Here is a 45642-nt window from a genome sequence, read left to right as displayed (position 1 = left end):
GAATGTCCCCTGTTATGTACAGATTACATTCCGCTTAAAATATTATTAAATTATTCCGTGTTTACGGGTTCAGGTCATAAGGAGTGGTTTTTTATTTTTTTAGTTACGTTACAGCAGATTTTGATTATGTTTGTTTTCATGGCGATGGGCTACATTTTTGCGAAAACGGGATTTTTCAGTAGAGAAACTATCAGAGAGATGACTGGATTTGTAATGTATGTTGTGGGATCAAGTGTTATTATTAACGCGTTTAATAGACCCGTTACGCCAGTGCTGTTGAATAATTTTTTGATGACTGCCTTTGCTGCAGTGGTTTTGATGGGTTCATCTATTTTGATTTCTCATTTTTTGTTCAAATTTGATAGATTTTCTAAGAACGAAAACATAAGTACATACAAATTCGCATCTGTTTACAGCAATTGTGGTTTTATGGGAATTCCTTTGATTGAAGCGTTGCTTGGTGCGGATGGAACTTTTTTCGCCATTCCTTATTTGGCGGTGTTCAATATTTTGTTGTGGAGTCATGGAATTGGTTTGTACGAGATGACTGGAAATGGCAAGATTCAATGGAACAAAGTTTTGAAAAATCCATGTATTATTTCTTCTGTTTTGGGATTTGTTTTGTTTTTCTTCGGGGTTATTTACAAAATGCCGAATGTGGTTACTAAGCCTGTTTTTTACTTGGCGAGTATGAATACGCCACTTAGTATGATAATTATCGGAGCGAATTTCGTCAGTATTACAGAGCCTTTTCACAGGGATAAAATGGCGTGGGAAGTTTCTTGTATCAGAAATATTTTGTTTCCTTTAATATATATTGTGATTTTGATGGTTATTCCAATGAAAACAGATGCAAAGATTGCGACGTTGGCGATGGCATCAGCTCCGATTGCAGGAGTGAGTGTGCTTTTCTGTTTAATGTTTAATAAATCTACGGATTTTCCATCAAGGGCTTTGTGTTTGTCGACGATATTTTCGGTGGTGACTTTGCCGGTAATAATTTTGATTGGTAGTTTAATCCTTTAAATTGGCAAATTTTTTTGAAACGCATATATAATCTAATGTGAATATATGGTAAAATAAGGTTAACAATACTTTTGTTAACCAATATTTTTTTGTAAAGAGGTGATAGTTTGAGCGATTTAATAAAAAAAGAATTGATACGAATTGAAGATCATGCAAATGATTGGAAGGATGCAATAAGAATTGCAGCAAAAAGTTTGTTGGACAATGGTTACATTAACGAGCAATATGTAGAAGACATGATAAAAAGCGTTGAGGATGCTGGCCCATACATTGTGCTTGCTCCGAACATTGCGGTTCCTCACGCAAGACCAAACGGTAATGTAGACAAAATGGCGATTAGTTTGACAAAATTAAATGAGGCTGTAAATTTTAGAAACGAAGAAGAGGATGAGGACAACTGGGTAAGAATTCTATTCTGTTTGGCAGCTGTGGATTCTTCATCACACATTGTAGCACTTCAACAATTGGCAGTGCTTTTGGATTCAGATGAAATTACAGATGAGCTTATAAATGCAAAAACTGAGGACGAAATGTTGGATATTATTAACAAAAAATTAGAGGAGGGAAATGATGATTAATATTGTTACTGTATGTGGTAATGGAATTGGAAGTAGTCTTCTTTTGAAAATGAAGGTTGAAACTATTTGCAAGGAAATGGGAATTGAAGCGAACGTTGAATCTTGTGATTCTAACGCAGCTGTAGGAAAAGGCGCTGACCTTTTCGTAACTGTTAAGGAATTCAAATCAATTTTTTCAGATGATCAAAAAGTAGCTATCGTTAAAAGCTACACTAACAAGAAGAAAATCGAAGAAGATTTGGTTCCTGTATTAGAAGAATTCAAATAAAATTTAAAAATTTAGGAGGAATTTATGGGATTTTTAAACGTATTAAAGGATATTTTATCTGAACCTGCGTTTTTGATGGGTCTTATCGCGATGGTAGGTCTTATCGCACTTAAAAAACCAGCTCACAAGGTAATGACTGGTACATTAGGTCCAATCTTAGGATATTTAATGTTGTCTGCAGGTGCAAATGTCATCACGACTAACTTGGATCCATTGAGTCAAATGATTCAACACGGATTCAACATCACAGGTGTTGTTCCTAATAACGAAGCTATCACATCTGTTGCGCAAAAAGTTTTGGGCGTAGAAACAATGTCAATTTTGTTAGTAGGACTTATTTTTAACTTATTAATAGCAAGATTTACAAGATACAAATATATTTTCTTAACTGGTCACCACAGCTTCTTCATGGCTTGTCTATTGTCAGCAACTTTAGGTGCAATCGGATTTAAGGGCGTGGCTTTGGTATTGGCTGGTGGATTTATATTGGGAGCTTGGAGTTCAATCTCTCCAGCAATCGGACAAAAATACACTTTGAAAGCTACTGACGGAGACGAAATAGCTCTTGGTCACTTTGGCTCATTGGGATATTATTTGTCGGCGTTTATCGGTTCATTAGTTGGAAAAGATTCCAAATCAACTGAAGATATCGAAATTCCTGAAAAATGGGGTTTCTTGAGAAATACTACAATTTCAACAGCGTTAACAATGATTGTGTTCTATCTAATCGCAAGCATCAAAGCTGGTCCAGATTTCGTCGGCAAAATGTCTAACGGACAGAACCCATATTTGTTTGCAATCATCTCTGCGTTAAACTTCGCAGTTGGTGTAGCAATCGTATATGCCGGTGTTAGAATGATTTTGGCAGACTTGATTCCTGCATTCGAAGGTATTGCTACAAAATTAATTCCAAACTCTGTTCCTGCAGTTGACTGTGCAGTATTTTTCCCATATGCACCAACAGCAGTTATTTTGGGATTTGCATGTAGTTTTGTAGGCGGATTAATCGGTATGTTTATTTTGGGAGCTATCGGTGGAGTATTAATTATTCCAGGACTTGTTCCTCACTTCTTCTGTGGTGCAACTGCTGGTATTTACGGTAATGCAACTGGTGGTAGAAGAGGAGCTATGATAGGTTCATTCATCAACGGATTATTCTTGGCATTCCTTCCAGCATTCTTGCTTCCAGTTTTAGGACAATTAGGATTCAATAATACAACATTCGGAGATTTTGACTTCGGAGTTTTGGGAATTTTATTAGGAAAAGTTGGTAACGCTATGGGTAATGTCGGAGTTTACATTATTATCGCTATTTTGGCAGTAGTTTTAATAGCTCCTTCAATTATCACTAAGAAAGATACGGCAATTAACAACGAACAATAATTTGAACTACACAAGAAAGAGGTTGAAATGGATAAAATTAACACAAAAATTTACTCAGACGGTGCAGTATTAGAAGACATGTTAGAATCATTGGCATCAAAAAAAGTAACAGGATTCACAACTAATCCATCACTGATGAAGAAAGCTGGAATCACTGATTACGTTGAATTTGCCAAGAAAGTTCTAGAAGAAATCACAGAATATCCAGTATCATTTGAAGTATTTGCAGATGATTTAGAAACTATGGAAAAAGAAGCAGACAAAATCGCATCACTAGGCGACAATGTTTACGTCAAAATTCCAGTAACTACAAGCGATGGAACATCAACTGCTCCATTATTGAAAAAACTTAGTTCAAAAGGAATTAAACTTAACGTTACAGCAATCTTTACAGTGGATCAAGTAAGAGAAGTTGTAGACAACTTGACTGAAAATGTTCCAAGCATTGTTTCAGTATTTGCTGGAAGAATTGCAGACACAGGAGTTGATCCAATGCCAATCATGAAAGAAGCTTTGGAAATTTGCAAAACTAAAAAAGGTTGCGAATTGTTGTGGGCATCTCCAAGAGAAGTGTTCAACATTTACCAAGCAAATGAATTGGGAGTAGACATCATCACATGTACTCCTGCAATCATCAAGAAACTTTCATTGATGGGAAAAGATTTGAACGAATACTCACTAGATACAGTGAAAACATTCTGCAAAGACTCAAAAGAATTAGGATTTTCAATTCTTTAATAAATACAAGAGCTCACAAATGTGGGCTCTTTTTTTCGTGCTAATATATATTTCGTACCAAAATTTCGCACGAATATCTAGGCTACGGAAACAATCGCGCACGAATATCTTGGTGAAAATTTAATAATCTTATTCAGACACAACACAGATCAAGCATTTTGCACGAATATCTAGACTACAAAAATAAATAAATTATAAGCTTGTGAACCTAAAATTGTGAACTCGTGCTACGCACTCAGACAGCACAATTTTTTAACGGTTCACTTCACTTGAATTTATGATTATTTTCTCCGTATGATATTCTTAGCAAAAAGGCTTGACTGTTTACATGGATTTACAATATAGGTATGTTCGATTACTTGCCTAAACGGACACAAGGATGATTGCGGAGTGAATTTTAACATAAACGGAAGGGGAGAACATCTAGCATGAATATCTAGAATACTAAGAATGTTTTCTAATTGTACTCCGAAGTTTTAAAATTATTAGAATAAAAAATTGAGGAATTAAAAAATATTAAAATTTTTAAATTAACAATATTAAGATAAATTTATTTTATTAATATTCTAATATGAACTAAAGAAATATCAATTAAAAGTAAATTAATCGTAAGTTTCATGTAGCTAATTACGTATAAATATACATCAAAAAAAAGGCAGATAAATCCCTAAATCAACAGTTAAAACAAGCAAAAAAAGTGGTTGACAAATCAGAATATTAATGAATATAATATAAGAGAGAAGAAGTTAGAGAGTAGTGCAATAAAATGAGGGAAAAGGCGTGTATCGCCTATACTGCATCGCGTTAAAGCGATAAATACTCGCGTTTCAATTGTATTATAATTCAAATTTTTCTAAAAAACAATCATTCTCAAAGCATTTTACACCGATTGCGATTTTGAGAGTTGAATTAATATTAGGAGGAATATATGACAGACAAACAAAAACTTAGTTTGAAAGCGCTTATACTGATGATTTTTACGTCGGTTTTTGGTTTCACTAACATTAGTAGATCATATTATTTAATGGGATACTCCGCTATTCCTTGGTATATTTTATCTGGTATAGCATTTTTCCTACCATTTGCATTCATGATAGCAGAGTATGGTTCTGCATTTAAAGACGCAAAAGGTGGTATTTATTCTTGGATGGAAAAAAGTTCTGGCAAGAAGTACGCTTTTGTAATCACTTTTATGTGGTTTGCATCATACATAATCTGGCAAGTAAATGTAGGTTCAGGTATTTGGATTGTTTTATCGAATGCTATTTTCGGGGTTGATAAGACTCAAGAATGGTCTTTGTTCGGGTTAGACTCAGTAAAAACTTTGGGTATTTTGGCAATCTGCTGGATTATAATGGTTACTTATGTATCTAACAAAGGTTTGGAAAAAATTAAAAAGATTACTTCTGTTGGCGGAAGTGCTGTAGCTCTTATTAATATTTTCTTGTTTGTTGGAGGATTAATTATACTTATTTTAAACAAAGGAAAAGTTTTACAACCAATTAATTTTGAAGCATTTTTCCAATCTCCAAATCCAAAATACGCAGGTGGAGGAATTGCTGTTTTATCATTTGTTGTATACGCAATCTTTGCATATGGTGGAATAGAAGTTATAGGTGGTCTTGTAGATCAAACAGAAAATCCTGAAAAAAATTTCCCTAAAGGTGTAAGCATCGCAGCTATAATAATAACTGTTGGATATGCATTGGGGATTTTGATGTTTGGATCTTTTACTAATTGGGATTTTGCTTTCAAAAGTTTCTCAAAAGAAGCTATTACTTTAGGTAATGTTTCATATATTGGTATGAATCACATGGGTTATCAATTGGGACTTGCTTTTGGTATGAGTGAAGCTGCAGCTAGAACTTGTGGTTTGTGGATTTCAAGATATATGGGTATTTCGATGTTTTTAGCATTGACAGGAGCGTTTTTTACTTTGATTTATTCTCCACTTAAGCAATTAATAGGTGGGACTCCAAAAGAATTATGGCCAAAATCTTGGACTGTTGAAAAAAACGGTATGTATGTGAATGCTATGAAGTATCAAGCAGCGTGTGTTATTGTAATTATCGCCATTGTTTCATTCGGAGGAAAAAGCGCAAAACAATTCTTCGAAGTATTGGTGTCAATGACTAACGTGTCAATGACTTTACCATATTTTTTCATTGCATATTCTTTCTTAGCGTTTAAGAAAAATCAAGAAATAGAAAAACCATTTGAAAAATTTAAATCTATGGGAGTTGTCAAGGCGGCTGTGTTCTTAGTATGTTTAGTTGTAGGATTTGCGAACCTATTTACAATTATTGAACCGGCTATTAGTAGTGGGGACTGGTTGACTACAATAATGTCTGTAGCAGGACCATTACTATTCACACTATTGGCATTGTATTTGTACAATAGAATGGAAAAGAAAAACGGAAAATTAAATTAAGACTATCGGTGTAACAAAAGAGAGCTTCGGCTCTCTTTTGTATTGAAGATGATTTTATAAATAAATTTTTCGGATTTTCACCTAAAATTATATGCACTGTAATTTATTGGAAAATTTTATAAGTGATTTCCTTTAAATGTTGATGTTTTTGTTGTAAATGATGTGTTTACATGTTAAAATAAAAGGTAGTATTTATAGATATTAAAGTAAGGAGATTTATATGGGAGTATTTGAATCTATTTTTGGCTCAGCTAATAAAAAAGAGCTAAAGAAAATAGAACCAATTATTAAAAAAATTGAATCATATGATAAGTCTATGCAACAATTATCAGATGATGAATTAAAGCATAAAACTGTTGAATTCAAGGAAAGATTAAAGAACGGAGAAACTTTGGACGATATTTTACCAGAAGCGTTTGCTGTAGTTAGAGAAGCCAGCTACAGAGTTTTGGGTATGAAACAATATCGTGTGCAATTAATCGGTGGTGTTGTATTACACCAAGGTAGAATTGCAGAAATGAAAACTGGTGAAGGTAAGACTTTGGTTGCAACTTTACCTGCATATTTGAATGCGCTTAGTGGTAAGGGCGTTCACGTAGTTACTGTCAATGACTATCTTGCAAAGAGAGATAAAGAATGGATGGGAAAGGTTCACGAATTTTTGGGATTAACTGTAGGCGTTATCGTTTATGGTTTGGATAATGATGAAAGACGTGAAAACTACGCTTGTGATATTACTTACGGTACTAATAACCAATATGGTTTCGATTATTTGCGTGACAACATGGTTATTTACAAAAAAGACAAGGTTCAAAGAGGCCTTAACTTTGCAATCGTGGACGAAGTTGACTCTATTTTAATAGATGAAGCTAGAACTCCACTTATCATTTCTGGTCAAGGCGACGAATCTACAGATATGTACATGAGAGCAAATATGTTTGCTAATGGTTTGACTGGACGTATTATGGATCCAGAAGAAGACAAGCCAGATATTTTCGATCGTGAATTTAAGGATGAAACTGTAGATTTCTTGGTTGACGAAAAGAGAAAAACTGCCAGTCTTACAGAAATTGGTACTAAAAAAGCCGAAGAATATTTTGGTGTGGAAAACTTGTCTGACCCTAATAACATGGAATTAGCTCACCACATCAACCAAGCTTTGAAGGCTAACAATACAATGAAACGCGATATTGATTACGTAGTAAAAGATGACGAAATCCTTATCGTTGATGAATTTACTGGTCGTATCATGGAAGGTAGAAGATATTCTGATGGTCTTCACCAAGCCATAGAAGCAAAAGAAGGTGTTGAAGTTAAGAGCGAATCCAAAACTTTGGCAACAGTTACATTCCAAAACTACTTCAGAATGTACAACAAATTAAGTGGTATGACTGGTACTGCCAAGACTGAAGAAGCGGAATTCAATGAAATCTACAAGATGGACGTTGTTGAAATCCCTACTAACAAACCAGTAGCCAGAGTTGACGAACAAGACAGAGTTTACATCAACGAAAACGCTAAGTTCAACGCAATTGTTGAAGAAATAAAAGAAATTCACAAAACTGGACAACCAATTCTAGTTGGTACTATTTCAATTGAAGTTTCAGAAAAATTGTCCAAATTGTTGAAGAAAAACGGAATCAAACACGACGTATTGAACGCTAAGCAACACGAACGTGAAGCAGAAATCGTAGCACAAGCAGGTATGTTTGACAAAGTTACTATCGCAACAAACATGGCAGGTCGTGGTACCGACATTCTTTTAGGTGGTAACCCAGATTTCTTAGCAAAACACGATATGAAAAAACAAGGTTACGGCGAATACGTAATCGAAAGTTTGGATTCATTCTTGCCAAGTACAGACGAAGAATTAGTTGCAGCAAGAAATGTATACAACGAATTATACAAAAAATACAAGAAAATGACTGACGAAGATAAGAAAAAAGTTCTTGAAGTCGGAGGATTATACATCATCGGTACTGAACGTCACGAATCACGTCGTATTGACAACCAATTGCGTGGTCGTTCTGGCCGTCAAGGAGACCCTGGTAAATCAAGATTCTTCGTATCATTGGGAGACAACTTAATGAGATTGTTCGGTGGCGAAACTATTCAAAAATACGCTGAATCTGGCAAATTCCCAGAAGACGAACCAATGGAATTCAGAACAATCACTAAAGCAATCGAAAGAGCGCAAACAAAAGTTGAATCTAATAACTTTGGTATCAGAAAGAACGTATTGAAATACGACGACGTTATGAATGCACAACGTAAAGTAATTTATACTGAAAGGGATAAAGTACTTGACGGTGAAGATATGCACGAATCTATCGTGGCTATGATTAAAGACATCATTGCTAATGCAATTGACACATATTGCCAAGATCCAAAATCAGAAAATTGGGAAATGGAAGCATTGATGACATATCTTAACACATTCATTCCAGAAGGAACATTGGATCTTACAAGACTTAACAGTTACAACAAGAAAACTTTCACAGATTATGTAACACAAAAAGCATTGGAAGTTTACGGCGAAAAAGAAGAAGCCATCGGCAAAGAAAAATTCAGAGAAATCGAACGTGTAATTCTTCTTATGGTTGTAGATAGAAAATGGATGGATCACATTGATGCGATGGATCAATTGCGTCAAGGTATCGGTCTAAGAGCGTTCGGTCAACAAGACCCAGTAAGAGCTTACAACAACGAAGGTTTCGAAATGTTTGAAGATATGAACCACTCTATAAAAGAAGACACAGTTAGAGGAATGTTCAACGTTCAACCAGTTGAAGAAATCGAAAGAAAACAAGTAGCTCACGAAACTTCTGCATCAAGTGGAGAAGAAGAAATTAACAAACCAGTAGTTAAAGGTAAGAAAATCGGTAGAAACGATCCATGTCCATGCGGAAGTGGTAAGAAATACAAAAACTGCTGTGGTAAAAATAGATAATAAATAGTGGATAAGGGCGAAGTAAATTATCCTTATGCACGAATATCTGACTACAAAAATTGATGATTTCATAATTTCGAGCTCCTAAAATCGCAAGCCTCGCTAAAGCTCGGGCAGTCCGATTTTTAGACGGAGCTCTTCAATTTAAAATCAGAACATTTTTTTCCGTATGATATTCTTAGCAAAAGAATAAATACTTCTTAAAACACGAAAGGGTAGATATCCGTGCTATAAAGTTTGATGTTAACAGTTGAACAACTTAGCATAAGAATAAATACTTCTTAGAATGCGAAAAGTCAGATATCCGTGCTAAAAGTTTGGTGTCATTTATGAAAATTTTCAAACACCACTCACTATTACAAAAACAAATACAAACACAAAGGAGGAGAAATCCTCCTTTTTTGTTCAAAAAATATATGCAATTGGAGGATAAAAATGGACGTATTTTTAATTAACGAAAAAATAGAAAGTTTATCTCAAAATCTAAAAGAAATAAAGGAGTCTCTTTGACTTAGACAATCTAAGAAAAAAATTAGATGAATTGCAACAAGAAACATTGAAACAAGGATTTTGGGATGACAGCGACAAAGCACAAGAAATCTTCGACGAATTGAATTCAATAAAAGCTGATGTCGAAAACTACGATGAAATCGAAGAAAAAATCGAAGAAGTAAGAATGATGCTCGAAATCAGCAAAGAAGACAACACAGAAGAATACGAAAAAGAAATCTCCAAAACGCTCAAAAGTTTGGAAGAAAAAGTCGATGAATTCAAAATCAAAACGCTCTTAGTGGGAGAATACGACAAAAATAATGCGATTATGTCCATTCACGCAGGTGCAGGTGGGACTGAAGCACAAGATTGGGCGGAAATGTTACTGAGAATGTACACGAGGTGGATTGCAGACAAGAATTATTCCTACAAAATCACCGACTACAACCAAGACACAGAAGGTGGCATCAAATCCGTATCGTTAATCGTACAAGGAATCAACGCCTATGGATTTTTGAAAAGCGAAAAAGGAGTCCACAGACTTGTAAGGATTTCTCCGTTTGACCAACAAAAACGTCGCCACACATCATTCGCATCAGTGGACGTCTTCCCAGAAATCAAAGATAGTCACAACATTCAAATAGACGACAAAGATTTGAAGGTGGACACCTACAGAGCATCTGGTGCAGGAGGACAACACGTCAACATGACAGACTCTGCAGTTAGAATCACACATATTCCAACAGGTGTCACAGTCCAATGTCAAACAGAAAGATCACAAATCGCCAACAGAAAATACGCCATGGATATGCTTATCGCCAAGCTTATAATGATAAAAGAAGAAGAAAAGCGTGAAAAAATCGAAGACATCCAAGGCAAATACAACCAAATCGCGTGGGGCTCCCAAATCAGATCCTACGTCTTCCAACCGTACACATTGGTAAAAGATCACAGAACAAACTTTGAAAGTTCACAAGTGCAAGATGTGCTTGATGGTGATTTGGATAAATTCATAAATGCGTATTTGAGCCACAATTAAATTCACAATAAAATAACACAAATATAGTACAATATAGAAAAGGAGGGGATAGAATGGAATATGTAATCTACAATAAAAACACGCCGGTGTTTTCTTTTGAAATGATTCACAACAAAATCATAAAAATCATAGAAGTATTCAATCCAGAATATAGGCCGGTGCAAGTTAAGTACAACAATAAGAAAAATATAATCGAAAAAAGTAGCTTTGAACATTTTCTAAAAGGTAGAAGAATTCCAGATACCAGACAAGACAAGGACATTATTTTGAAAAACATTCAAGGTAAATCGCTTTACGAACTTAGCTTGGCGTATTTCGGGCTATCTCTTTCGGATCAATATTGGATAAAAGAAAAAAACGACAGCGTAGAATGGAAAGACATTAACTTTTTCCAAAATGATTTCTCACAAGATATGGGACTTTTTATGTTTGGCAAATCCGACAGTTCTTTTTCATTAAAAACTCCGAACAACACATCAGATGGTTGGCTTAAAAAAGCATGGATGCTAAATGAAGGTAAGAGAATTCTCGTTAAAGGCTCTTCGAAACCATTCTATCAAGAAGCTTTCAACGAAAAAATAGCCTATGAAATCTCAAAAGTTCTAGGAATTAATCATATTAAATATGAAATAGAAAATATTGGTGACAAGGCTTGTTCTGTGTGTGAGAATTTCATCGATGAAAACACGGAGCTTGTCCCAGTTAATGCGATTGTTCAAAATGTTCAAAAACCTAATCATATTTCAATGTATGATTTCGTGGTAGAAGAATTACAAAAACTTGGGATATCTGATGCAAAAGCCAAAATCGATGACATGCTTCTTCTTGATTATATAATTTTCAACGAAGACAGACATTTTAATAATTTTGGATTCATAAGAGATGTTGAAACGCTTGAAGTTAGAGGAATGGCTCCGATTTATGATTCGGGAACAAGCTTATTCTACAACACACTTGATACTGCGATAAATTCTTACAATCCTGATGTGAAGCCGTTCTATACGGACAGACAAAAACAGTTTGAGCTAATCAAAGAAAAAATCGACAAAAAAATTGATGCGAATAAAATTTACGAAATAATCGTAGACGTACTTTCAGAAAGTGATTATCTAGAAAAATTTGCACCTGATAGGAAAAAAATCATCGCAGACAGAGTAGCAAAATCTATATAATTAATGCATAAAATTTGTGGTTTTTGATTTCATAATGGGTATATAAGTCTTGAGGTGTAATTAAATGAAAAATATAGTATTAGAAAATTTCAGAGAATTGTCGAATGTTCCTCGTTGTTCATTTGACCAAAAAAGAATTAACGAATACTTAGTAAATAAAGCAAAACAACTAGGGCTTGACTACGATGTTGACGACGAATTAAACATCGTAATTAGAAAGTCTGCAACAGAAGATAAAAAAGGTCATCCAGGAGTTATTTTGCAAGGTCACATGGACATGGTTTGCGAAAAAGAAGATGACAGCGATCACGATTTTACAAAAGATCCGATAGAATTTATCGAAAAAGATGGCAAGTTAACTGCCAACAAAACAACGCTTGGAGCTGACAATGGAATAGCAATCGCAATGGGATTTGCTATTTTGGAAGATGAAAACTTGTCACATCCTGATTTGGAATTGATGATTACGACAAACGAAGAAGTTGGACTTATCGGTGCGAATGCCGTAAGCGAAGATTTCTTGAAAGGCAAATACCTTATCAACGTTGACAGCGAAGAAGAAGGAATCATGACTTGTGGTTGTGCTGGTGGCAATACTTTGAATTCTGAGTTTGCAATCAAACGCGAAGATTTCGGAAAATATTTCTACAGGATATCCATCAATGGTTTCAGAGGTGGTCACAGTGGTCAAGACATCAACAAAAATCACCTTAACGCCATCGAATCTACAGTTAAAATCCTAAAAGAATTATCGACACGTCACAATTTGAGAATTGTATCATTAAATGGTGGTACAAAACACAACGCAATCCCAAGAAATTGTGAACTTATAATTGCAAGTGAAGACGAAATCAAAGACGACGAAATAAACGTGGATGGTTTCAAACAAGTCGAAGAAAAGATGGAATTTAAGTTTGAACAAGTAGATGAAAAAACTCCAATGGACGAACAATCTACTGAACACATCTTGAATTTCCTAACAACAATTCCAAACGGAGTTGTGGACATGGTAAAAGGAAACGCCGATTTGGTGGAAACTTCTCTTAACCAATCAATCGCAAAAACAGAAGATGACAAATTCGTGTTTATGGTATCAATCAGATCCTCGGTTTTGGATAAGATAAAAGAAATTGAAGATTTGATTACAAATACAACAAAATCAAACAATGGAATAGTTAAATCTGAAGGATTCTACGAACCTTGGGAATACCGAGAAGATAGCGAACTAAGAGACAAATGTTTGAAAGTTTATAAGGAAGTCACAGGAAAAGATATGCAAGTGAATGTTATTCACGCAGGTCTTGAATGTGCAGTATTTTCAAAGAAATATCCGGACATGGACATGATTTCCATCGGCCCAGATATGACGGGAGTTCACACACCAAAAGAAACTTTGGATTTGGAATCTACAGCTAGGGTGTACGAATTCTTGAAGAAATTAGTAGAATCATTATAAAATGGAGGATAAAAATGAGTGACGAAAGAAATTTAGAAAACGAAGAATTAAACGAAGAAATGTATGATGAAGAAGAGTTAGATACAATCGTACTAACATTAGAAGATGGCGGCGAAATCGAATGTGGAATCCTTGGAGTATTCGAAGTTGAAGGCTACGACAGTGATTACATCGCACTTGTATCTGAAGATGACAACGAAATTATGATTTACAAATACGAAGAAATCAACGAAGAAGAAGCTAACTTAGATGTTATCGAAGACGATGCTGAATACGAAAAAGCAAAAGAAACATTTGAATCTCTTTTCGTGGATTTTGACGGAGAAGATGAAGAATAATTTTAAGGCTGTTATGATTGATCTGGACGGAACTCTTCTGACAGATGATAAAAAAATTACTGATTTCAGTAATCAAATTTTACAAAAGCTTTATGACAACCGCATAAAGATTATTATTGCGACAGGAAGAGGTCTATCCAGAGCTAAGCAATTAACCGAAAAATTAGATTTTGACAAAATAATCCTTGCAAATAATGGAGCTATTATTCACAGTAGCTCCAATATTGCAACGGATGAGGATTTGAAGTTGGAATCCAATGAGGTGGATGAGCTTAGCACTCTATCAGAGGAGTATGGGATAAGGCCGTATTTTTTTGTGGAAAACAAATGCGCACTTCTCATCCAAGATGAAGATGATAAGAAGAGTTTTGAGGATAGCGTGGGAGATATTGGTGAAATCATGACAGTGTCTGAGAGAAATTTGCCGATAGATGATTGTGTAAGCATGATTATGATAGCAAGAAAAGACCGTATTTACGATATTGTTGATCATATCAAGACCAATCCAAACGTGACATATCACATTCACACGAAGTATTTTTCCAAAAACATCAGAATGCTCGAAGTGCAAAACGTTAACACGGACAAATACAAAAGGGCAATTCATGTGCTTAAACATTTTGGAATAACAAGTGATGAAGTGGTTGCTATTGGCGATGCACACAACGATTTGGAAATGGTTGTGAACAGTGGACTTGGAGTTGCGATGAAAAACTCCGACGATATTTTGAAACAAAACGCAGACATCATAACACAATACACAAACGAAGAAGACGGAATGGCGAGATTTTTAGAAGAACTATTTGAGTTGAGGGATTATGAATAATTTAAAAGAATTTTTGAATGAAGAATATTATGACAAATACAAGGGCAAAAACTTGGTAGTATACATTTATCCAAAAGATAACACAAGTGGATGTACAATAGAAGCGGACGGATTTTCTGAAATTTACGACGAATTTCAAAAGCTTAACACAGAAGTTGTAGGAATCAGCAAGGATACAGAAAAAACACACGAAAATTTCAGAAAAAAACAAGGACTAAAACAAGAATTGATATCCGACCCAGAAAGAATATTCTTGAACAATTTTGGTTGCGTTTACAAGGGCAAAATGTTCGGAAAAGAAGTTACCAAAACAGAAAGAAGCACGTTTGTGTTTGACAAGGATATGAACTTGGTCAAAGAATTCAGAAAAGTAAAACCAGACGAAAACCCACAAGAAGTGTTGGATTTCGTACGAGACAACCTAAATGACTGATAGATATAACATTTACAGCAAATATCTAAAAGAACATTACGGAGAAAAAGTCTACAAACTTCCCATAAAACTGGATTTGACTTGTCCCAACAGAGATGGAAGGTTGGGGCATGGTGGTTGCATATATTGTCACGAAGAAGGTGGAAGCTTCGAAAACAAAGAAAAACACCTTTCAATTACAGAACAATTGGAAAAAGACAAACAAACCATCGAAAACAAATACAACGCCCACAAATTCATATCGTATTTTCAAAACTATTCCAACACGTATATGCCGCTTGAATTGTTCAGACAATACGTCAACGAAGCAGTTGTAGAAAATGTCGTTGCAGTCAGCGTATCCACAAGACCGGATTGCATAGCACGTGAGCATTTGGAAATACTAAAACAACTTCAAGACGAAAAAAACGTCGACATCATCATAGAGCTTGGACTTCAAACATCCAACAACAAAACTTTGAAGATAATCAACAGACAACACACAGTTGCGGATTTCATTCGTGCTTGTTTGATGATAAAAGAATACGGATTTAGAATTTGCACACACGTAATACTTGCACTTCCATGGGATGACATGGACGATGTCAGAGAAACAGCGAAGCTATTATCGGTATTAAAAGTTGACGAATGCAAAATCCATTCCCTTTACATTCCGAAACACACAATACTTGCGAAGTGGTACGAAGAAGGAAAAGTTAAACTCAAATCACTGGACGATTATGTGAATGAAGTTTGCGAATTTTTGAAATATTTGGATAAGGATATCCTCATTCAACGCTTAGTTGGCAGAATGCCCGAAGAGAATTCCGTATTTTGCAACTGGAATACAAGTCACTGGAAGATTCAAGATCTGATAATAGAAAAAATGGAACAAGAAAATATTTTCCAAGGTGATAATTTTGATAAAAGAATGGGTATAATAATATAAAGTAAATTAAACTTTTTAAAATGGTTTAAGAAAGGATGATAATAATGGTTAAATTTGTAGTAGGTCCTAAAGGTAGCGGAAAAACAAAATGGTTGATCGATAAGGCCAACGACGAAAAACAAAACAAAAACGGTAACATAATATTTATAGACTCTGATGACAAGCACATATTCTCGCTTGATCACTCAGTAAGACTTATAGATGCATCGACATTCCACATCTCAAGTCCAGAAAGTTTGTATGGATTTTTGGCAGGAATAATGTCACAAGATTTCGACATCGAAACAATTTACGTAGACGGAATTTACTCAATCGTTGAAATGACAGAACAACAATTAGAAGAATTCCTAGAAAGCTTGGAAGTTTTATCAAAAGAAGCTAACGTTAACTTCTTCATAGGAATGAACAAAGAAAAATCAAGCTTACCAGCAAAATACCACGAAGAAACAGTGGAATTGCACGATTAATACCTTCACGATAGACCCTTTGATAGGGTCTATTTTTTGGTGAGAAATTGTCGCTGCACGAGGGTAAGGAATAAAAGTCGTAACACGCATCGTCTGGCTTACATAAATTGACAAATTCTAATCTCAAAATTCTAAAATCTCAAACTCGTGCTACGCACTCAAACAATGAGATTTTTTAACGAATTTCTTCGATTGAATTTGACACAATTTACTCCAGATGACTCGCTTAGTTACGATCTTTTATTAAAATGCCACAATTGATTTTTAGTAAAATCAGTAATCTGATTTGTTTCACTGACAAGGAAAAGTGAATTTGTCGCTACGCAAACATACGGAATAAAAGTCGTAGCACGCAGAATCTCACTTACGTAAATTGACAAATTCTAACCTCGAAATTCTAAAATCTCAAACTCGTTCTACACACTCAGACAGTGAGATTTTTTAACGAATTTCTTCGATTGAATTTGACACAATTAACTCCAGATGACTCGTTTAGTTAAAAGCTTATTAGAGTGCTAATTTTTTCTTAGCAAATGCAGTAATCTGATTTGTTTCGCTAAAAAAGAAATATAAACTGTATTGTGTGATGGTAAAATATATAGTATAATAAATATAGATATAAAAGTAATTATTCAGTAAATTGCTTTTATAAAAGTCAAAGTTTGAGTACTTAATAACAAGAATTTTAATATGTGGAAAAATGTTTTCACAAGTCAAACGTGTACTTAATTTGGGATATATATTCCAAAAGGTCTACTTTGGGTATATAGGTTATAAAAGGAATAGCAAGAAATTGCTTGGAAACAGATTGAAATTGTGATGAAAAATGAAGGAAGGGACAAATTCCACCCATTAGGGAAGTTTCCATTGTCATTTTGGTATGAAGATTAACAAAAGATTATTGGTAGCGGCACTTGCAGCAACTTTAGTTTTTAGCAGTGGAGTGAGCACTTTTGCTACATCAGAAAGCAGAGAAGAGATTAGAAAACAAGAACAAGAAATATCTGCTGAAATTATAAAGGGCACATTGGATAGTGTTGATAAGATTTTAGGAAAATTAGAACAAACTCCAGAAGTGGAAAAATTAAAGGAAAGAGTAAAAGAAGAAAGAAAAATTCTTAATGAACCTCAAGCTTTGAATGTTAGATATGCTAAGGGAATGTTGAAATATTACAATGAAGAAATAGACAAAATCAAACATTCAAAACCTCAACCTGAATTTGATACAAAAGAAGAAGCAGAAGAAGCAGCCAAGAAAGACTTGGAGACAGAATTAGTAAAAAATGCATTTGATTTAGAAGAAAAAGACGGCAAATGGCACTACACATTAAAATTCAAGGAAATCGAACCAGAAAAATCAAACAATTCAGATAAAAAAGAAAAAACAGAAGAAAAGACTGCCGAAGAAAAGAAACAAACAGAAAAAGAAAAGAAAGTAGATGGATTGAAAAATTCAGCAGAAAAACAAAAGGAAGAAGAAGCAAAGAAGGCTGAAGAAGCAAAGAAGGCTGAAGAAGAAAAAAAGGCTGAAGAAATGAAAGCTGAAGCTAAGAAAAAAGCTGAAGAATTTAAGAAGAATGCAGAAAAGAAGAAAGTAACTTTAGTTAGAAAATCTGAAAAAGTAAATAAAACTTATTCAGAAAAAGAAGTTAGTATACCAGTGAAAACAACAATAGAAAAGAAAAAACTACCAAAAGCTGGTAGTGAAGCTGAAATATTAACACTAGCAACAGCATCATTGGCAAGTGTTGTGGGTGCATTCGTATCACTTAAAAAACGTAAATAAAACTAAGATTTAAGAATAGTAAAATGGGGTCTTGTGATCCCATTTTTTATTTGGAAAGTAAAATACTTGATCGCATGAATACATGGACGAGAGGATAAGTCGCTTCACAAACATACGAAATAAAAGTCGTAACACGCAGAATATCACTTACGTAAATTGAATGCCGAAATTGTTTCAGACCTAGATAAATCAGAAAACTGTTTTGCACGAATATCTAGCTTACGAAAATAAAAAAATCCTTACGCTCATGCCCCTAAAATCTCAAGTGCGTCTGCGACTGGCACGAGTGAGATTTTTGACGGGTCACTTCGCTTGGATTTTTGGTTATTTTCTCCAGACGATATTCTTAGCAAATGCAGTAATCTGATTTATTTCACTGACAAGAAATATAATCTGTATTGTATGATGGTAAAATGTATAGTATAATAAATATAAATATAAAAAGTAATTATTCAATAAATTACTTCTGTAAACAGTAAAGTTTGAGTACTTAATAACAAGAATTTTAAAATGTGGAAAAATGTTTTCACAAGTCAAACATGTACTTAATAATTTGGGATATATATTCCAAAAGGTCTACTTTGGGTAGATAGGTTATAAAAGGAATGGCAAGAAATTGCTTGGAAACGGATTTGAAATATATTTGAAAGGCTGAAGGGAGGCGACAAATTCCACCCGTTGAGGGAAGTTTCCATTGTCATATTAATATGAAATTTAATAAAAAATTATTGGTAGCAGTGCTTGCGGGAACTTTAGTTCTTGGCAGTGGAGTTAGCACTTATGCTACAGCGGACAATACAAATAATGCGAAAAAGCTACAAGAAAAAGTTTCTGTTGAAGTTTTAAATAAAATTTTGAGTAATGTTGATAAAATTATAGAAAAATTAGAAAAAGATTCTGAATTATTAAAATTAGAAAAAAATCCTGAATTTAAGAAGCTTGGAAAAATTTCCGAAGTAGAAAAATTAAAGATAGAAGTAAAAAAAGAAAGAGCGGTCTTTGATATACCAACAGGTTTAAATACTGAATACGCAATAGGAATGTTGAGACGTTTTGATGAAGCAATAGAAAAAATCAAACAATTAAAAGCTCAACCTGATTTTGATACTAAGGAAAAAGCAGAAGAAGAAGCAAAAAAAGACTTGGAAACAGAATTAGTAAAAAATGCATTTGACTTAGAAGAAAAAGACGGCAAATGGCACTACACATTAAAATTCAAGGAAATTAAACCAGAAAAATCAACTAATTCAGATAAAAAAGAAAAAACAGAAGAAAAGACTGACGAAGAAAAGAAACAAGCAGAAAAAGAAAAGAAAGTAGATGGATTGAAAAATTCAGCAGAAAAACAAAAAGAAGAAGAAAAGAAGAAGGCTGAAGAAGAAGCAAAAAAAGCCGAAGAAGAAAAGAAAGCCGAAGAAGAAAAAGAAAAGGAAGAAGCAAAGAAAAAGGCTGAAGAAGAAAAGAAAAAGGCCGAGGAAGCAAAGAAGGCTGAGGAAGAAAAGAAATCTGAAGAGATGAAAGCTGAAGCTAAGAAAAAAGCCGAAGAATTCAAGAAAAACGCAGAAAAGAAAAAAGTAACTCTTGTTAAGAAATCAGAAAAAGTTAATATAACTACCTCAGACAACAAAGTTAGTAGACCAGTAAAAACTACTACAGATAAGAAAAAACTACCAAAGGCTGGTAGTGGAGCTGAAATATTAACACTAGCAACAGCATCATTGGCAAGTGTTGTGGGTGCATTCGTATCACTTAAAAAACGTAAATAAAACTAAGATTTAAGAATAGTAAAATGGGGTCTATTGATCCCATTTTTTATTTGGAAAGTAAAAAACTTGATTGCATGAATACATGGACGAAAGGATAAGTCGCAACACAAACATACGGAATAAAAGTCGTAACACGCAGAATCTGGCTTACGTAAATTGAATGCCGAAATTGCTTCAGACCTAGATAAATCAGAAAACTGATTTGCACGAATACCTGACTTACGAAAATAAAAAAATCCTCACACTTGTGATCCTAAAATCTCAACTGCACCTTCTGCTTTCACGAGTGAGATTTTTGACGGGTCACTTCGCTTGGATTTTTAGTTATTTTCTCCAGACGATATTCTTAGCAATAGCAGTAATCTGATTTGTGTACCTGACAAAAATACGTATTGCATACCATCCACCATCTACTCCCAAAATGCATATTTTTTCACAAAATACTTGACAAAAAATAGTGTGGGGAGGTAGAATGAAATCGTAATCATAAATATTCAGGAGGAGACGATGATGATTGAGTTAATCATTAAATACTTGATAATAATTACTCTTGTATTTTGTCATGAAATGGGACATATTTTAATGTGTATTATTTTCTTTAAATGTAAAGATTGGAAAATAGATATGGGATTTGGTAAGGTTTTATTTGAAACTAAAAGACTTATTATAAGACCTATAATTGTTGTTGGTAAAATACTCCCACAGTTAGATGGGGAATATTATAATAGCAAGAGCAAATTACAAAAAATAATGATTCCATTAGGTGGACCATTATTTAATTTAATAGTACTGATTGTTACAATTCCATTATTAATAAGTGAAGGGAAAATGATAGCTGGATATTCACATCTTTTTCAAGAATCAATAAAGTTTTTGTTGCGATTTAATATGGCACAACTTTTCTGGACTTTGTTACCAATTTATTATAAAAGAGATGTTCCTAGCGACGGTAGAAGAATAATTGAAATAATTAAGAACTAATTTATAATTGTATAATTTACATAATCGAGGTTAAAATGTTTAATACACTAATGATAGTAGTAATATCTTATTTTGTTTATCAAATTTCTCAACTCTTACATGAGATGGGACATGCTATTGCTTATCGCTTAGCTTACCAATCAAAGAAATGGAGAATTGAAATCGGAAGAGGCAAACAAATATTGAAAACCAAAAGGTTTAAAATACATTTAATTCCCGCCGATGGAGCATGCTACTTAGATGATGATTATGAAGATTGGTATTACAAGAAAAATTTGATTGTATTTTTGGCAGGGCCACTTGTTAACATTATTTTATTTGTAAGTATGATTCCATTTATCTATGATATCAATCATTCAACTGATGTGAGTAGTTTTTACCGTAACATCGTATTTATCACATTTTATATTAATTTCTGGAAGGCTTTTATTGGCTTATTACCAAAAGAATACGAAGGTGTTAGAGCAAAACAATCTGACGGACTTCAATGCCTAAATGCAATAAAAGGAATAAAAAAAAACAACGAAAATCTAATACTATTAAACACACCAAAAATCCCTTGTCACACGACAAGGGATTTTTATAACTTATATCATACTTACTAAACTCACAAATCACGATACAGACTTTACGGTATATTATCATTTCTAAGCATAATCGCACTCAGCAATAGTGATGCGGCTATAAACACGAAGATATATTTGTAATTGAACGATGAAATATACGAGTTTGCCAACAAGAATACTACCTCGAAGACATCAGCGAAGAAGCTAAATGCTGATAGCATGGTTGCTCTGTGATTTTTGAAGCCTATTGTGTCTATATAATTGTTTTGGATTTTTTCAATAAATATCCCCAAGACAGACAAGATTGTTGGAAGAATAATCATCAACAACACTACGGGCTTTCCAGATATCACGCATAATCCAGCAAAGAACAATGATGCAATAACTGAAAATAATCGAACTTTGTTCCATGCTTTTTGTTCTCCTAGATATTTTATGATAAATGTTTGTGAGAGTTGAAGTCCCGAGTAAGCTAGGATGAGTGGCGACACTATGTTTTCCGAATATCCATTGTCAATTATGACTTTTACATAGAAGAAGTTGATCAACAAAAATGACAAATTAAACAACGATACGATTAACACGATTACTCTAAAAGTTTTATCGTGTACCAATAGCTTCAATGTTTTTGACAAATTAAATTGTTCCTCATTATCACTTGAGTTGTCGGTATCTGGAATAAAAATAGAAATCACAGTTGCGATTACATTTGCAATTATTGTTACCCAAATCAAAGCGTTAATGTTCCATCTTGAATTAATAAAAGGAAATATTACGGTTGATACGATAAAAGCGATCGTTCCCCAATTGTAGAACTTAGAAATATTATTACTATAATTATCATCACCGAAAAGCTTGTATACGTAGGCACTTATTGTTCCGGAATTCAATGCAAAAGCAATTCCTTCAAGCAAGGCTTCCACTGCAAAAAGAATAAAATTATTGGATACTAGTAAAATTATCCTTGCAGTTAGCATAGTAAACTGTGCGAGAACTATTGACTTTTTCAGCCCGATTTTATCGGTCAACACACCCAAAGGAAATTCACAAACCATGCAAGTAACAGACAGTATCGCTTGTAACACAAAAAACTGCGACAAGCTAATTCCTCTATCCGTCCTAACCAACAACGCAACAGGCGCATAAAATATTAAATTGGAAAATAAATTCATTGCGTATATTTTTCTTGAAGTTTTCATACATATATTATAACTCTTTTTCAATAAAATATACTTTATCACACACAAAAATCCCTTGCCACATGACAAGGGATTGATTATTATAATTTACTTCTATCGTTATCTGAGTTCATCAACAATTGATAAACTTGGATTTCTCCGATTAACTTCAATTCTTCAAAGCCACGGCGGCGAAGTTCGTCACGTTCGTGTTCGTTTTCGTAATTTGCATCTGTTTTGAAATAATTTTCCAAAATCTCTGAAACTTTTTCCTTATTATTTGCGTTTTTAAGTACTTCTTCTCTAATATACATATAACATACCTCCTAAAATTGTTGCTATCTTACATATAATTATACCCCAAAAACGCACAAATCTACCTTATAATATTTACTCCGTCTTCCACGACGTATTTCAAATCACAATCGCTCAACAATCCATTCATCCACGCACGACGAAACTCATCGTAAACTTCAGAAGATTCTCCATAGATGTAATACTGTTCGTGCACATCAATTCTCTTAATCCAACGGAACTCTCCATCATCTGATTCCACTGGCAAATTCGCCATATCGCAAGGCATCCCATCCAAGAACTTATCGGACATAAATTGAAACGCATCAGAAGCATCACCCGAGAAATCCTCCTTCGCACCAAAATCATAGGCGATTTTAAGAGCATCTTCAAGCTTATCTTCTTTTTTCAGCTCACTTAAAATCTTCGCAAATTATCCTCGACGATTCCAACTCTCACCTGCAACCATCCGTGAATATTGTCTGTGTCAATCAAATCCTCCAACGCTCCACGTTCAATATTTTTCAAATCGACATTTTCATCCAACAACTCACTCATCTTGCGTGTAATCTCATCAACGTAATTTATCTTATCGAACATTATATAATGAATTTTTCCTAAAAATCTTGACATATTATCCCTCCATTTATTTGATTATATTATACTGATAAGAGTTACAATAATCCGTAACCATTGTTACGTGGTATAATTAAATTGAAAATAAAAAATCGCAGAATTAGCTTATAAACCAAAGAAAAACTGGTCGTTCACACTCGAAAATTCAAATTTAAAACATCATAAAATAATAAAAAAACATAATATTGCAATAATATTTCGACATATCACAATAAGTGATTAAAAACCCAAGAAACACACTACATATTGACTTCGAAATAAAAAATATTGAATAACAAATTGCATAACTATTCTACAAAATATATACACAAAAAGATTTTTGTAAACTTATTGTAATATTTGAACTTATGTAGTATAATGAGCTTAAACTAATATAGTAGTGTGATAAAGGAAACTTTATGAATAGCAAAAGATTGGATAATTATTAACGAATATTCAATTTAAGAATGTGGTGATAAGTTTTTGTTCAATAATGCAACAAAACTTAACACTGTTATATTTAACAAATATAATAATGTTTTCACGAAATCACAACAAGACACATGATTATAACTACTAGAAATAGTAGCTAAAATAAAAGGTAGGCGTTGAATTTACCGAACCTAACGCTTGTGGACATTGTCCTTGGGAAATTTTAGGACAGTGGACGAAGCAAGAACACTGATTTAATAAATTGGTGAAATTCGATTGTTGACCACCCTTTTTGGGTAAACAATAACTAAGGAATGGCAATATAATTGCTTGGAAACGAATTTGATTTAAATAGCATTGAATGCAAAAAATTTAAAAGGAGGAGACAAATTCCACCCTTATTAAGGGAAGTTTCCATTGTCATGATAGTATGAAAATTAATAAAAAATTATTAATGGCTGCACTTGCAGGTGCAATTGTAGCAACAGGTGGAGTAGGATCATTTGCTCAAGAAGAATTTGAAAATCCAGACGCACCAAAGTTAACAGACAAAGCTCTAGATGGATCAGATAATCCAATGTTTAAAGATCACGAATATAAAGGAATTCCAGCTGGTACTGAAGACAAAGGCCCTGGAATATTCAAAGATCACGAATATAAACCATCTGATGATAAAAAAGAAGATGAAGAAACACCAGAAAAACCAGAAAAAGAAGGAAAAATTTCTGATAACTTTTATGATCAATCAGAACATCCATATGCTTTCAGAACAAAAGCTGAAGCTGAAGAAGCAGCTAAAAGAGCTTTAGAAAATGAATTATTAAACCCTGGTCATATAAATAATAGTTACAAAGTTTCACAAAAAACTGACGGAAACTGGGAATATGTATTATCACCAAACCTAGCTGAAACTCCAAAAAAACCAGAAGAACCAAAAGAAGAAGAAGTTACAATCAAAGCTAACTTAATCTTTGCAGATGGAAGCACACAAACTGCAGAATTCAAAGGAACATTCGCAAAAGCAGTATCAGATGCTTACGCTTACGCAGATGCTTTAAAGAAAGATAATGGAGAATATACTGTAGAAACTGCAGATAAAGGCTTAACTTTAAATATTAAATTTGCTGGTAAAACATCAGAAAAACCAAAAGAAGAAGTTACAATCAAAGCTAACTTAATCTTTGCAGATGGAAAAACACAAACTGCAGAATTTAAAGGAACATTTGAAGAAGCAACAGCAGAAGCTTATGCTTATGCAGATTTGTTATCAAAAGAACATGGTAAATATAAAACAGACTTAGAAGATGGTGGATACACTATTAACATCAGATTTGCTGGAAAAGACGAAAAACCAGAAGGACCAAAAGAAGAAGTTACAATCAAAGAAAACTTGTACTTTGCAGATGGAACAGTACAAACTGCAACATTCAAAGGAACATTTGAAGAAGCAACAGCAGAAGCTTACAGATATGCTGACTTATTATCAAAAGAACATGGTAAATATAAAGCAGACTTAGAAGATGGTGGATACACTATTAACATCAGATTTGCTGGAAAAGACGAAAAACCAGAAGGACCAAAAGAAGAAGTTACAATCAAAGAAAACTTGTACTTTGAAGATGGAACAGTACAAACTGCAACATTTAAAGGAACATTTGAAGAAGCAACAGCAGAAGCATACAGATATGCAGATTTATTATCAAAAGAACATGGAAAGTATACAGCAGATTTAGAAGATGGTGGATACACTATTAACATCAGATTTGCTGGAAAAGACGAAAAACCAGACGAAAAAGAACAAGTAACAATTAAAGAAAATATATATTTTGAAGATGGAACAGTACAAACTGCAACATTTAAAGGAACATTTGAAGAAGCAACAGCAGAAGCTTACAGATATGCAGACTTGTTAGCAAAAGAACATGGTAAATATAAAGCAGACTTAGAAGATGGTGGATACACTATTAACATCAGATTCGCTGGAAAAGAAAAACCAGATGTACCATCAACTCCTGATGTACCATCAACTCCTGATGTACCATCAAACCCATCAACACCAGATGTTCCTTCAAACCCAGAAAAACCTGGTGAAGGTGAAAAACCTGGTGAAGGTGAAAAACCTGGCGAAGGTGAAAAACCTGGCGAAGGTGAAAAACCTGGTGAAGGTGAAAAACCTGGCGAAGGTGAAAAACCTGGTGAAGACAAAAAACCTGATGAAAACAAAAAACCTGATGAAAACAAAAAACCAGAAAAACCTGGAAAAGAAAACACTGATTCTCCAAACAAGAAGAAAGAAAAAGCTAAATTACCAAAAGCTGGTAGCGAAGCTGAAATCTTAACATTAGCAGCAGCAGCTTTATCAACAGCAGCAGGTGCTTATGTTTCAATCAGAAAACGTAAATAATTTTTCCTTTCATTGATAGGCAGATTTATATTTTAAAATGGGACTAATTTTGGTCCCATTTTTTCATGCAAAAAACTGATACGAGTTGTATCAGTTTTTTTGTGATTTTTATTTGGTGAGTATGTCCAAGTTTGTCGTATAATCATCTATCAAAAGCCTGGCAAGTTTCGCTTTTTGGATTTTGTCGTCGATGCTTTTCTTGGATTCTAGTGTTGTGATTTTTTGATTATTCACAAGTATTATGTGTCCTGTTTTGATTTCTTCGATGGATTCGATGTTGAACAGTCCATAACTTCCGTCGTTTTTGGATATTGGTTTTCTGACTTTGATCATGCAGTACGTTCCGTTTTTAAAACAAATAGGAGGATTTTTGGTTATGTTCAGGGATTTTTTGATTAATTTCTTGGCTTCTGTGATGTCGATTAATTGGTTGCGGGCGATTTTTTTGATGCAGCAATCCAATGAACAATAATTGGTAGTGGTGAAATCATTAAAATAAAGTCGGACTGCATTGCCGATATTGTCTACGTATATCGGAATGATTGCTTGTAATTGTTTCATAAATTCTCCTTTTATTTTATGATAATTTTATTATAACAGAACATACGTTCCTACACAAGTGTTTTCGATTTCAATTTATAATGAATTGGTTTGTTTTGTGAAGAATGATGATGCTTTTTTATAAAATAATTGAATAGTTCACGCAATTACTATTGGTTTTGATGTTGTTTTACGTTTCATTCTTGATTAATAAAATCCTCTCATCGATTGTAAAATTGAGAAAAAGGAGATGGGAATCATGAATTACAAAGAGATAGATTATATTGTGAATAACAAAATTTTGAATGATAAGAGAATTTACAAGGCTTTTGAGCCGTTGATTATTAGTAGTATAAAAAAATATTATGATAGGGCGGATATTTTTGAGGAGCTTGTGGATGATGGCAAGACTGAGATTATGTATGCGATTATGGAGTATGATGGTTCGAAGAAGGTTCCGTTCAATTATTATTTGAAGCAGAGGTTGAGGTTTTTCTATTTGAAGAAGAATCCTAGAAGAAGTGTTTCGTCGTTGAATTATACTAATGAGGATGGAGATGAGGTGATGAATTTGATTGAATCTGATGAGAATATCGAACAGGATTTTGAGGATAGGTTGGAGATTAAAAAGCTTTATGAGAGGGTGCGTAAGCTTCCCGAAAAGCAACAGAAGATTATTTACGAGAATTTCCTTAGAGAAAAAAGTGCGAGGGAGATTTGCAAAGAATTGAATATGAAACAGTCGACATTCTACAATACGAGAAGCAAGGCGTTGGAGAATTTGCGCAAGATGTATTGATTGTAGGGTGTGGATTGGGTGGGCTTATATAGATGGAATAGGTGGATTCCATTTTTTATTTGTGTGGAATGGTTAAATGTATGCGTGGTGGTGCGTGAATTTTCATGATTTGTGGTATATTATAATAAGTATATATTTTAATGAGGGGGACAAGGTGGATATTTTAGAGTTGATGCACAAGAGGCATTCTGTCAGAAAATACATAGATGAAGAGATTGATAATTCTGTGAAGGAGATTATTGAACAGAAGGTTGATGAGGTTAATCGTGAGTCGAGTTTGAATATAAGGGCTGTGTTTGATGACAAGGAAGGTTTTAATTCAAAGCTTGCAAAGTACGGAAAGTTTGAGAATGTGAATAATTTTCTGATTATGAAGGGTGTAGGCAATGATTTGAGCGAGACTTGCGGATATTACGGCGAGAAGCTTGTGATGGAACTTATGAATTTGGGTTTGGGTTCGTGCTGGGTTGCCCTTACATATAATAAGAAGAATATAAGAAAATACATAGAACCTAACGAAAACTTGGTGATTGTGATTGCGTTCGGTATTCCTGCAAACTGGGGTTACAATCACAAGAGCAAACTTCCAAGACAAGTGTCAAATGTGAATGAAGATTTTCCACAATGGTTCAAGGATGGTGTCGATTGTGCACTTAATGCACCGACAGCGATTAATCAACAAAAATTTATGTTGACTTTGGTTGATGATAAGGTGAAGGCGAAGGCGAAATTTGCTCCGTCAGCAAAAGTCAATTTGGGAATTGTGAAATACCATTTCGAAGTGGGAAGTGGCAAGGATCATTCCATATGGATATAATGATTTAATTTTAGAATCAAAATAAAAATTAAAAATCTAAAAGTCAAAGATAAAAATCAAAAGTCAAAGATATTGCAAAGATTGCAAATACTATTGATTATGCGCTCGTAAGGGTGTATAATAATATCAAGGTCAAAGAAAGTCAAAAACAAATTATGGGAGGTTTTTATGGAATATAAAGATTATTACAAAGTTTTGGGGGTGGATAAAAAGGCGAGCTCCCAAGAAATTAAAAAAGCATACCGAAAACTCGCCAAGAAATATCACCCTGATTTAAATAAAGGCGATGAGAAATCACAAGAAAAATTCAAGGAAATCAACGAGGCTTACGAGGTTTTGGGTAACGAAGATAAGCGTAAAAAATACGATATGTTCGGATCAAATTATAACTTCCAAGGCGGACAAAACTTCGATCCGAATGCGTACGATTTTGGAAACTTCGGAGGATTTGGTGGTTTCGGCAAGAATTCTGGTTCGTACACTTACACAACTGGTGGAAGTGGCGGAGGATTCTCGGACTTTTTCAATGCGTTTTTCTCAGGTGGACAAGGTAGCGGCGGAGGATTTTCCGATATTTTCGGTGGATTCAAAGGCGCTGGAAGAAAATCACAACCAAGGCAAAGATACGACACGGACATTTCCGTTTCTTTATCAGATATCTACAATGGTGTAGAAAAAAGATTGGGACTTATGATTGGGGATAAAAGTGTTAACTTGAATTTGAAAGTTCCAAAAGGGATTTTGCCTGGCAAGAAGATTAAGGTCAAGGGCGAAAAGTTCGGAGTTGACGGGGACATTTATGTGAAGATTAACTTGGTTGATGTGTACAACAAGCTTGAAGATCACAATATCATCAAGAAGGTTGAACTTAAACCATGGGAAGCTTATTTTGGAAAATCTATCAATGTTGAAACGATTAGTGGTGAGAGAATCAAGGTTAAGATTCCGAAAAACATCAAGGCTAATCAAAGAATTAGGATTAAGGACAAGGGATTTGTGGATATGAAAGGTGTCAAAGGCGATTTGTACCTTGAAATTTCTATCGTAAATCCAACAAAATTAAACGAAGAACAAGAAAAGTTATATAAACAATTATACGAATTATCTGAATAATGTTAGGAGGTAAGAATTATGGATTTAAATAAATTCACACAAAAATCTGTTCAAGCAATTCAAGATGCGCAAAATACTGCGATAAAATTGGGCAATCCAGAAGTTACGGATGTTCATTTGAGTTATGCGTTATTGTCTGATTCAGATTCTATAGTTGCAAAGACTATCCAAAAATTGGGCGCAGATTACAAAAAAATCGTGAGCGCTTTTAATCAAAAAATAGATTCTCTTCCTAAAAACGACAGTCAATCGAGTGTGTACCCTAGCACTGCTTTCCAAAGAATTTTGTTGAAAGCAGAGGACGAAGCTAAGTCAATGGGAGACAGTTTCGTGTCAGTGGAACACATTTTTATGAGTATTTTAGGAGAAAAAAACACTGTTAGTGCAGTTTTGTTGAAAGATTTTAATGTCAACAAGCAAAACTTCGCATCTAATTTGAAGGATTTGAGGGGAAATCAAAAGATAGATTCTGATAATCCAGAAGATACAACAGATGTGTTGACAAAATACGGTCGTAATTTGACTGATTTGGCGAAAGAAGGCAAACTTGATCCAGTTATCGGTCGTGACGATGAAATCAGACACAGCGTTAGGATTTTGAGCCGTAGGACGAAGAACAATCCAGTGTTGATTGGTCAACCAGGTGTTGGTAAAACTGCGATTGTGGAAGGCTTGGCGCTTAGAATTGTCAATGACGATGTTCCAGAAACTTTGAGAAACAAATCTATTTTTGCATTGGACATGGGAAGTTTGATTGCCGGTGCGAAATTCAGAGGAGAATTCGAAGAAAGATTGAAGGCTGTGTTGAAAGAAGTTGCAGATTCTGACGGCAAAATCATTATGTTTATCGACGAGATTCACACTTTGGTTGGAGCTGGAAAATCAGAAGGAGCAATGGATGCAGCAAACTTGTTGAAGCCAATGTTAGCACGTGGCGAAATCAGAACAATCGGCGCTACAACGTTGGATGAATACAGAAAATACATCGAAACAGATGGCGCATTGGAAAGAAGATTCCAAAAAGTTTTGGTTGAAGAGCCTTCAGTAGAAGACACGATTTCGATATTACGTGGTATCAAGGACAAATATGAGATTTATCACGGAATTAAAATCACTGACAATGCTGTAATCGCTGCGGCAACTTTGTCGGACAGATATATTACCGACAGATTTTTGCCAGACAAGGCTATTGATTTGATGGACGAAGCAAGTGCTATGGTTAGAACTGAGATTGATTCTATGCCTGAAAGCATCGACGAAACTAAGAGAAAAATATTGCAACTTGAAATCGAACGTGCTGCTTTGAACAAAGAAGACGATGAAATGAGCAAAATCAGACTCGAAAATTTGGAAAAAGAATTACAAGATACTAAAAACGAGTTTGATGCGATGTATATGGAATGGACTCAACAAAAATCCAAGGTCGACGAAATCAAGGACACAAAATCTGAAATCGAAGCCGTAAAACACGAAATGGAAGAAGCTCAAAGAAAATATGATTTTGAAAAATTGTCTGAATTAAAATACGGAAAATTAGTCGAACTTCAAAACAAACTTGAAGAATTGAACAAAAAAATGGACGAAGACGACAGTTCTATCATCAAAGAAAGCGTAACTGAAGATGAAATCGCAGAAGTTGTGAGCAAGTGGACTTCAATTCCTGTGACAAAATTAGTGGAAACAGAACGCGACAAGATTTTGAATATGGACAAGTTGTTGCACAAGAGAGTTGTGGGACAAGATGAAGCTGTAACTGCTGTGACTGATGCAATCATCAGGGCTAGAAGTGGTTTGAAATCACTCAACAGACCAATCGGTTCATTTATATTCCTTGGACCAACTGGTGTTGGTAAAACAGAACTTGCAAAAGCTTTGACTGAAAATATGTTTGATGACGAAAAGAATTTGATTCGTATCGATATGTCAGAATATATGGAAAAACACGCAGTAAGTAGACTTGTCGGAGCTCCTCCAGGATATGTTGGATACGATGAAGGTGGTCAACTAACTGAAGCTGTCAGAAGAAAACCATACTCAGTGATTTTGTTCGACGAAATCGAAAAAGCGCATCCAGATGTGTTCAACATATTGTTGCAAGTTTTGGATGACGGACGTTTGACTGACAACAAAGGTAGAACTGTCGATTTCAAAAACACAATCATCATCATGACAAGTAACATTGGATCGATGGATTTGATTGAAGGAATTGACGACAGTGGAAATATTTCTGATGAAAGCAGAAATTCTGTAATGGACGAATTGAAATCCAGATTCAAACCAGAATTTTTGAATAGAATTGACGATATCGTAATGTTCAAACCATTGACAAAAGATGACATCTACAAGATTATTGAAAAACAAGTTTCATTGTTACAAAAACAATTGGAAGACAGACAAATCACCATCGAAATCGACGAATCTGCAGAAGATTTGATTATCGACAAAGCATACGATGTATTGTATGGTGCAAGACCAGTTAAGAGATTTATCGAATCCAACGTCGAAACAAAACTCGGCCGTGAATTGATAAAAGGCACTGTAACTGACAAGGACACTGTCGTTATTACAAATGTAGATGGCGAATTGGGAATTAAAAAGAAATAGATTTTAGAGAAAATAGGCAACGGGGCTTGCCTATTTTTTGTTGCCAAAAGAGGTTTTATAAAAGGTAAAATCAGAAAACTGATTTGCACGAACACTCAGACAAGGAAATTTGTCGCAACATAAACATACGGAATAAAAGTCGTAACACGCATCGTCTGGCTTACGAAAATTGGCGAATTCTAATCTCGAAATTCTAAAATCTCAAACTCGTGCTACGCACTCAAACAATGAGATTTTTTAACGAACTTCTTCGATTGAATTTGATACAATTTTCTCCAGATGACTCGCTTAGTTACGAGCTTTTATTGGAGTGCTACAATAAAAAATAGGCAAGGTTTATAACGAGGAGAGGGAGAGGATTAAAAGTCGTAACACGCATCGTTTGGCTTACGAAAATTGGTGTAATAGACTAGACTGTTTCGGTTTATGATAAATCAGAAAACTGATTTGCACGAATATCTGTCTTCGGAAATTTGTGATTTCTAAATCTCAAAATCCTGAAATTTGAAGCTCGTGCTACGCACTCAAGCGGTCAAATTTCTGGCGGATTTTTTCGATTTGAAATCATGTAAATTTCCTACGAATGATATTCTTAGCAAATGCAGTAATCTGCTTTTGTATATCTACAAGGATAAAATGATTAATTCTAAAAAATAAATAAAAAAATAGCAAGACTTAAAACGAGGGAGAGGTGGAATTTGACACAATTTTCTCCAGATGACTCGCTTAGTTACGAGCTTTTATTATGAGTGCTGCAAAAATAGACAAGCTTTAAGACGGAAGAAGGAGATTAAATAAATTCTGTGTAGCGTAAAAAGAGGATTACCGATTTTGCTAAGAATATCATCTGGAGAAAATAACTAAAAATCCAAGCGAAGTGACCCGTAGAAAATCTCACTCGTGCCAGCCGGAGGCGCACTTGAGATTTTAGGGTCACGAGTGCGAGGATTTTTTTATTTTCGTAAGTCAGATATTCGTGCAAATCGGTTTTGCACTTCTTGTTAGCACATGCGACTTCAAAATCTTGCGACCTACACCCACCTTATAGCAAAAATCAACATTTCTTGTTACAATATTATTAGAGACAAATGATTTATGGCGTAAAATTATAACACGAGGAGTGACAATGAAGGTAAGAAAAGCGGTTATTCCTGCGGCGGGTTTTGGTACGAGGATGCTTCCTGCATCGAAATCTGTTCCGAAGGAGATGCTTCCAATCTATGACAAACCAACTTTGCATCATATTGTAAAGGAGGTTGTGGATTCTGGAATTACGGATATTTTGATTATTATAAGCAAGGATAAGGGATCTATCGAGGATTATTTTGATGTGAATTTTGAATTGGAATACGAATTGAACAAGAAGTCTTCGGAGATTTCTGGTGAAATTCACGAGCTATCGAAGATGGCGAATATTTACACTATTAGACAGAAGAAGAAAAACGGTCTTGGAGATGCGATAAAATACGCGGAAAGTTTTGTTGGTGATGAGCCTTTTGCGATTTTGTTGGGTGATGATATTATCTACAATACTTCTGATGAACTTCCTTGTATCAAACAAATGGCTGATATTTACGAGAGGGAAGAGTCTCCGGTTTTGGGTGTGCAAGAAGTTTCGTGGGAAGATGTAGACAAGTACGGGATTGTGAATGGTGTGAAGACTTCGGATAGAATTACTGAGGTTGAGTCGTTGGTGGAAAAACCAAGCCGCGAAGAAGCTACGACTAACTTGGCTATTCTTGGAAGATATATTGTAACTCCAGATATTTTTCCGATTCTTCACGAAACAAAACCTGGCAAGAATAACGAAATTCAATTGACTGATGCTTTGAACCAGCTTGCAGAAAAACGCAAGATGATTGCGTACGATTTTATCGGCAAGAGATACGATGTCGGTAACAAGCTTGGGTTTGTGAAGGCTACGGTTGATTTTGCACTTCATGATGAGAAAATAAAGGACGAATTGTTAGAGTTTTTACGAGAAAAATAATTATTAGCTATTGGCACAAGGTGTCAGTAGCTTTTTTTATTTAAAAATTATTTGTTGTGATAAAATAAGACAGAGGTGTGTTATGAATATTGCAATCGTAGATGACGAAGAAAATATAAGAAATTTGTATGCAAAATACTGTGAAGAATGGGCGGATATCAACAAAATCGATTTGAAGACTAAGTTTTTTTCATCTACTAACAAGACAAGTAGCAAAAAACAGGAGAAGTTTGGCAGAATTTTCAAATCGACAAAGGGCGATAACAGAGGGCTGGGGCTTATCAGTATTGACGAAATCGTTGACAAATACGACGGTTACATCAACAGAAATTCAGAGGACAATGCTTTTACGACGGAGATTTTGATATAGTCATCCCTGTTTTTGATATGCTTATCCCTAAAACGAAAATACGATAGTATTTCGGTTAAGATATTATTGGGAGGTAATTATGAAGAAAAATTATTCTACAAATGATAATATTAAATTTATGTTCAATCTTGCGTGGAACAACCAAAAAAGTTTGATTTTCATGCTGATAATTATGGCTATCACAACTGCTGGAATTGATATTTTACAGTTGTACTTTACTCCACAAATTATCAAAATGGTTGAAAGCTCACAAGATTTCAGAACGATTATGCTTACAGTTGTCGTGTTTGCGGTCTTGATTTTCGTCTGTTCAGCGACAAAAGAGTCGTTGGATTTGAGGATCTTGCCAAAGAAAATCTACATTCGAACTTTGATGTTAAATCAATGTATTGAAAAATTCTTGTCGATGGATTATGAGATGATTTTGGACAAAAATGTTTTGGATTTATCCGAAAAAGCGAACGTAAACTTAGAAGGAAATGATCAAGCTACAGAACACATCTGGATTACGATGAAAGACGTTTTGTATTTACTAATCAGCACAAGTGTGTATTTGATTTTACTTGCAAGGCTTCCTATTTTCATAATTTTGGTGTCGATTATCGCCAGTTTGATTAGTTTTCTGTATTCAAAAAAACTTAAACAATGGAAGTACGATAACAGGAAAACACAAGCTAAGTTTGAAAAGGAATTCAACTACATTAATTCAGTTAGTAGCCACAAACACGCAAAAGATATCAGGATGTTCGGGCTTGGAAATTGGCTGGAAGATATTTACGACAGCGTTTTTGTCTTGTACGATGATTTCTTGAATAAAATGGGAAACAAAATGTTGATGGCAGATTTCTTGGATTGCGTGTTCAATCTTTTGAGAAATTCCATTACATATTATTATCTGATAAATTTTGCAGTAAATGGCAAGATCGATGCAAGTATGTTCTTGTTGGCTTTTTCTGCACAAACAAAATTCGGATATGATGTTCAAAGATTGTTCAATTTTCTCAGTGTGCTTTTTATGGAAGTAAAGGATATTGCAACTGTAAGAGAGTTTGTAGATTTGGAAGAAAAGTTCAAAAAAGACGGAGGAATCGAATTAAATCCTTATGATGATATTACGATAAAATTCGAAAACGTGGGATATAAATATCCTGGTAGCGACGAATTTGTATTGAAGAATGTGAACTTCCAAGTCAACCCACAAGAAAAGGTCGCTGTTGTTGGACTCAATGGATCGGGGAAAACTACGTTGATTAAACTTTTGATAGGATTTTTGGATCCAACAGAAGGTCGTGTGCTTGTCAATGGAATTGATTTGAGAGAACTCAACAGAAGAAAATATTACGAGATTTTCTCTGCAGTGTTCCAAGATTATTCGATATTGCCTGAAACAATTTACATGAATGTCACACAATCAAAATCCACAGATGATGTAGAACGTGTGGAAGAAGTGTTGAAGTTGGCAGGACTTTACGACAAAGTTAAGGAATTTCCGGATGGAGTATTCAACACGATTGAAAAATATATCTACCAAGATTCTCCTGTTTTATCAGGAGGGGAAACTCAAAAGCTACTTCTTGCGAGAGCTTTGTACAAGAATTCGAAGTTTTTGATATTGGATGAGCCGACGGCAGCGCTTGACCCATTAGCAGAAAAAGATTTGTACAACAAATACAATGAACTAACGAAAAACCACACATCGATTTTTATTTCTCATAGAATGGCTTCAACGAGGTTTTGTGATTACATTTTGTTGATTGGAAATAAGGGAATTGAAGAAAGAGGAACTCACGAGGAATTGATGAAAAAAGGCGGAACGTACAAATATTTGTTCGACACTCAAGCGAAATATTATAGGGAGGACTACAATGCAAAAGAATCTTAAACTATTCAAAGATACTTGGAGTGTTTTGTGGAAAAATTACAAAAAGCTTATTCTCAGCTACACTCTTAACTGTTTATTCTCAGCAATTTTTCCTTTAATTAGCATTTACGCATCTGCTAGAATGATAGATGGAATCGTCAATAAGATGCCTGTACAATTTGTAGGTAAATGGGCAGTAATTGCGTTGTTGTCAGTGTTTTTCATTCAAATAATTCTCGCCTTGACGAATAAAATCCAAAACACATACAAGGACAAGAAATACGAGATATTTTTTCATATTTTATCAAAAAAATTCAATGAATTGGATTACAAACAATCCCAAGACACAGACATTATTGGAGAAAAATCGAATATAGAACAAAACATAAACATCGGTGAATTCGGAATTATAAGAGTTCTTTACGCATACGATATGATATTGGAGTCTTTATTGGCGATGATAGGTAGTTTGGTGTTGTCGTATCAATTTCTCATTACAAGCTGGAATGCACCAGAAAGTTTTTCGTTTCTAAATAGCGTCTGGATAAATGTTTTGTTGATTGTAGTGGTTGTATTTTTATCATGGATTTCACAGAAATTCAACGCAAAACAGTTTGAAATTTGGAACAAAATAGCTGAACAAGGAAAATTCGGAAACCGAGTGTTCTCATTTTATTGTTGGCGAATGAAAGATAAAAGCAGAATGCTGGATACGAGAATGTATCGTCAATATAATATTGCAGCTAATATGCTTAATGAATGTGGGATTTTTAATCCTGGTGGATTTTTCGATAGAATTATGTCGACAGAAGGCGTCACTTACAAAATACTCAGCGAATTTTTCTCGAAATTACAAGTTTTGTTGATTTATCTTGTCGTAGTATCCAAATCATTGCTCGGAGCTATTTCAATAGGAATGCTCAGCCAATATTTGGGAAGTTTGATAAATTTTACGAGTAATTTGTCGAAATTCTTGGAAGGAGTTGCATTGTACAAGACAAACACTCCGTATGCAGAACTTATGATGGATTATTTGCACAAAAAATCGGAATTTTACAATGGAAGTTTGACTACAGAAAAAAGATCCGACAAAAAATACGAAGTTGAATTCAAAAATGTCAGCTTCAAATATCCTGGAACTGACAATTGGGTATTGGAAAATATCAATTTGAAATTCGACCTTGGGAAAAAATTGGCGATTGTAGGGCAAAACGGTTGTGGCAAGACTACTTTTGTGAAGTTGTTGATTAGATTTTACGATGTTACTGAAGGGGAAATCTTGTTGAATGGAATTAACATCAAAAAATACAGATACGATGAGTATTTGAAAATATTCTCAGTTGTGTTCCAAGATTTTAATTTGTTCGCATATCCATTGGAACAAAATGTCGCTTCTGGAATGGATTACGACGAAGAAAAAGTAGTTCAATCGCTAAAAGATGTTGGGATGTACGACGATGTTCAAAAATGGGAAAATGGAATCCAAACTTATCTGTACAAAGATATTGACGAAAATGGAATCAGCGTTTCCAAAGGTCAAGAACAAAAAATCGCCATCGCAAGAGCATTGTACCAAGATAGTCCGTTTTTGATTTTGGATGAACCGACGGCGAGCTTGGATCCTATAAGTGAGGCGGAAATTTACGAGAAATTGGGAGAAATAATCAAAGATAGAACGGCAATTTTTATCTCACACAGGTTGTCTAGCTGCAAATTCTCCGACAAAATTATCGTGTTCGACAAAGGAGAAATTGCTGAAACTGGAGATCACGACAGCTTAATAAGCAAGAACGGAATGTACAAGAAATTGTGGGATGCACAGGCGGAATTTTACGTTTAGAAAATGATATTATTTCCTCGATATGTGGTATAATTTTTGTTAAGGAGGAAGGTATGAATAAAAAGAAGTTATTGATAGCTTTTCTACTAGCATTTTCAATGACAACAGGAATTAGTTACGCCGAAGAAGAAAACATTATTTCACCAAAAGTTGAAATAAATGACGAACAATTAAATCCCGAAAATAGTTCAAAACAAGAAAATTCTACAGAAAAAGCTGACCAAGCAGAAAAAAAGGACGAAGAACAACCAAATGAACAACCAAAAAAGGAAGAACACAAGGAAGTTCTTACGGACAAAAATGTAGCTGAAAGAGTCGAAGGACATGACAGATTTGAATCTGCAAATAAGATTCACGATGAGTTTTTCGACAAGGCAGAAGAAGTTGTACTTACATCAAGCGAAGTGTTTGCAGATGCGATAAGCTCTGGAAACATCACTGACGGTAAAATGCCGATTTTGTACACTGAAGGTTCAAAGCTAAACGAAAAGACTAGAGAACAACTTAAGAACAGAAACATCAAAAAAGTTCACATCATTGGTGGCGAAAAGACAATCAGCAAAGATGTTGAAGAATTTTTGAAAAAAATGGGAATCGAAGTTGAAAGAATCGACGGACATGACAGATACGCTGTCAACGCAAAATTAGCAAAGAACAAGAAAAATGCGGACACATTGGTGTTTGCAAGTGGAGAAAATTATGCAGATAGTTTGAGTTCTGTTGGACTTGCAAACAAAACAAAATCTCCAATTCTTCTAGTACAAAAAAATGTACTACCTACATCAATCAAAGAGTATTTATCATCAATCGATAAGACAAAGATTTTAAAAAGTTATATTGTAGGTGGAACTAACAGCATTAGCGATTCTGTAAAAGCAGAAATCGACAGCATTCTTAATTTGAAATCTACAAGAATTGCAGGAGCTGACAGATACAAAACAAGCGTTGAAGTATCCAAAGTAGCTTATCCAAACGCCAAAAAAGCTATATTTACAACAGGAGAGGTGTATGCAGATGCATTAGCAGCAGCTCCAGTTAGCCAAAAAATCGACGCTCCAATTGTTTTGGTTCCAAGAAATAATATTCAATTGGAAAAAGAAGCAAGTTCTTCTAACAAAGCACAAACTCACGAAAATTATTTGAAAGGTTTGAATGTAGAAGAAAAATCTTATATATTTGGCGGCAAAAATTCTATTTCAGATGATTGCTTCACAAATATTAAGAATGCTTTATTAAAGAAAGAATTAATCAAAGTTTACAAAACTGATAGAAATATATTCAGATTAAAAGATTACGTTGTTAATAACAAAGCTATCTCTTTGTTAACTGAAATGAAAGACACAGCGAAAAAAGTAATCGATGTTGCAGTTAACAAGATTTTGAAAGTTGTAAAGGTTGAAGATAAGTGGGTTAATTTGTCATTCAACGGAATTAACGGATGGATTAGACCGGAAGGATTCAAATACTACAATCCACAAGATTTCGGCACAGTTCACATCACAGTTCCAAATATAATGAACCAAATCACACCAAAATCACAACGTGGCATCAAACAAAAAGCTGCTCCAATTGGTTGCGAACCAACAGCTATGTATCACGCATTACAAGCAAAAGGTTATGCGTTGGAGTACACTTACAATGAATTTTTGAATCAACTTCCAATGAATACTAACGATAATAACACTGGTTTCTCAAAGAATCCTTACGTTTGGGACGCTTATTATCACACAAGAGTTATGGCGACATATATGAATCCAGAACCAATGACTAAGTTTGCGAACAGATTTGCAAATGGCAAAGCAGAAAATATTTCTGGTTCAAATATGAGAGATATTTTGGCTGAACTTCAAAATGGAAACACAATCATGTACTACGGAACGTTGAGATGGGAAAAACCAAGATGGTCAACAAATGTTTACGGAAAGAGATTTTTCGCAAACAACCACGGAATCTGCATCAATGGATACAATCCAAAAACAAACAGATTCTACTTGGCAGATCCTTGGTACTCAAACGAAATCACAAAATCATACAGTGAAGTATCGGAAAATTATTTGTCAAGAAGAATGGCAGTAGTAGTAAGATAAATGAATGGTCTCTTTTATAGAGGCCATTTTTTATTTGAAAAATAATATGAGCAAACTTGATGCACAATTTATAAAATAATATGAGCAAACTTCATGCACGAATATCTAGACTACTGAAATTGTTGATTTCTAAATCTCAAAATCCTAAAATTTGAAGCACGCTTCGCTTACGCAGTCAAATTTTTGACGGATTTTTTCGATTTGAAACCAAAGCAATTTCATCCGTATGATATTCTTAACATGAATGTTTGCTATATTTGAAAATATTTTAAGTAAGTAACGGTAAAATTGAAAACTTCATGCACGAACATCTAGACTACTAAAATTGTTGATTTCTAAATCTCAAAATTCTAAAATTTGAAGCACGCTTTGCTTACGCGGTCAAATTTTTGACGGATTTTTTCAATTTGAAACCAAAGCAATTTCATCCGTATGATATTCTTAGCATGAATGTTTGCTATATTTGAAAATCTTTTAAGTAAGGAACGATAAAATTGAAAACTTCATGCACGCATATCGTACTCACTGAAATTGTTGATTTCTAAATCTGAAATTGGAAAAAATTAAACACAAATTGTAATAGTTTGTTATAAATAATTGTAGACTGTTTTGATAGGAAATAGCGTCAATAAAAAGTTTTAACTTCATTGCTTTTATGGTGTATAATATAATTGTAAATACAAAAACGGTATCCTAAACGAAAAGTGACCCAGTATTAATAATTAGAAGGAGAAAATTTATGAAAAACAAAAAAATTTTAGGCTTAATGTTAGCCGGAATGATGTTAGCTAACATTGTTCCACAAGTGTCATTTGCAGCTAAAGGCGTGGATGTTCAAAGAATTAAGGGCAACAACAGATACGATACGTCAATCGAAATTAGTAAACATGCCTTTTCGAAAAGTGACAAGGTTGTAGTGGTTAGTGGAGAAAAATTTGCCGATGCATTGACTGCTGGAAACTTTGCTGATCAAGCACCAATTTTATTGACTGAAAAAGCCGGAGCATCTTCCGATTTACAAAAAGAAATCGACAGACTTGGAGCAAAAGAAGTCATCATTATCGGTGGTAAAGGATCTGTATCTGAAAGTGTAGAAAAAACACTAAAACTTCAAGGTAAAAAAATCACTAGAATTTCAGGAAATGACAGATACGAAACATCAACAAAAGTAGCTGAAGCATTAAATGCTAAGAACAATATCGTATTGGCTAATGGTGAAAAGTTCGCTGATGCGTTGTCCGCAGCTCCTTACGCTATTTCAAAAAACAACACTCTTGTATTAACTAACGGAAAAACCTTGCCAAAAGGCGTTGAAGCAAAAAACATCAGCACTATAATTGGCGGCAAAAATTCTGTAAGCATTAAAGGATTGGAAAATGTAGCAAGAATTTCCGGCAAGAATAGAAATGATACTTCAATAGAAGTAATGAAACAAATCGGTACAACTGAAAAAGCCGTTATCGCTGATGGAAGAGATTATCCTGACGCTTTGTCAGCAGCACCACTTGCAGTTAAAATGAATTCAGGAATTTTATTATCTGACGATTCTGCAATTGACAGCATAAAATCATTTATAGACAAAAATGGAATTAAGCAAGTAACTATAATTGGTGGAGAAAAATCAGTTTCAAAAACTCAATTCCAAAAACTGACTGGTGAATATAAACCAGAAAAGAAACCAGAAAAGAAACCAGAAAAGAAACCAGAACAAAAACCAAGTGCTGAAGGTAAAAGAGTAAAAGACACTAATCTTTCTAACTTCAATATCAACACACCTCTTTCATTAAGAGAAGAAGAATTAGCTAAAAGAATCAATGACTATCGTAAATCAAAAGGATTAAAGCCATTAAAAGTTTCTAAGTCATTGACATTTGTTGCAAGAACTCACAACAACGACCAAAACAAATATTACAGCGAAAGTTGGAAGGACAGTAGAGGAATAGCAGCAAATCTTCACAGTTGGTCAAATCACGGAAAATGGAAACCGGTAATGTATACACCAGATCACAAATACCAAGAAGGTATGTGGAATAAACCAAAAGAATTGACAAACTTCAAAGTTGACGGATACGAAATTTCTGCAATGAGTGATTTCACAACAGATGATGCAGCAGCAAGAGCGCTTAATATTTGGAAGAATTCCCAAGGTCACAACGCAGTTATCGTTGGAGAAGATGACTGGAACACTATTAGCGTGATGGGAATTTCGATTAACGGTGGATATGCTGATATTTGGTTTGCAGATGAATCAAATGATCCAGCAGGATTTTTTAAATAAAATTGAGGGAGGCTTTGGGCCTCTCTTTTTTTTAGGAAAATTTTCCTGATTTTCTTTATCCACTGAATTTGATATGATATAATTGTTAAGGAAAATACTTAGGGGGTTTTTATGGGAGAATATAATATTTTTGATATTTTGGGACCTGTAATGATTGGACCTTCTAGCTCTCACACTGCAGGTGCTTGTAGAATTGCAAAGACTGCTCTTTTGATTGCTGGAAATGAGTTCAAAAAAGTTGAGTTTGATCTTCATGGATCATTCGCGAAAACTTACAAGGGTCACGGTACAGACAGAGCTTTGTTAGCTGGTGTATTGGGAATTGAACCAGACGACATTAGACTTAGAGATTCATTTGCAATAGCTGAACAAAGAGGAATTGACTATGTTTTCAGAGAAGCTGACTTAGGGGATGTGCATCCAAATACTGCGAAGATTACATTTACATACGAAGATGGAACTACTATGTACATCGTTGGCTCATCAATCGGTGGAGGAAATATTGAAATCATAGATATCAACGGAATAGCTGTTCAATTTACAGGAAGCTATCCTACAATTTTATTGAAATACGTGGATGTAAGAGGAATTATTGCGGATATTTCTTCAGAACTTGCCAGAAATGGTTACAACATCGAAGGAATGAAGACGTTGAAACATGACGGAATAGTAACTTTGATTGTTGAATTAGACAAAAATATCGGCGAAGATTTGACAGAAAATTTATTAAAAGACGATAGATTTCTTTTCACAAAATATATTCAACGAAATTAAGGAGAGTTTATGTTTGATACATCATTAGAAATAATCAATACTGTTAAGAAGGAAAACAGACCTTTTTACGAATACGTTATAGAAATAGAAAATGAAAGAACTGGCAAATCTGAAGAATTCATCAGAAGTGAATTGTCACATATGCTAGATGTTATGGAAAAATCTGCGACAGATTTCTTGGAAACACCTTCAGTGACTAATCAAAAAATGATAGACGGATTTGCACATAAAATGCACGTTTATGCAAATGAAAATGAACCAATAGTAGGACAATTTACAGCAGAAGCAATGGCGATGGCTTTTTCAACATTGGAAATCAGTGCGGCTATGGGAAAAATCGTAGCATCACCTACTGCAGGTTCGTCGGGAATTTTGCCAGCAGCTCTTATGAGTTTTAAACAAAGATACAACTGCTCACATGAAGAACTTATCGATGCAATGTTAGTAGCTATCGGTGTTGGACAATTGTTAGGAAAATACGCAACATTTTCTGGCGCTGACGGAGGCTGCCAAGCGGAAACAGGATCTGCAGCGGCAATGGCAGCCGGTGCGTTGATATTTTTAAGAGGTGGATCTATTGAACAAGTATTCCACGGAGCTTCATTTGCAATTCTACACGTATTGGGACTTGTATGCGACCCAATCGCAGGACTTGTAGAATATCCTTGTACATTCAGAAATGCAATGGGAGTTACAAACGCAATGATTAGTGCTGATATGGCATTGGCAGGAATCACAAGTATAGTTCCATTTGAAGAAGTGTGCCAAGCAATGAGAAAAGTCGGCAAAACTCTTCCACCATCATTGAGAGAAACAGGAATGGGTGGAGTTGCAGGAACAAAAACTGGTCAAGATATCAGAAGAAGATTTTTGGGATCTTGCAACATCAGTGATGACGTCGAAGATTAAAACAAAAAATTATCCACAAGATTTTCAAAATCTTGTGGATTTTTTAATTGAACTATTTGTTTTTGTTTACACTTTTTGCAATCAAAATCGCCAACACGAATGATATCACGATTTCAAAAGGCATATTCGTAGCGACAATTCCTCCAAGAAAATATTGCGCTTTAACATGCATAACGCTTTCGATTTGCTTTGAATGACAAATAAACGCCATTCCCAAAACGCCAACTGTGTTCATAACGCTTCCACAAATCGCTGGAATTCCGTAGCGAATCACATCGTTTTTGTCTCTTAATTTGTTGTAAACTTGATAAGTCACAACAGCTATCAAAACTCTTGGAAGCACAGAAACCAATGGATTGTAGAACATAAATGAAAGAATTGTCGGTGCAATAATATTATTTACCAATGAAAACAAACCGAACAATAATCCCACGAATAAACTAACCCATGGACCTGCAACCAAAGCAGCAACAATAGTTGGAATATGTAGTGTAGTCACTCTAACTGGTCCAATCGGAATCATTCCCAAAGGAGTAAGCCCAAGTACAATAGTCAAAGCACCAAACACTCCGATTTTAGTCAAATCTTTTGTAGTTAATTTCATTTTTTCCTCCTCAATCATTTACACAATTATACCACTTATACATAAAAATAAGAAGAATAATCTATTTATAGAAAATTTCAATAAGTAATCGCTGGTCAATAGGAATTCTTCAATATATAATAAAACATGTATGAAAAATAGGAGGTTATATGAAGAAATTTTTAGGAGTAATTCTGACGGCGAGCATGGTAATGAGTTCGTTCACACCAGTTCTCGCAGAAGAACAAAACAAAATCAAGGTAGATAGAATTGCGGGGGCTGATCGATACGAAACATCAGCAAAAATCAGTCAAAGAACATTCCCAAATCACATAAAAACCGTTGTACTTGCCAGTGGGGAAAATTTTGCAGATAGTTTGGTTGCAGGAAGCTTGGCTAACAAGGAAAATGCACCAGTATTATTGACACAAAAAGAAAAGCTTCCACAAGCCATTAAAGACGAAGTCGATAGACTTAACCCAGAGCAAATAATAATAGTGGGTGGAGAGAAATCTGTAAATGTCAAGGGG

39 protein-coding genes (1 of these 39 running past the window's edge) are annotated in these 45642 nt (G+C 34.6%); 33 read left to right on the top strand and 6 right to left on the bottom strand.

Translation table 11 applies throughout. The annotated features are described in order from the left end of the window. The first annotated feature begins 9 nt into the window (after positions 1–9). The 19 genes from GKF99_RS02035 (at position 10) to GKF99_RS01945 (ending at position 21663) form a co-directional block, all read left to right on the top strand. The gene (locus tag GKF99_RS02035) at positions 10–1026 is read left to right on the top strand and encodes an AEC family transporter (protein ID WP_277752702.1); all 1017 of its coding nucleotides are present in this window, start codon (positions 10–12) and stop codon (positions 1024–1026) included. Positions 1027–1133: 107 nt separating this feature from the next. Further along, entirely contained in the window at positions 1134–1604 is a 471-nt protein-coding gene (locus GKF99_RS02030) for a PTS sugar transporter subunit IIA (RefSeq protein WP_154272551.1), read from the top strand. After that, positions 1594–1872 (top strand): PTS sugar transporter subunit IIB, encoded by a 279-nt coding sequence (locus tag GKF99_RS02025; protein ID WP_199797306.1) that lies wholly within the window; start codon positions 1594–1596, stop codon positions 1870–1872. Before GKF99_RS02030 ends, GKF99_RS02025 begins: the two co-directional genes overlap by 11 nt. 24 nt (positions 1873–1896) lie before the next feature. After that, positions 1897–3255: a PTS ascorbate transporter subunit IIC gene (locus GKF99_RS02020; protein ID WP_154272550.1), complete on the top strand. Its 1359-nt coding sequence runs from the start codon at positions 1897–1899 to the stop codon at positions 3253–3255. A 27-nt stretch (positions 3256–3282) separates the two neighbouring features. Next, positions 3283–3993: a transaldolase gene (locus GKF99_RS02015; protein ID WP_154272549.1), complete on the top strand. Its 711-nt coding sequence runs from the start codon at positions 3283–3285 to the stop codon at positions 3991–3993. A 928-nt stretch (positions 3994–4921) separates the two neighbouring features. Further along, complete coding sequence (gene yjeM / locus GKF99_RS02010; RefSeq protein ID WP_154272548.1) at positions 4922–6424, top strand: glutamate/gamma-aminobutyrate family transporter YjeM; 1503 nt, start codon at positions 4922–4924, stop codon at positions 6422–6424. 220 nt (positions 6425–6644) lie between these two features. Beyond that, on the top strand, positions 6645–9374 hold the full coding sequence (gene secA, locus GKF99_RS02005) for a preprotein translocase subunit SecA (RefSeq protein ID WP_154272547.1): 2730 nt from the start codon (positions 6645–6647) through the stop codon (positions 9372–9374). Positions 9375–9809: 435 nt separating this feature from the next. Next, positions 9810–10905 (top strand): peptide chain release factor 2 gene (prfB, locus tag GKF99_RS02000; RefSeq protein WP_194164447.1). Its coding sequence is split into 2 segments (ribosomal slippage): positions 9810–9881 and positions 9883–10905, totalling 1095 coding nucleotides; the frame shifts between segments, so codons are not numbered across the junction. A 53-nt stretch (positions 10906–10958) separates the two neighbouring features. Further along, positions 10959–12077, top strand: a complete 1119-nt coding sequence (locus GKF99_RS01995; protein ID WP_154272546.1) for a HipA domain-containing protein — start codon at positions 10959–10961, stop codon at positions 12075–12077. A 64-nt stretch (positions 12078–12141) separates the two neighbouring features. Continuing rightward, complete coding sequence (pepD, locus tag GKF99_RS01990) at positions 12142–13533, top strand: beta-Ala-His dipeptidase (RefSeq protein ID WP_154272545.1); 1392 nt, start codon at positions 12142–12144, stop codon at positions 13531–13533. A gap of 14 nt (positions 13534–13547) precedes the next feature. Next, positions 13548–13871, top strand: coding sequence for a DUF1292 domain-containing protein (locus GKF99_RS01985; RefSeq protein ID WP_154272544.1), 324 nt, complete (start codon positions 13548–13550; stop codon positions 13869–13871). Further along, positions 13861–14697, top strand: a complete 837-nt coding sequence (locus tag GKF99_RS01980; RefSeq protein ID WP_154272543.1) for a Cof-type HAD-IIB family hydrolase — start codon at positions 13861–13863, stop codon at positions 14695–14697. Before GKF99_RS01985 ends, GKF99_RS01980 begins: the two co-directional genes overlap by 11 nt. Continuing rightward, entirely contained in the window at positions 14690–15130 is a 441-nt protein-coding gene (locus GKF99_RS01975; RefSeq protein WP_094207729.1) for a peroxiredoxin, read from the top strand. The genes GKF99_RS01980 and GKF99_RS01975 overlap by 8 nt, the downstream gene beginning before the upstream one ends. Next, positions 15123–16058, top strand: a complete 936-nt coding sequence (locus GKF99_RS01970; RefSeq protein ID WP_154272542.1) for a TIGR01212 family radical SAM protein — start codon at positions 15123–15125, stop codon at positions 16056–16058. The genes GKF99_RS01975 and GKF99_RS01970 overlap by 8 nt, the downstream gene beginning before the upstream one ends. A gap of 44 nt (positions 16059–16102) precedes the next feature. Next, on the top strand, positions 16103–16525 hold the full coding sequence (locus tag GKF99_RS01965) for an ATP-binding protein (protein WP_154272541.1): 423 nt from the start codon (positions 16103–16105) through the stop codon (positions 16523–16525). Between the two features lie 880 nt (positions 16526–17405). Further along, positions 17406–18311 carry a DUF5633 domain-containing protein gene (locus GKF99_RS01960; protein ID WP_154272540.1) on the top strand — a complete coding sequence of 302 codons (906 nt, stop codon included), beginning with the start codon at positions 17406–17408 and terminating at the stop codon, positions 18309–18311. A 707-nt stretch (positions 18312–19018) separates the two neighbouring features. Beyond that, a complete protein-coding gene (locus GKF99_RS01955; protein WP_094209075.1) occupies positions 19019–20077 on the top strand; it encodes a DUF5633 domain-containing protein in 1059 nt (352 codons plus the stop codon). Positions 20078–20584: 507 nt separating this feature from the next. Beyond that, on the top strand, positions 20585–21058 hold the full coding sequence (locus GKF99_RS01950) for a site-2 protease family protein (RefSeq protein WP_154272539.1): 474 nt from the start codon (positions 20585–20587) through the stop codon (positions 21056–21058). Between the two features lie 35 nt (positions 21059–21093). Next, positions 21094–21663 carry a M50 family metallopeptidase gene (locus GKF99_RS01945; RefSeq protein ID WP_241673555.1) on the top strand — a complete coding sequence of 190 codons (570 nt, stop codon included), beginning with the start codon at positions 21094–21096 and terminating at the stop codon, positions 21661–21663. A 23-nt stretch (positions 21664–21686) separates the two neighbouring features. On the opposite strand, the gene GKF99_RS01940 is transcribed toward GKF99_RS01945, so the two are convergent. The 4 genes from GKF99_RS01940 to GKF99_RS08675 form a co-directional block, all read right to left on the bottom strand. Next, entirely contained in the window at positions 21687–22823 is a 1137-nt protein-coding gene (locus GKF99_RS01940; RefSeq protein ID WP_154272538.1) for an MFS transporter, read from the bottom strand. A gap of 80 nt (positions 22824–22903) precedes the next feature. Next, positions 22904–23116 (bottom strand): hypothetical protein, encoded by a 213-nt coding sequence (locus tag GKF99_RS01935; RefSeq protein ID WP_154254768.1) that lies wholly within the window; start codon positions 23114–23116, stop codon positions 22904–22906. Positions 23117–23178: 62 nt separating this feature from the next. Continuing rightward, positions 23179–23409: a hypothetical protein gene (locus GKF99_RS08680; RefSeq protein WP_241673554.1), complete on the bottom strand. Its 231-nt coding sequence runs from the start codon at positions 23407–23409 to the stop codon at positions 23179–23181. Positions 23410–23513: 104 nt separating this feature from the next. Continuing rightward, positions 23514–23729 carry a hypothetical protein gene (locus tag GKF99_RS08675; protein ID WP_241673553.1) on the bottom strand — a complete coding sequence of 72 codons (216 nt, stop codon included), beginning with the start codon at positions 23727–23729 and terminating at the stop codon, positions 23514–23516. 844 nt (positions 23730–24573) lie between these two features. Here GKF99_RS08675 and GKF99_RS01925 point away from each other — a divergent pair. Beyond that, on the top strand, positions 24574–26547 hold the full coding sequence (locus tag GKF99_RS01925) for a DUF5633 domain-containing protein (protein ID WP_154272537.1): 1974 nt from the start codon (positions 24574–24576) through the stop codon (positions 26545–26547). Positions 26548–26655: 108 nt separating this feature from the next. On the opposite strand, the gene GKF99_RS01920 is transcribed toward GKF99_RS01925, so the two are convergent. Then, positions 26656–27108: a hypothetical protein gene (locus GKF99_RS01920; RefSeq protein ID WP_154272536.1), complete on the bottom strand. Its 453-nt coding sequence runs from the start codon at positions 27106–27108 to the stop codon at positions 26656–26658. A gap of 238 nt (positions 27109–27346) precedes the next feature. Between GKF99_RS01920 and GKF99_RS01915 the strand changes: the two genes are divergently transcribed. The 12 genes from GKF99_RS01915 (at position 27347) to sdaAA (ending at position 44529) form a co-directional block, all read left to right on the top strand. After that, positions 27347–27886 carry a sigma-70 family RNA polymerase sigma factor gene (locus tag GKF99_RS01915; RefSeq protein ID WP_154272535.1) on the top strand — a complete coding sequence of 180 codons (540 nt, stop codon included), beginning with the start codon at positions 27347–27349 and terminating at the stop codon, positions 27884–27886. Positions 27887–28040: 154 nt separating this feature from the next. Further along, positions 28041–28703, top strand: coding sequence for a nitroreductase family protein (locus GKF99_RS01910; RefSeq protein ID WP_347233075.1), 663 nt, complete (start codon positions 28041–28043; stop codon positions 28701–28703). Between the two features lie 168 nt (positions 28704–28871). Beyond that, positions 28872–29816: a DnaJ domain-containing protein gene (locus tag GKF99_RS01905; protein ID WP_094206371.1), complete on the top strand. Its 945-nt coding sequence runs from the start codon at positions 28872–28874 to the stop codon at positions 29814–29816. Positions 29817–29834: 18 nt separating this feature from the next. Next, positions 29835–32420, top strand: a complete 2586-nt coding sequence (clpB, locus tag GKF99_RS01900; protein ID WP_154272534.1) for an ATP-dependent chaperone ClpB — start codon at positions 29835–29837, stop codon at positions 32418–32420. Between the two features lie 1126 nt (positions 32421–33546). Beyond that, positions 33547–34410, top strand: coding sequence for a UTP--glucose-1-phosphate uridylyltransferase GalU (gene galU, locus GKF99_RS01895; RefSeq protein WP_154272533.1), 864 nt, complete (start codon positions 33547–33549; stop codon positions 34408–34410). Positions 34411–34492: 82 nt separating this feature from the next. Beyond that, positions 34493–34780, top strand: coding sequence for a GHKL domain-containing protein (locus GKF99_RS08670; protein WP_154272532.1), 288 nt, complete (start codon positions 34493–34495; stop codon positions 34778–34780). 79 nt (positions 34781–34859) lie between these two features. After that, positions 34860–36662 (top strand): ABC transporter ATP-binding protein, encoded by a 1803-nt coding sequence (locus tag GKF99_RS01885; RefSeq protein WP_154272531.1) that lies wholly within the window; start codon positions 34860–34862, stop codon positions 36660–36662. Further along, positions 36646–38481, top strand: a complete 1836-nt coding sequence (locus GKF99_RS01880; RefSeq protein ID WP_154272530.1) for an ABC transporter ATP-binding protein — start codon at positions 36646–36648, stop codon at positions 38479–38481. The genes GKF99_RS01885 and GKF99_RS01880 overlap by 17 nt, the downstream gene beginning before the upstream one ends. A gap of 53 nt (positions 38482–38534) precedes the next feature. Continuing rightward, positions 38535–40568, top strand: coding sequence for a cell wall-binding repeat-containing protein (locus GKF99_RS01875; protein ID WP_154272529.1), 2034 nt, complete (start codon positions 38535–38537; stop codon positions 40566–40568). Positions 40569–41307: 739 nt separating this feature from the next. Continuing rightward, positions 41308–42846 (top strand): cell wall-binding repeat-containing protein, encoded by a 1539-nt coding sequence (locus tag GKF99_RS01870; RefSeq protein WP_154272528.1) that lies wholly within the window; start codon positions 41308–41310, stop codon positions 42844–42846. A 111-nt stretch (positions 42847–42957) separates the two neighbouring features. Next, positions 42958–43620 carry an L-serine ammonia-lyase, iron-sulfur-dependent subunit beta gene (gene sdaAB / locus GKF99_RS01865; RefSeq protein ID WP_094206362.1) on the top strand — a complete coding sequence of 221 codons (663 nt, stop codon included), beginning with the start codon at positions 42958–42960 and terminating at the stop codon, positions 43618–43620. A gap of 9 nt (positions 43621–43629) precedes the next feature. Further along, positions 43630–44529, top strand: a complete 900-nt coding sequence (gene sdaAA, locus GKF99_RS01860; protein ID WP_094207715.1) for an L-serine ammonia-lyase, iron-sulfur-dependent, subunit alpha — start codon at positions 43630–43632, stop codon at positions 44527–44529. Positions 44530–44581: 52 nt separating this feature from the next. On the opposite strand, the gene GKF99_RS01855 is transcribed toward sdaAA, so the two are convergent. Beyond that, a complete protein-coding gene (locus tag GKF99_RS01855) occupies positions 44582–45133 on the bottom strand; it encodes an ECF transporter S component (protein ID WP_002835767.1) in 552 nt (183 codons plus the stop codon). Between the two features lie 149 nt (positions 45134–45282). Here GKF99_RS01855 and GKF99_RS08665 point away from each other — a divergent pair, with 149 nt between their 5' ends. Continuing rightward, a protein-coding gene (locus GKF99_RS08665; protein ID WP_241673552.1) for a cell wall-binding repeat-containing protein crosses the window boundary here: on the top strand, positions 45283–45642 show its 5' portion. It continues 7011 nt past the right edge of the window; 360 of the gene's 7371 nt are visible here — the first part of the coding sequence; the start codon lies at positions 45283–45285; its stop codon lies beyond the right edge, outside the window.

The organism is Finegoldia sp. BIOML-A2 (genome assembly GCF_009678315.1).
GTDB lineage: Bacteria > Bacillota > Clostridia > Tissierellales > Peptoniphilaceae > Finegoldia > Finegoldia magna.
This window is presented reverse-complemented; position numbering and strand designations above follow the sequence as displayed.

Coding starts and splice junctions, on each gene's coding strand:
- GKF99_RS01940 (WP_154272538.1), bottom strand. CDS start 22,823: ATGAAAACTTCAAGAAAAATATACGCAATGAATTTATTTTCCAATTTA.
- clpB (WP_154272534.1), top strand. CDS start 29,835: ATGGATTTAAATAAATTCACACAAAAATCTGTTCAAGCAATTCAAGAT.
- GKF99_RS01885 (WP_154272531.1), top strand. CDS start 34,860: ATGAAGAAAAATTATTCTACAAATGATAATATTAAATTTATGTTCAAT.
- GKF99_RS02015 (WP_154272549.1), top strand. CDS start 3,283: ATGGATAAAATTAACACAAAAATTTACTCAGACGGTGCAGTATTAGAA.
- yjeM (WP_154272548.1), top strand. CDS start 4,922: ATGACAGACAAACAAAAACTTAGTTTGAAAGCGCTTATACTGATGATT.
- GKF99_RS01975 (WP_094207729.1), top strand. CDS start 14,690: ATGAATAATTTAAAAGAATTTTTGAATGAAGAATATTATGACAAATAC.
- GKF99_RS01855 (WP_002835767.1), bottom strand. CDS start 45,133: ATGAAATTAACTACAAAAGATTTGACTAAAATCGGAGTGTTTGGTGCT.
- GKF99_RS01870 (WP_154272528.1), top strand. CDS start 41,308: ATGAAAAACAAAAAAATTTTAGGCTTAATGTTAGCCGGAATGATGTTA.
- GKF99_RS01875 (WP_154272529.1), top strand. CDS start 38,535: ATGAATAAAAAGAAGTTATTGATAGCTTTTCTACTAGCATTTTCAATG.
- GKF99_RS01985 (WP_154272544.1), top strand. CDS start 13,548: ATGAGTGACGAAAGAAATTTAGAAAACGAAGAATTAAACGAAGAAATG.
- pepD (WP_154272545.1), top strand. CDS start 12,142: ATGAAAAATATAGTATTAGAAAATTTCAGAGAATTGTCGAATGTTCCT.
- secA (WP_154272547.1), top strand. CDS start 6,645: ATGGGAGTATTTGAATCTATTTTTGGCTCAGCTAATAAAAAAGAGCTA.
- GKF99_RS01960 (WP_154272540.1), top strand. CDS start 17,406: ATGAAGATTAACAAAAGATTATTGGTAGCGGCACTTGCAGCAACTTTA.
- GKF99_RS01905 (WP_094206371.1), top strand. CDS start 28,872: ATGGAATATAAAGATTATTACAAAGTTTTGGGGGTGGATAAAAAGGCG.
- GKF99_RS01955 (WP_094209075.1), top strand. CDS start 19,019: ATGAAATTTAATAAAAAATTATTGGTAGCAGTGCTTGCGGGAACTTTA.
- GKF99_RS01880 (WP_154272530.1), top strand. CDS start 36,646: ATGCAAAAGAATCTTAAACTATTCAAAGATACTTGGAGTGTTTTGTGG.
- GKF99_RS01950 (WP_154272539.1), top strand. CDS start 20,585: ATGATGATTGAGTTAATCATTAAATACTTGATAATAATTACTCTTGTA.
- GKF99_RS08675 (WP_241673553.1), bottom strand. CDS start 23,729: ATGTCAAGATTTTTAGGAAAAATTCATTATATAATGTTCGATAAGATA.
- GKF99_RS01915 (WP_154272535.1), top strand. CDS start 27,347: ATGAATTACAAAGAGATAGATTATATTGTGAATAACAAAATTTTGAAT.
- GKF99_RS02025 (WP_199797306.1), top strand. CDS start 1,594: ATGATGATTAATATTGTTACTGTATGTGGTAATGGAATTGGAAGTAGT.
- GKF99_RS01965 (WP_154272541.1), top strand. CDS start 16,103: ATGGTTAAATTTGTAGTAGGTCCTAAAGGTAGCGGAAAAACAAAATGG.
- GKF99_RS01970 (WP_154272542.1), top strand. CDS start 15,123: ATGACTGATAGATATAACATTTACAGCAAATATCTAAAAGAACATTAC.
- GKF99_RS08680 (WP_241673554.1), bottom strand. CDS start 23,409: ATGTCCGATAAGTTCTTGGATGGGATGCCTTGCGATATGGCGAATTTG.
- GKF99_RS01980 (WP_154272543.1), top strand. CDS start 13,861: ATGAAGAATAATTTTAAGGCTGTTATGATTGATCTGGACGGAACTCTT.
- GKF99_RS02020 (WP_154272550.1), top strand. CDS start 1,897: ATGGGATTTTTAAACGTATTAAAGGATATTTTATCTGAACCTGCGTTT.
- GKF99_RS01935 (WP_154254768.1), bottom strand. CDS start 23,116: ATGTATATTAGAGAAGAAGTACTTAAAAACGCAAATAATAAGGAAAAA.
- galU (WP_154272533.1), top strand. CDS start 33,547: ATGAAGGTAAGAAAAGCGGTTATTCCTGCGGCGGGTTTTGGTACGAGG.
- sdaAA (WP_094207715.1), top strand. CDS start 43,630: ATGTTTGATACATCATTAGAAATAATCAATACTGTTAAGAAGGAAAAC.
- sdaAB (WP_094206362.1), top strand. CDS start 42,958: ATGGGAGAATATAATATTTTTGATATTTTGGGACCTGTAATGATTGGA.
- GKF99_RS08670 (WP_154272532.1), top strand. CDS start 34,493: ATGAATATTGCAATCGTAGATGACGAAGAAAATATAAGAAATTTGTAT.
- GKF99_RS01945 (WP_241673555.1), top strand. CDS start 21,094: ATGTTTAATACACTAATGATAGTAGTAATATCTTATTTTGTTTATCAA.
- GKF99_RS01920 (WP_154272536.1), bottom strand. CDS start 27,108: ATGAAACAATTACAAGCAATCATTCCGATATACGTAGACAATATCGGC.
- GKF99_RS01995 (WP_154272546.1), top strand. CDS start 10,959: ATGGAATATGTAATCTACAATAAAAACACGCCGGTGTTTTCTTTTGAA.
- GKF99_RS01925 (WP_154272537.1), top strand. CDS start 24,574: ATGAAAATTAATAAAAAATTATTAATGGCTGCACTTGCAGGTGCAATT.